45 protein-coding genes (1 of these 45 cut by a window edge) are annotated in these 45,187 nt (G+C 60.1%); 19 read left to right on the forward strand and 26 right to left on the reverse strand.

What is annotated here, in order from left to right:
- Both EOW68_RS00540 and EOW68_RS00545 read right to left on the reverse strand, forming a co-directional pair.
- Positions 1 to 1,027, reverse strand: the 5' portion of a protein-coding gene (locus EOW68_RS00540; RefSeq protein ID WP_431358673.1) for a 4Fe-4S dicluster domain-containing protein. The gene continues 62 nt to the left of window position 1, outside the view; only the first 1,027 of its 1,089 coding nucleotides appear in the window; the start codon lies at positions 1,025 to 1,027; its stop codon lies beyond the left edge, outside the window.
- Positions 1,028 to 1,809: 782 nt separating this feature from the next.
- Positions 1,810 to 2,406, reverse strand: coding sequence for a hypothetical protein (locus EOW68_RS00545; protein ID WP_128223225.1), 597 nt, complete (start codon positions 2,404 to 2,406; stop codon positions 1,810 to 1,812).
- Between the two features lie 177 nt (positions 2,407 to 2,583).
- Between EOW68_RS00545 and EOW68_RS00550 the strand changes: the two genes are divergently transcribed.
- Positions 2,584 to 3,552, forward strand: a complete 969-nt coding sequence (locus EOW68_RS00550; protein ID WP_431358674.1) for a hypothetical protein — start codon at positions 2,584 to 2,586, stop codon at positions 3,550 to 3,552.
- Between the two features lie 13 nt (positions 3,553 to 3,565).
- Here EOW68_RS00550 and EOW68_RS00555 read toward each other — a convergent pair whose 3' ends face one another.
- From EOW68_RS00555 to EOW68_RS00570, 4 genes are all read right to left on the reverse strand, one after another.
- The gene (locus EOW68_RS00555) at positions 3,566 to 4,345 is read right to left on the reverse strand and encodes an ABC transporter ATP-binding protein (RefSeq protein ID WP_128223226.1); all 780 of its coding nucleotides are present in this window, start codon (positions 4,343 to 4,345) and stop codon (positions 3,566 to 3,568) included.
- Positions 4,346 to 4,426: 81 nt separating this feature from the next.
- Positions 4,427 to 5,245: an ABC transporter permease gene (locus tag EOW68_RS00560; protein ID WP_128223227.1), complete on the reverse strand. Its 819-nt coding sequence runs from the start codon at positions 5,243 to 5,245 to the stop codon at positions 4,427 to 4,429.
- Positions 5,246 to 5,277: 32 nt separating this feature from the next.
- On the reverse strand, positions 5,278 to 6,432 hold the full coding sequence (locus EOW68_RS00565; protein ID WP_128223228.1) for an ABC transporter substrate-binding protein: 1,155 nt from the start codon (positions 6,430 to 6,432) through the stop codon (positions 5,278 to 5,280).
- Positions 6,433 to 6,631: 199 nt separating this feature from the next.
- Positions 6,632 to 8,095 (reverse strand): hypothetical protein, encoded by a 1,464-nt coding sequence (locus EOW68_RS00570; protein ID WP_431358675.1) that lies wholly within the window; start codon positions 8,093 to 8,095, stop codon positions 6,632 to 6,634.
- A gap of 130 nt (positions 8,096 to 8,225) precedes the next feature.
- Between EOW68_RS00570 and EOW68_RS00575 the strand changes: the two genes are divergently transcribed.
- The gene (locus EOW68_RS00575) at positions 8,226 to 8,885 is read left to right on the forward strand and encodes a flavin reductase family protein (RefSeq protein WP_128223229.1); all 660 of its coding nucleotides are present in this window, start codon (positions 8,226 to 8,228) and stop codon (positions 8,883 to 8,885) included.
- A 3-nt stretch (positions 8,886 to 8,888) separates the two neighbouring features.
- On the opposite strand, the gene EOW68_RS00580 is transcribed toward EOW68_RS00575, so the two are convergent.
- The 3 genes from EOW68_RS00580 to EOW68_RS00590 form a co-directional block, all read right to left on the reverse strand.
- Positions 8,889 to 9,461, reverse strand: a complete 573-nt coding sequence (locus EOW68_RS00580; protein ID WP_128223230.1) for a hypothetical protein — start codon at positions 9,459 to 9,461, stop codon at positions 8,889 to 8,891.
- Between the two features lie 53 nt (positions 9,462 to 9,514).
- A complete protein-coding gene (locus EOW68_RS00585) occupies positions 9,515 to 10,948 on the reverse strand; it encodes a hypothetical protein (RefSeq protein ID WP_128223231.1) in 1,434 nt (477 codons plus the stop codon).
- A 201-nt stretch (positions 10,949 to 11,149) separates the two neighbouring features.
- Positions 11,150 to 11,680 carry a DoxX family membrane protein gene (locus tag EOW68_RS00590; RefSeq protein WP_128223232.1) on the reverse strand — a complete coding sequence of 177 codons (531 nt, stop codon included), beginning with the start codon at positions 11,678 to 11,680 and terminating at the stop codon, positions 11,150 to 11,152.
- 177 nt (positions 11,681 to 11,857) lie between these two features.
- Here EOW68_RS00590 and EOW68_RS00595 point away from each other — a divergent pair, with 177 nt between their 5' ends.
- Positions 11,858 to 12,583, forward strand: a complete 726-nt coding sequence (locus tag EOW68_RS00595; protein WP_128223233.1) for a ribosome assembly factor SBDS — start codon at positions 11,858 to 11,860, stop codon at positions 12,581 to 12,583.
- Positions 12,584 to 12,643: 60 nt separating this feature from the next.
- Positions 12,644 to 13,954 (forward strand): GTPase HflX, encoded by a 1,311-nt coding sequence (gene hflX / locus EOW68_RS00600; protein ID WP_128223234.1) that lies wholly within the window; start codon positions 12,644 to 12,646, stop codon positions 13,952 to 13,954.
- Positions 13,955 to 13,971: 17 nt separating this feature from the next.
- On the opposite strand, the gene EOW68_RS00605 is transcribed toward hflX, so the two are convergent.
- Entirely contained in the window at positions 13,972 to 14,490 is a 519-nt protein-coding gene (locus EOW68_RS00605; RefSeq protein WP_128223235.1) for a hypothetical protein, read from the reverse strand.
- An 83-nt stretch (positions 14,491 to 14,573) separates the two neighbouring features.
- Between EOW68_RS00605 and EOW68_RS00610 the strand changes: the two genes are divergently transcribed.
- Positions 14,574 to 14,819, forward strand: coding sequence for a DUF8593 domain-containing protein (locus EOW68_RS00610; RefSeq protein ID WP_128223236.1), 246 nt, complete (start codon positions 14,574 to 14,576; stop codon positions 14,817 to 14,819).
- 67 nt (positions 14,820 to 14,886) lie between these two features.
- Here EOW68_RS00610 and EOW68_RS00615 read toward each other — a convergent pair whose 3' ends face one another.
- Positions 14,887 to 15,876 (reverse strand): MBL fold metallo-hydrolase, encoded by a 990-nt coding sequence (locus tag EOW68_RS00615; protein ID WP_128223237.1) that lies wholly within the window; start codon positions 15,874 to 15,876, stop codon positions 14,887 to 14,889.
- 296 nt (positions 15,877 to 16,172) lie between these two features.
- On the opposite strand from EOW68_RS00615, the gene EOW68_RS00620 reads away from it, so the two are divergent.
- Both EOW68_RS00620 and EOW68_RS00625 read left to right on the forward strand, forming a co-directional pair.
- Complete coding sequence (locus EOW68_RS00620; RefSeq protein ID WP_128223238.1) at positions 16,173 to 16,694, forward strand: Lrp/AsnC family transcriptional regulator; 522 nt, start codon at positions 16,173 to 16,175, stop codon at positions 16,692 to 16,694.
- 52 nt (positions 16,695 to 16,746) lie between these two features.
- Positions 16,747 to 17,649, forward strand: coding sequence for a phosphoribosyltransferase HisG-related protein (locus tag EOW68_RS00625; RefSeq protein ID WP_128223239.1), 903 nt, complete (start codon positions 16,747 to 16,749; stop codon positions 17,647 to 17,649).
- Here EOW68_RS00625 and sucD read toward each other — a convergent pair whose 3' ends face one another.
- From sucD to EOW68_RS00640, 3 genes are all read right to left on the reverse strand, one after another.
- Entirely contained in the window at positions 17,650 to 18,519 is an 870-nt protein-coding gene (gene sucD / locus EOW68_RS00630; protein WP_128223240.1) for a succinate--CoA ligase subunit alpha, read from the reverse strand. It abuts the gene before it with no gap.
- Positions 18,516 to 19,661 (reverse strand): ADP-forming succinate--CoA ligase subunit beta, encoded by a 1,146-nt coding sequence (gene sucC, locus EOW68_RS00635; RefSeq protein ID WP_128223241.1) that lies wholly within the window; start codon positions 19,659 to 19,661, stop codon positions 18,516 to 18,518. Before sucC ends, sucD begins: the two co-directional genes overlap by 4 nt.
- Before the next feature lie 102 nt (positions 19,662 to 19,763).
- Complete coding sequence (locus EOW68_RS00640; RefSeq protein WP_128223242.1) at positions 19,764 to 20,516, reverse strand: MBL fold metallo-hydrolase; 753 nt, start codon at positions 20,514 to 20,516, stop codon at positions 19,764 to 19,766.
- A gap of 77 nt (positions 20,517 to 20,593) precedes the next feature.
- Here EOW68_RS00640 and EOW68_RS00645 point away from each other — a divergent pair, with 77 nt between their 5' ends.
- A complete protein-coding gene (locus tag EOW68_RS00645) occupies positions 20,594 to 20,923 on the forward strand; it encodes a ribbon-helix-helix protein (RefSeq protein WP_128223243.1) in 330 nt (109 codons plus the stop codon).
- 42 nt (positions 20,924 to 20,965) lie between these two features.
- On the opposite strand, the gene EOW68_RS00650 is transcribed toward EOW68_RS00645, so the two are convergent.
- From EOW68_RS00650 to EOW68_RS00660, 3 genes are all read right to left on the reverse strand, one after another.
- Entirely contained in the window at positions 20,966 to 21,826 is an 861-nt protein-coding gene (locus EOW68_RS00650; RefSeq protein ID WP_128223244.1) for a carotenoid biosynthesis protein, read from the reverse strand.
- Between the two features lie 95 nt (positions 21,827 to 21,921).
- A complete protein-coding gene (locus EOW68_RS00655; RefSeq protein WP_128223245.1) occupies positions 21,922 to 23,262 on the reverse strand; it encodes an aminotransferase class III-fold pyridoxal phosphate-dependent enzyme in 1,341 nt (446 codons plus the stop codon).
- Between the two features lie 80 nt (positions 23,263 to 23,342).
- Complete coding sequence (locus EOW68_RS00660; protein ID WP_431358676.1) at positions 23,343 to 24,023, reverse strand: hypothetical protein; 681 nt, start codon at positions 24,021 to 24,023, stop codon at positions 23,343 to 23,345.
- Positions 24,024 to 24,126: 103 nt separating this feature from the next.
- Here EOW68_RS00660 and EOW68_RS00665 point away from each other — a divergent pair, with 103 nt between their 5' ends.
- Positions 24,127 to 24,378: a hypothetical protein gene (locus EOW68_RS00665; protein ID WP_128223247.1), complete on the forward strand. Its 252-nt coding sequence runs from the start codon at positions 24,127 to 24,129 to the stop codon at positions 24,376 to 24,378.
- A gap of 22 nt (positions 24,379 to 24,400) precedes the next feature.
- On the opposite strand, the gene EOW68_RS18350 is transcribed toward EOW68_RS00665, so the two are convergent.
- Genes EOW68_RS18350 through EOW68_RS00680 form a run of 4 tightly spaced genes read right to left on the reverse strand, consistent with a single transcriptional unit; the run spans position 24,401 to position 27,048 of the window.
- Complete coding sequence (locus EOW68_RS18350; protein ID WP_431358677.1) at positions 24,401 to 24,559, reverse strand: hypothetical protein; 159 nt, start codon at positions 24,557 to 24,559, stop codon at positions 24,401 to 24,403.
- 47 nt (positions 24,560 to 24,606) lie between these two features.
- Entirely contained in the window at positions 24,607 to 25,527 is a 921-nt protein-coding gene (locus EOW68_RS00670; protein ID WP_128223248.1) for an HhH-GPD family protein, read from the reverse strand.
- A gap of 49 nt (positions 25,528 to 25,576) precedes the next feature.
- Positions 25,577 to 26,203, reverse strand: a complete 627-nt coding sequence (locus tag EOW68_RS00675; protein ID WP_128223249.1) for a fibrillarin-like rRNA/tRNA 2'-O-methyltransferase — start codon at positions 26,201 to 26,203, stop codon at positions 25,577 to 25,579.
- Positions 26,200 to 27,048 carry an NOP5/NOP56 family protein gene (locus EOW68_RS00680; RefSeq protein ID WP_128223250.1) on the reverse strand — a complete coding sequence of 283 codons (849 nt, stop codon included), beginning with the start codon at positions 27,046 to 27,048 and terminating at the stop codon, positions 26,200 to 26,202. Before EOW68_RS00680 ends, EOW68_RS00675 begins: the two co-directional genes overlap by 4 nt.
- Positions 27,049 to 27,236: 188 nt before the next feature.
- On the opposite strand from EOW68_RS00680, the gene EOW68_RS00685 reads away from it, so the two are divergent.
- From EOW68_RS00685 to EOW68_RS00720, 8 genes are all read left to right on the forward strand, one after another.
- Complete coding sequence (locus tag EOW68_RS00685) at positions 27,237 to 29,276, forward strand: AMP-dependent synthetase/ligase (RefSeq protein ID WP_128223251.1); 2,040 nt, start codon at positions 27,237 to 27,239, stop codon at positions 29,274 to 29,276.
- 65 nt (positions 29,277 to 29,341) lie between these two features.
- Positions 29,342 to 29,896, forward strand: coding sequence for a hypothetical protein (locus EOW68_RS00690; RefSeq protein WP_128223252.1), 555 nt, complete (start codon positions 29,342 to 29,344; stop codon positions 29,894 to 29,896).
- Positions 29,897 to 29,958: 62 nt separating this feature from the next.
- The gene (gene moaC, locus EOW68_RS00695) at positions 29,959 to 30,453 is read left to right on the forward strand and encodes a cyclic pyranopterin monophosphate synthase MoaC (protein ID WP_128223253.1); all 495 of its coding nucleotides are present in this window, start codon (positions 29,959 to 29,961) and stop codon (positions 30,451 to 30,453) included.
- A gap of 80 nt (positions 30,454 to 30,533) precedes the next feature.
- Positions 30,534 to 31,361, forward strand: coding sequence for a molybdopterin synthase (locus EOW68_RS00700; RefSeq protein ID WP_128223254.1), 828 nt, complete (start codon positions 30,534 to 30,536; stop codon positions 31,359 to 31,361).
- A gap of 111 nt (positions 31,362 to 31,472) precedes the next feature.
- The gene (locus EOW68_RS00705) at positions 31,473 to 32,561 is read left to right on the forward strand and encodes a lysylphosphatidylglycerol synthase transmembrane domain-containing protein (RefSeq protein ID WP_128223255.1); all 1,089 of its coding nucleotides are present in this window, start codon (positions 31,473 to 31,475) and stop codon (positions 32,559 to 32,561) included.
- A gap of 23 nt (positions 32,562 to 32,584) precedes the next feature.
- A complete protein-coding gene (locus EOW68_RS00710; RefSeq protein ID WP_128223256.1) occupies positions 32,585 to 33,763 on the forward strand; it encodes an alpha-1 4-glucan-protein synthase in 1,179 nt (392 codons plus the stop codon).
- Between the two features lie 38 nt (positions 33,764 to 33,801).
- Positions 33,802 to 34,953 carry an extracellular solute-binding protein gene (locus EOW68_RS00715; protein WP_128223257.1) on the forward strand — a complete coding sequence of 384 codons (1,152 nt, stop codon included), beginning with the start codon at positions 33,802 to 33,804 and terminating at the stop codon, positions 34,951 to 34,953.
- Between the two features lie 36 nt (positions 34,954 to 34,989).
- A complete protein-coding gene (locus EOW68_RS00720; RefSeq protein ID WP_431358678.1) occupies positions 34,990 to 37,140 on the forward strand; it encodes a DUF7846 domain-containing protein in 2,151 nt (716 codons plus the stop codon).
- Here EOW68_RS00720 and EOW68_RS00725 read toward each other — a convergent pair.
- The 3 genes from EOW68_RS00725 to EOW68_RS00735 are packed head-to-tail and all read right to left on the reverse strand — an operon-like array spanning position 37,133 to position 40,113.
- The gene (locus EOW68_RS00725) at positions 37,133 to 37,903 is read right to left on the reverse strand and encodes a dolichyl-phosphate hexose transferase (protein ID WP_128223258.1); all 771 of its coding nucleotides are present in this window, start codon (positions 37,901 to 37,903) and stop codon (positions 37,133 to 37,135) included. The genes EOW68_RS00720 and EOW68_RS00725 overlap by 8 nt on opposite strands.
- 51 nt (positions 37,904 to 37,954) lie before the next feature.
- Positions 37,955 to 39,574, reverse strand: a complete 1,620-nt coding sequence (locus tag EOW68_RS00730) for a GMC family oxidoreductase (RefSeq protein WP_128223259.1) — start codon at positions 39,572 to 39,574, stop codon at positions 37,955 to 37,957.
- Positions 39,571 to 40,113, reverse strand: a complete 543-nt coding sequence (locus EOW68_RS00735; protein WP_128223260.1) for a gluconate 2-dehydrogenase subunit 3 family protein — start codon at positions 40,111 to 40,113, stop codon at positions 39,571 to 39,573. The genes EOW68_RS00730 and EOW68_RS00735 overlap by 4 nt, the downstream gene beginning before the upstream one ends.
- 75 nt (positions 40,114 to 40,188) lie before the next feature.
- Between EOW68_RS00735 and EOW68_RS00740 the strand changes: the two genes are divergently transcribed.
- Positions 40,189 to 41,805, forward strand: a complete 1,617-nt coding sequence (locus EOW68_RS00740) for an ABC transporter permease (protein WP_128223261.1) — start codon at positions 40,189 to 40,191, stop codon at positions 41,803 to 41,805.
- Between the two features lie 9 nt (positions 41,806 to 41,814).
- Here the strand turns inward: EOW68_RS00740 and EOW68_RS00745 are convergent, their stop codons facing one another.
- Positions 41,815 to 42,741, reverse strand: coding sequence for an NAD-dependent epimerase/dehydratase family protein (locus EOW68_RS00745; RefSeq protein ID WP_128223262.1), 927 nt, complete (start codon positions 42,739 to 42,741; stop codon positions 41,815 to 41,817).
- Positions 42,742 to 42,844: 103 nt separating this feature from the next.
- Here EOW68_RS00745 and EOW68_RS00750 point away from each other — a divergent pair, with 103 nt between their 5' ends.
- A complete protein-coding gene (locus tag EOW68_RS00750) occupies positions 42,845 to 43,891 on the forward strand; it encodes a thiamine pyrophosphate-dependent enzyme (protein ID WP_128223263.1) in 1,047 nt (348 codons plus the stop codon).
- Between the two features lie 24 nt (positions 43,892 to 43,915).
- On the opposite strand, the gene thrC is transcribed toward EOW68_RS00750, so the two are convergent.
- A complete protein-coding gene (gene thrC / locus EOW68_RS00755) occupies positions 43,916 to 45,055 on the reverse strand; it encodes a threonine synthase (protein WP_431358679.1) in 1,140 nt (379 codons plus the stop codon).
- Positions 45,056 to 45,187 lie beyond the last annotated feature (132 nt).

Below are 45,187 nucleotides of genomic sequence, written 5' to 3' on the forward strand. Positions count from 1 at the left end.
CACCCTGGTCGTCGCTCCCGTCGAAATCTCTGATGTAGTGCACTTTCGGCTCTGTTCCGAGTTCTTCTTTCCACCGCCAGGAGCCGTACTCGTCGACCAGCTGGCTGACCGTGCTGTCCGGGTCGTCGAGGTCGCCGAAGATCCGGGCGTCGGTCGGACACTCCTCGACACAGGCGGGGAGCTCCTGCTCTCTCACCCGGTGGTAACACATGGTGCATTTCTCTGCGATGCCCGGCCTGCGCAGGGCTGACTCGTGGTCGTCGCGTTCTCTGTTCGGATTCGAGTACGGGAGGACGTTGCCGCCGGCGGCTTCGGTGACCTCTGCGGGTGAGGCCATCCCCTCCATCGTCGCCTCGTCGCTCCGCCAGCGCTCGTGGGTCTCCTCGCCGCGCTCGTTTTTGAAGCTCTTGTCGTAGGGACAGGCGTCGACACACTGCCAGCAGCCGATACAGGCGTCCGGGTTCTGCATCGTGATCCCGCCGGGTCCCTTGTTGAGCGACGGTGTCGGACAGGCGTCCATACACGGGGCCTCCCGACACTGGTTACAGAGGTTCGGTTTGTACTCGTAGGCAACGTCGGGGAAGGTTCCGGAGGTTTCCTGGATCCGGTGGGCCCAGGCTTTGCCCTCCTCGACGTTGTTCTCCTGTTTACACGCGATGTTACAGGAGTCACAGCCAACACACCGCTGGAGGTCGATGACCATCCCAACCTGGGTATCGGGCTCGTAGTCGGGCGGTTGCATCTGGGTCAACTCTCCGGTTGACAGCTCACTCAAGTCCGGGAGTTCCTCGTCGTCTCCACCGTCGGTGTCACCACCATCTGTCTCGCTATCATCCGGGTCACTATCATCAGTCCCGTTGTCGTCTTCTGAGGCGTCGTCAGTCGGCGATTCGTCGTCGTCCCCGGAACAGCCAGCCAGGGAGATGCCAGCGGCGGCAGTACCCAGCGCAGCAAGTCGCCGTAACCTGCTCTCTGGCTCCTCCATCTCGGGTTCTGTTTCTTCCGTTGAATCTGTGGATTGACTCATATTCGCTCACATCTCCACATGCACAGGTTTCCACAATCGTGATTCTCCCACGGTATACAGGGGGGTATTTATATCAATTAATTATACATATATAATACCCCATATATACAGTTAGAAAAAAACTCGAATCAACATAGCACCTTATACATACACCACATGCGGTCTCTATCCGGCATTTTGCGGGTTGTCCCGGAAAAACTCGCCGCAGAGTTTGCGATCCACGAACAGATTGGATACCGAGTGGCCGGGCCACTGGAAACGTGTGCTGAGAACGAAACGCCAGCGAGACGCTCCAGAATAGATCAGGTAAGAAGGCCCCACGATTGCGGGTTCGTCCGGTCGCCGACCCACATTTAGCTGATTGCAGGCGCGAAGCCCCCTTCCTCGACGAGCAGCGCAGTCCGCGCAGGCGGGCAAGCAGCGCAGTCGGGAGAGGATGCAGCGCCGTCTTTGGAGTCCGTTCACGCTGTGCCGTGGATCGACAACAGTCCCAGTCGAAGAGGGGAACTGTAATCGCAGACACTCATCGTCTCGGCGTATACTGGTGGCTATGCATTCGTCAAGATAGTCGACCACCGTGAGAACGAGTACTCACGGGGATCGCCGCACGTTGTTCGGCTCACCCCACGGAGGTCGAAATCTGTCAGTTTCGTACAGCCGGCAGTATGACAAACTACCGTCTCGGGAACCGGTTGCAGTTCTTTCCCTACTCCCTCTCTTAATTATGCCACATAGCACGTGCGATCTTTTAACTGGATGTTTGTTCGGCGTTGATACCACTCTCAGCGGATGGAGAATCGGTCGGCAATCGTTTCTTTCCCGTCGAATACATCGGCCCCCTCGATATGTATCTCGTACTGGTACGTTCCCGGTTCCATATCGGGGTCTGTCTGTATTTTTCCACCCCAGCCGTCGGGGATATACTGCTCGTGTGGCCCCGACCAGGAGAGTTCAAGTGGGTCGAAGTCGGCATTTGGAAACTCGACAGTGACCTGATCGATCGCATCACCGCCGAGATACTCCCCGGTTTTGCTGTTGTAGACACCGACATTAAGTCCGACTTCCCGTCCTGCTGGGAACTCCCGACTGTTCGCACAGTCGTCCCCGCCATCTGTGTCGTTGGTCGTCGTCGTCTCGTTGGTAACTGTCGCGTTTTCGCCCGTTCCATCGGTCGTAGTATTACCCCCGGTGTCGGTGCCGTCCTGATCTCCTGTGTCTGATTCATCCTGATCCGGTGCTCCAGGATCTGTGATGTAGCTACAGCCTGCGAGACTCACAGTCGTCCAGACCGTTGCCCCCGACGCGAGGAGACGACGCCGTGTGGTTTTCGCGTTATCGGCACTGTCACCTGCATTTTCTTGACGATTCTTTCGTGGCATTATTACAACGATAGAATCTCGGAGGCCAATATACTTAAAAATGGCTGTCCTCAACGTTATAGTTTTTAAGTTTTATAAACGTATGTATAATTTAGGGGGTACCTTTATTAGCCAGTAATTTCAATGTTGTTAGACATGAGTCAGCCAAAAGACCAGACGAGTTCCAGCGGTGGGTCTGTGAGCTCAGACGAACTGTCGACCGAGTCGCCAACACGCGGTTCAACAACACGCCGACGCCTGCTCGCTGCGGGAGCAGCGACATGGGCAACAGTGTTAGCCGGCTGTTCCGGCAACGGCGATGATGGCGATGATAACAACACCGGGGACTCCGATGGATCGTCAGCCCAGCCAGAAAATTTCGTCGTGACAGCAGAGACGGGTACCGGGAGCGAAGGGGTCCCCGAAAGTGCCCAGTTCGCCTCCTCGTGTTCTGCGACGCGACGGTTCGTTCCGGGGATGCAGGTCATCTTCTACGTGGGTATTTACGACCCAGATACGGGTGACCAGTTGACCGACGAAGACCTCAGTTCGGTGAACGTCAACGTCGACGGAGGCGAAACCGTCGAACTTGGCTGGGCGGGTGACGACGAAGAGGATCCCGCAGACGAGTGGGCCGGAGCCTGGACGGTTCCGGAAGACACCGAACCAGGGAGTATCAGCTACACGGTCGAAGTCTCCAACGGTGATGCCAACTATCGGAGCGTCGGCATTCTAGAGAATTCGATCGAGATTATCGAGTATGCCGACCCGACGAACTACGTGGTCACGACCAACACGTACTGGGACGGTTCAGCACCAGAGGACTACGGTGATGGTTTCATCGGCAGCTGTTCACCCGAACGGCAGTTCAGCCAGGAGATGGATGTAACGTTCGTCATTGGCGTCTGGGACAGTGCAACAGGTGAACAGGTCGGGAGTGACGGCCTCGATTCTGTCACGATTTCGTCGACAGACGATGCGTTCAGCGACGTAGAGCTATCGTGGCAGGCTGATACCGAAGAGGAGGATCCTCAATGGTACGGGGCTCTGGAAACGGAAGATCTCGAACCGGGCACCTACGGCTACGAAGTGACGGTCACCGACTCGGGTGCCGAGTTCTATAACGTTGGCATCGCGACGAATCAGTTCAGCATCGTCGAGGTGTAGTCGGTTCCAGCAATTACCGCTCGACAGTTAGACCGAGTTTTTTTCTGAGCCGGTTCCTCAGTCGTTCGAACTCGTTACTGCCTTCGATTTCGACCCGTCGGCCCCACCGTGGTCGCTGCAGGTTCACCTCGAATTCAGCCGTAATCGTCGCCGGCTTCGACGAGATCACCAGGATTCGGTCGGCCAGATAGATCGCCTCGCTGATATCGTGTGTGACGAACAGGATGGTCGTCTGCTCCGAGTTCCACAGCTGGAGGAGTTCGGTCTGGAGCCTGTCTCTGGTCTGGGCATCCAGTGACCCGAACGGCTCGTCCATCAACAGGATGTCCGGGTCGACTGCCAGCGCACGAGCCAGACCGACACGCTGTTTCATTCCACCAGATAGCTCCGAGGGGTAGCTCTGTTCGGATCCAGCCAGCCCGACAGTTTCTATCCACTCTCTGGCGACTCCTTCAGCCTCGCGGTCGCTCCGATCAGGTTGTATATCGAGCCCCATCACGACGTTTTCGAGCACGGTCTTCCAGGGGAGCAACCGGAAGTCCTGAAACACCATCGCGATCTCGTCTGACGGGCCGGTTACCGGCCCCTGACCGGTGACGATTTCACCGCTGTCGGTATCGACGATACCAGCTATACTTTTCAGCAGGGTCGTCTTTCCACAGCCCGATGGCCCCACGATGGCGACGAACTCACCGGCCGTCACGTCGAAAGAAACATCCTCGAGGACAGCGAGGGGGTCCGCATCCGATCCGTACGATTTCCGCAACCCGACGACAGAGACCGATTGAGACATACGACTCCATTGCAGCGTGACGTATTTAAAAGTCGTCTCGTAACCGGCTGCGGTCCTTTTTTTCGAACATACTAGCCACTCTCAAACACTCTGGGCGACGCCGTCACCCCAGGAGACCACTTTTCGCTCGATCGCGACGACAAGTCCGAACAGGAGCAGTTGCGTCACCGAGATAGCCAGGATGGTGGCGAACATCGCGTCCGTCGCGAACGAGTTGTTGTACTGGAGGATGAGATGGCCGATCCCCTCGGTCCCGACGAGATACTCACCGGCGATAACGCCGGTGAACGCGAGAATGACACAGATCTTGATACCAGCGAACACGTACGGCAGCGAGGAGTAGAGGTAGACGTTCCAGAATACATCCCGTCGGTTGCCGGAGAAACTCTGGACCATCTCGACGAGCTCCTCGTCGGTCGATTTGAATCCAGAGAGGGAGTTTACGACCATCGCGAAGAAGCTGATGAGATGGCTAATCGCGACGATCGAGGAGAAGCCGAAACCGAGCCACACGATAAAGATCGGCAACAGCGTGATAATCGGTATCGAACGGGCCGCGATCACGTAGGGGTACAGAACCGTCTCCAGTATCGACCACTCCGCCATCGCCAGCGCCAGCAGGTAGCCACCGACGACAGTCATAACAAAGCCCACGGCAAAGGCTTTGAGCGTGTACTGCAGGTGTTCGATAATCGTCGGATACTCTTCGACGAAACTAGCCAGTATCTCCGACGGTGTTGGCAGTATGTAGGATTCGACGCCGAGAGCAGGGATCCCGAACTCCCACCCGATTACGACGACGACGAACATCACGCCCGGCAAGGCGACAGTTCGACGGCTCAGTGCCGTGTAGATGTTCGAGAGACGTACCTGTACAGCCTGCTGTTTACTCTCTTCCATAGCACATCGGGAACTGGTGTCGCTGGCGACAGTTACACATAGTCCGGGCCAACGTCGTAGTCCGCATCGAGTGCCTCGTAGAAGGCCTCGGCCGTTTCGATTGCCAGTTCCTGATTGTCCTCGATGTACTCGTTCGTGTAGTACTCCTCGACATCACGGCTTTCTTCGAGGAGGCCAGCGTCACGTAACACTGACTGGGTGGTCTCCAGCTGGTCTGCTGGTGTCCATCCTTTTCCTCTCGAAGTCCCGAGTTCTCTGGTGGGCACTCGTGAGGCGTAGATTGGTCCGACCGTCGTCATTACGAGCTCTTCGTCGAAGTTTGGTACCTTGTCCCTGTAGGCCTCTATAACGGCGTCGAGATCAGTTGCGAACATCTTGTGGGCACGGAGCCATCCCCGGACGAAGCTGTTTACCAGCTCTGTCTCGTCGTCGATGACTTCCTGTCGGGTAAACAGAGAGACGCCCAGATTTTCCAGAACGTTGGTGATGATGAGGACGTTCGTCTCGTATCCGTTCTGCTCTAGCCGGGCAACAGCCTGTGGGAAGTACGTGACCGCCGCATCGATCTCTCCCTCCATCATGAGTGCCTCCTCTGATCCAGGTTGCATATTTCGCGTCTCGACGTTCGACGGATCGCCACCACGTTTTTCGAGAGCCGCCATCGCCAGTGGACCAGTCGCGCCGAAAGGATACTGCCCGATAACTTTGCCCTCCATATCGGTCCAGGATTCGATGCCTGCCTCCGCCGTCGAGACAACACCAGCCATCGGGTCGATGACCTGCCCGATGATCCGCAACGACGACCCTTCCTGAATCTGTCGCAACACCGCAGATATCTCGGCATTGCCGAACTTGTCTTGCCCCTGTGCGATCGATTGGGCTGCTGCCTGTGATCCATTGGACGTGGTGAACTCGACATCGATCCCTTCCTCCTCCCAGAGTCCGAGTTCGACACCCGCATCGTTCGGTGCGGCGTCGAGCCCGGAGCGCTGGTACCGGTGGCGGTACGTCGCCGACGGCAACGACGAAGACGACCCTGAACTACCGAGACAACCGACTAGAGACGCCACTACCCCCGTTGCACCCGTCGCCAGGAACGTCCGCCGTGAAACCCCCGAGACACCGGGCCGTTTCTGTCGGCCCTGTATAACAGACTCTCCCCGTTGTGTATCTTCTTTCGAACTCATGGAAGACACCACGATTTCCAGATAATTAAATTATGGCATCGATTTCGCGAAGATGTGGGCGCATTTTAGTATGGTAACGTGATATACTCCGAACTTCGTCTGATACTAACGTGATTAACGTGACCGGACAAACATACGTCCACTATCGGTGATGAAGACAACTGTGTCCGTACGGGCGAAAGGAGAAGAGTCGTAGGGGCTACTCTGTGACTTCGAACGTGAAGTGACAGGCAGGGAGCGGGCGGACCGGATGGTTGTCCAGATAGGAGAGGTGGGGCTTGAGCTGATAGTCGGGATCGTCCTCCTCGGCGGTAAAGATCGCTGGATAGACGTCGATGAAGTGGTGGCCTGGCTGTCCAGACGCCCGAAGGACCGTCCGTAGTTTGTTCCGCTGTGGCCCACTGAGTGCACAGGAGTAGCCCAACATGTCGTTGTCGTAGACGAACATCGGGGTGGTTTCGTACATCGTCCAGCCGATACCGGTCAGTTCGATTTCAATCTCGGTTCCGACTGGGCCACTCGTCGGTTCGAACGTCTCGATCGACGGTTGCATCATAAAGCCAGTGACGGCTATCTCTCGACCGTGGACCTCGGCGGTGATCGGCCGTGTGGAACCGACGTCGACTGGAATCTCTATCTCGACCTGGAAGGAGCCATCACTGTCGGTACTGACAGTTGGAAGGACGTCCGGAAACGGATCCGCCCAGATAGTGTGGTCTGGGGGCTGGTTCTTGCCCTGTGGCTCGTGACCATCGTGGCGATACCAGATGAGATTTACCTCGGTATTGGACGGGAACCCCGACCCGGAGATGATCGCGGTCGTTCCTGCCTGCCCGCACTCGGGAGTGATATCGAGGCTGGCCTCGGTATCTTCGTCGATCTCGGGGTAGTGCAGTTCGATCGGACTCTCGTCCAGCAGCGGGTCGACCCACGATGTTGGTAATTCGCTTTCGGGCTCGGTCACTTCGACGGTCCAGGTCCGCTTGCGCCCGTCAGAGACTTTCCCGTACGGGGACTGTGTGTTGTTCTGGAGGAAGGGGATACCGAGATGGCTCCGCCAGACCTGCAGGACGTGTTTGCCCGGTGGCCCGGCCGCACGGATCTCTGCAGTCGCCGTCCCCCGGTTTTGCACACCGGTCATGAAGCCCACGTAGCCGTTGTCCCAGACGACTGGATAGTTGTTCACCATGATGTCCGGCCCGATCCCGTAACCTCTGATGGTAAATGTATCCCCGAGTTCCGCCGTGTCGTTGAGCAGTTCGAAATGTGGGATAACCTCTATTTCCGCGTCGTCGATTTGGTCACCATTACTGTCTACGAGTTTGATAATATGGTCGCCTCCGTAGTCTTCGGGGATGGCAAACTCCATGTCGAAGGCACCCGAGCCGTCGGTCTGGACACTGGCGAGAGTGTCGACCCGGGGCCGGTACTGTGGCCCAACTATCTCGTGGGCTCTGAGCACGCCCCACTCGCCCTGGACAGATTTCCAGTGCAACTCGAACTCTTCATCTTCGGGCAGGTTTCGGCCCTGGATGAGGATAGTTTCGCCGACGTAAGCGTCGTCGTCACTGAGTACGAGTGTCCCGCGCTGGCTCTGTTGGTCGCCACGCTGACTCCGCAAGCCGTAGCTCTCCTCGCGAGAATTGTCTTGCATCTCGTCCATGCCGATGATTACTCTGACCGTCCATATATATTTGCTGTCGATTCCTACGGTTCAGGAAGGAGAACCGTTGGTGTTCGGTCACCTCGGCTGGAGGGATACAGTTTTAATTGTCGACTTGGAAGGCAGTAGCATGGTACCGTCAGACGCCTCCGAAGTCTTCGACGAGATCACGGAGATGGATTCGACAGCGCTGTTCAAACCGAAGGTCGTCTCACTCGTTGTGACCAACAGCGAGTCGGGCGGCCCGAACATTATGACTGCGTCGTGGTTCATGCTGGCAGGCTACGACCCGTTTCGATATCTTCTCTCTGTCAGCCAGCGAACCTACACGTACGAACTCATCGAGGAAAACCCCGAGTTCGTTCTGGCCGCCCCGTCGGGAGAGATGATAGATGCACTCTCACTGGCTGGGACGGTCAGCGGGCGTGACGTTGACAAAATCGACCACCTGGGGCTGGAGACGGTTCCAGGAAAGGACGTCGACGTACCGCTTCTGGCAAACGCGATCGGCAATGTCGAGTGTTCAGTGATGGACTCGTTCGAGTTCGAGAACTGCACGTACTACTTCGGTTCTGTCGAGAACGCTTACGTCACGTCGGGTGGTCTCGATGGCCGGATTCTCTCGCTAGAGGAAGATATCCTCGCGTACATGGGGAGCAACTGGGGCGACGCAGACGCAGACGAAAAGTACCGCTACCACGCCGACCTCGAGCCCGATGATCTCCGGCGGTTTCCAGACAGCAAGGTCCACGAGACGCTCCCCGAGGAGGTCCGCGAGACCGACGAGTGACGATCACCACAGGGCAGTGTGCCTGCTGACGGCGAACTGGTGACTCTCCGCTCCGCTCTCACCGAAGAGGAAGGCCAGAAAGGGAACCGACAGTTCTGACCCATCCACCGAAACGTGTTCTCTCGGTGTCGACAGTGGGCCGTGTCGCTGGTCGTAGCGCTCGATAGTGTCTCTATCTACCTGCAGCCCGTACCACTGCCCGAGAATTCGCTCGACGGATTGGCAGGAGTGGTCTACAACGTGAAACAGACAGAGGTCGACGATCGGTCGTGCGTACGCACAGTCCGCGTAGAAAAACTCCGAGAGGTCACCCTGGAACGACCGTCCACACTGCTTGCACTCGTACAACTGGACTTCGAGTGTGACTGTCTCGAAACCATCGTCGGTGACTAGTCGGGCAAACGTTTTTCCCGCCGCCTGGTAGCCGTTCTTCCGCAGGGTGGTCGCTGCACACCCCGGGCACGGACGCTCCGAGCCAGCCCGCATCCCGTCGTAGCGTAGCAACTGGTCGTGCACCGCATGGACGAATCCTGGAGACAGTGTCGGGTCTGCGTGTTTCTCCGAAGGATGTTGCATCACTCTATAGCACAGCGCGCAGGGTAAAGTAGTTCACGCCACGAGCAGTGCCTTTATTCGGTGACTTCGAACGCGAAGTGCATCCCAGGCAGTGGTCGCACCGGGTGATTGTGCAAGTACGAGAGGTGCGGCCACCGTTCGAAGTCGGGTTCGTCCGCCTCGACTGTCGCGAGAGTCGGATAGACGTCGATGAAGTGCCATCCCGGATCACCGGTAGCGGGAAACTCCACCCGGACGATGCCGTTCCTGCTGTCTTCGGTGGTGCTAGAGACGACACCCAGTGGCTTGTTATCGTAGAGGAAAAACGGCTGGTTCTCGTAGCTCGTCCACCCGATACCCGACAGTTCGATCGTTATCGTCGTCCCGACGGGACCGCTCGTCGGTTCGAACTGCTCGATCGCTGGCTGGACGACGACTCCCGACAGTGCGAGTGGTTTCCCGTCGGCGACGGCAGCGATCGGGCGCGTTCCGCCCTGGCCGGACGGAATCTCTATTTCGACCTGGAAGCGGCCATCTTCGTCGCTCGTCACGCTGGGGAGGACATCCAGGGCTGGTTCCGGTGTGATATTCCCCTGCCTGTGGTGACCTTCGTGACGGAACCAGACGAGATCGATGGTCTCTTCCGGCGGAAACTGTCGCCCGTCGATGAACACACTCGTTCCGGCCTGGCCTGACTGTGGGGTCAGTTCGAGCGTCGCCTCCCCATCGACATCTATCTCGGGGTAGTGAGCGCTGATCGGACTCTCGTCGAGTTGTGAGTCTACCCATGCCGTCGCTGGTGGGTCGTCGGGTTCGGTAACTTCGATGGTAAAACGATGCGGTCTCCCCTGTCCGACCGGTCCGTATGGCGACTGGGTGTTATTCTGGAGGTAGGGGATCCCACTGAAGTTTCGCCATACCTGGAGTACATGTGTACCCAGCGGGCCGACAGCTCTAACTTTGGCTTTAGCTGTCCCGCGGTTCTGTACGCCGGTGACAAAGCCGACATACCCGTTGTCCCAGGTGACCTGATAGTTGCTGTAGGCCACGTCTGGTCCGATCCCGTAGCCGCTAAGCGTGACTGTGTCTCCCAGTTGGACTGTCGTCTGGTCGAGTTCGAACCACGGTAGAATCTCCAGTTCAGTCTGGTCGACGACCGAGTCGTCCTGGCGGAGTTCGACAGTGTGTGTTCCACCGAAGTCTTCGAAGACGCGCCACTGCTCTTCGAACTGACCCGAGTCGTCGGTGGTCACGGTGGCGATCAGTTCGGTTCGGTGCTGGTACTGTGGCCCAAGAATCTCGTTAGCTTCGAGGACGCCCCACCGACCACTGTATGTGTGCCAATGGAGTTCGTAGCTCTGATTTGCTGCGAGCGAGCGGCCCTGGAAAGTGACCGTATCTGCAACGTATGCTTCGTCTGTACTCGCTGTCAGAGTCTCTGCCGCTCCGGAGTGGTGCTGTCCGGACTCGTCTGTTCTCTGTTGAGATGTGTCTTTTTTCTCGCCCATAGCGATGGTATCGAGACGACGACCATTATATTTTCCCGACGGATCGTGGTTGTTGCGAGGTACTACCGCCGGGCTACGTAGGCACTAGTATTCGTGATGTGACCAGACTCCGTTCGGTCCCAACAGGTAAAAAGAACCGCGACGGTAGCATGACTCTCCTGACAGGGTAACGTCGACCCCTCGGCACAAAACCGGCCGCTCTTACCCCATCAGGATTTTCAATCTGGGATGGTTTTCAACGAACTCGAGCTGTTCGAGTTTGGCGTCGATACCGAAGATGCGGCCTGCTCCGAACGCACCGAGCCCGAAGAGCAGGAATACATAGATCATGTGCTCACTGAATATGAGACTGTTTTCGAACGGGAAGTGCGCGGACCAGTAAAAGAGCATCATGACAGCCCCCCAGAACGCGCTCAGACGCAGGAGTGTCCCGGTCAGAAGACCCAGACCGATGAGGGTCAGACCGACCTGGTTTAGCGGTGTCAACAACCAAGCCCAGTCGTTTGCCATCGTCACCCAGATACTCCCGAACGGATTGCCTTCTGGGACGGCGAACAGCAGAAACTCTCTGACGCTCCACTCGGGGTCTACCACCTTGATTATCCCCGCGTAGAAGAACGTCCAGCCCATGATGAGCCGTAACGAGAGGAGTGAGTATCCGACCCAGTTCTCTGAGTATTCGAACGAGATGCTCCGCCCGAACAGTTCAGACTCTAATTGTCTAGTGGCCATTGTTACGTTCGTATGATATTGGTTAGTAGCAAGTCATATAACTTCTGGCTCTTCCCAGTTCGTGTGAAACAACCCAAGGCTGCAGTACTTCCTCGGGTAGCAGGGAGTATCTCGCGGCCGCGGAACTTCTTCGCCACAGAGCGAACAAATTTAACTGATCCGCAAATAGACCACGGTATGATATCACTTGAAGAGGCCGTAACCGCACGGCTCGAATCACACGGGGAGCGATTCGAAGTGCTGGTCGATCCCGATGCAGCGCTGGAGATCAAACGTGGCGAGTTCGACGGGGAACTCGAAGACGTCATCGCAGCCGAAGACGTCTTCGAGGATGCCTCGCGCGGGGACAGGCCACCCGAGAACGCTCTCGAAGAGGTGTTCGGTACCACAGATCCCCTCGAAATCATTCCGGAGGTGATCAAAGAGGGAGAGATCCAGATCACCGCGGAGCAGCGCCAAGAGATGCAGGAAAAAAAGCGGAAAAATCTCATCAACCGCATCGCGCGCAACGCGGTCAATCCACAGATGGACGACGCGCCACACCCACCGGAACGGATCGAGTCCGCCCTCGAAGAGACCGATTTCCGGATCGACCCGATGGAACCGGTCGAACCCCAGGTCGACGAGGCACTCGATGCCCTGCGCCCGGTGATTCCGATCCGGTTCGACACCGTCACCGTCGCGACACAGCTGCCAGCCGACTACGCGGGCAGTGGGCAAGCGAAGATCCGGCAGTTCGGCGATCTCGAACGCGAGGAGTGGCAGCCCGACGGCTCCTGGATCGGCGTCGTCGAGTTTCCAGCCGGGATGCAAAACGAGTTCTACGATCTGGTCAACGAGGTTTCCAGCGGCGAGGCCGAAACCCGGATCGTCAAGGACGAAGACGATCTGGATACCCGGTAGCTACCAGTTGTTTCACCGGCGACTGGGATTTATATAATACCGTCACCTAGCACTACCCAAGTGACAGGAGAACGTGAACGGATCGTCGTCGCAAAGCGCGTCGATTCGGGTGCGGCCGAGACCGACGAGATCGTCGAACTGGCTCGGGCCGCCGGCTACGAAGTCGTGGATATCGTCACACAGACACGCAAAGAGGACCCTGCCTACCATTTCGGGGAAGGGAAAGTCGAAACAATCGCGAGACGCATCGCCGCCGAAGATGCGACTGCGCTGATCCTCGACAACGAACTCGGGCCCTACCAGACGTTCAACATCGGTAACAAACTCCCAGAGGGGGTCCGGATCGTCGACCGGTTCCGGCTCATCCTGGAGATTTTCGGCCAGCGCGCACAGACACGCAAGGCACAGCTCCAGGTCGAACTCGCGGAGTTGCGCTACGAACTGCCACGCGCCGAGGCGAAAGCCAGCCTCGCGAAACGGGACGAGCGCCCCGGGTTCATGGGGCTCGGGGAGTACGATGAAAGCCGTGAACGGGATATCAAATCCCAGATCTCCCGGATCCGGGACGAACTCGAACAGATCGAACAGACCGACCAGCACCGGCGCGAACAGCGCCGCGAGTCCGGCTTCGATCTGGTCGCGCTGGCCGGCTACACGAACGCCGGCAAGTCGACGTTGCTTCGGCAACTGGCAGCGGATCTCTCCGTCGACGAAAACGAGGATATCCATCCGGATCTGGATACGACTGCAGAGTCCGAAGACCGCCTGTTTACCACCCTCGGAACGACGACACGCCAGGCTGATTTCGACCGCCGCGACGTACTCGTTACAGATACTGTGGGATTCATCTCGGATCTCCCACACTGGCTGGTCGAGTCGTTCAAATCCACGCTGGATGCCGTCTACCGGGCGGATCTGGTCTTGCTCGTCGTCGACGTGACCGAATCTGTCGAGGAGATCCGGGAGAAACTGGTGACGAGCCACGATACGCTCTACGAGCGCAACGAGGCTCCGATCGTCACGGTGTTGAACAAGTGCGATCAGGTCGACGACGAGGAGATCGACCGCAAACGCGAGGCACTGTCGGCGCTGGCCCCGAACCCGATCGTCGTCAGTGCTCGCACCGCGGAGAACATTCCGGCGCTGAAAGACCGGATTCACCAGGAGCTACCGGATTTCGAACGCGAACGCCTCGTCTTGCCGATGACAGAGGATACGATGAGTATCGTCTCCTGGATCCACGACAACGCTCACGTCGAAACCGTGGAGTACGGTGACGAGGTCGTCATCGAGTTCGAGGCCAGACCAGCCGTCGTCGAACAGTCGCGGTCGAAAGCGACGACGCTGGTCGAATCGAGCGCCTCTGCGTAGCCATCGGCGAATTTCTTTCAGTGGGACTGATCCCGGAGCGATGCTTCGGCGATCCCGACAGTGTGTCCGATACCCACGAGTGCGATTCCGACTACGGCGAACAGTTCGTCCATGCCGGCGATGAACGCGAGCATGCCGACGGCACCGAGCACCGAAATCAGGGCTGCCCCGGCGTACATCACTCTGGCGTCTGGAATCTCGCCTGCCGTGTAGGCCAGCCCAGCAGCCGGGAGGAGCATCCAGCCGACGAGACTGATCGAAAACAGCGCGGTCGCTCCCGAGGAGACGAAAAATCCCACCAAGCCCGCCGCCGTAATCGGGAGCCCGACGATCATCACGCCACGCCAGGCTCGCAGGGCACCGTCGGACATGGACTGGTATCCGGTCAGGAGGAAAAACGAGATGAACGCAACCATTACAGCGTGTGCAATCGCCATGCCGTCACTGCCAAGAAAGTCGAGTATAGTGGCCAGCGTTGCGATCCAGGCGGCTGGAACGAGGACGACAGGTCCGAGATCACGGATACGGTCGAGCATACCAGCACGTTCAGGGAGCGGGGCCAAAAGTGGCGCGAGAGAGATGCAGAGTTTTTTATATACTCCCGTGTCAAGAGATGGGTATGACCGTCCTCTCCACGGAAGACGAAGGAAAGTTTCTGATGGACATCGAAGGCGAACAGATCGGGATCGTCACCGAAGTCGATACCGACGCACAGATCGCGTACGTCGAACCGGATCCCGACCTCGGCGAATCGATCGTCCAGGGACTCGGCTTCGGCGATGCAGACGAAGACGATATCGAGGTCCCCGCAGACACTGTCGAGACGGTGACCGACAGTGAACTGCGTGTCCAGAGAGACCTGTAACGCTCACACCAGCAGGTTTTTACCAGAATCAGTCGACCGATAGCCGTCCACCTTCTCGCAGGCCGGTTCACTCGGCGGCGACGTGATACTGATTGACGCCGTCTTCGACACTCCGTTCGAGGCGCCCTTCAGCTTCGAGGAAGGCGAGCGCCCCGACGACTTCACAGAGCACGTACTGGATTTCACGGTCGCCGGAGCGTTCGGCTGCAATGTCGAGTGCAGTCGTCGCTCCGTCCTCGATCAGTCCGTAGGTGTGATCGAGCATCCGGTCGAGGCTTCCACGGGAGCGTTCGATCATCGCCTCGGACTGCTGGTGCGCGGGCCCGTGTCCAGGGAACACTCGGTCCACGTCCAGCCCGTCGAGTCTCTCTAGTGAGGTATAGAAGGCCTTGACACCATCTTCGACACCGTCGTCGAGTCCGGTGTGGATGATCACCGATCGGAACGGCTCCAGCAGGAGATCGCCGGAAAAAAGGACTGCTTCGCCGTCGAGATCGCCGTAGTAACAGAGATGATCTGCCTGGTGGCCCGGCGTGTGGATCGCCCGCAGCTCCAGCCCGCCGACAGTGAACAGCTGGTCGTGTTCGATCCAGTGGTCGACCGTCTCGGGGTCGAGAAGTGCCTGATTGCGCTCCAGCGATTCGGTCGATTTTTCGATCGCCATCTCCAGTGTCGATCCAACCAGCCCGGCTGCTTTCCCGTTGACTCGGACCGTCTCTTCGAGGTCGGCGCGGTCACGGTCGAGTCGTTTTCGGACGCCTGCAGGGGCGTACACGGTCGGGTCGGCTGCCTCCTGAATCGCCGGGATCTGTCCGAGATGATCGACGTGTGGATGTGTGACGACGAGGTGTTCGATTTCCGAAAGCGACCGTCCGGCGTTCGCGAGGCCGGCCTGTAGCTGTTCCAGGGACTCTTCGCCGACCATTCCTGCATCGACGAGAATCGGCTCCGACCCATCGATCAGTGTGACAACCACGTGCCCGGGTGGCCAGTCGACACTGATCTCGATACGGTGAACAGTTGACGTCTCTCGCTGTGACCTGCCAGGTGACTCCATTCTTCATCCGTTAATTCCAGGATGAATATAAGCCTTGAGGATCACTCCGGTTGCCGAGCATCTCTCTCTGGGCCGATAACTGGATAATTGCCCCTCTCGGGAACAGAACAGGGTACAAGTCACTGACTGCGTCTGATTTCTGGTTGTTTCATCGAATCCATCTGTCTCGCCAGGGCCTGTGCTGGATTAACGCAAAACGGGAGGTCGTTAACTATATTTAACATTGGAATTTAAATAGTCGCATATGAATCTGGACGAACCGCCTATTCGAGTGACTTGCAGGGGATCGAGCAAGCATGACTGAGCACGACGCACCGGACTGGGATTTCAAGGAGCGGGATATCCTCATTCTGCAGGAACTATCGAGGGATCCACAGCTCTCCTCGCGAGACCTCGCCCGAATTCTCGAAGAGGACCACGGCATCGACGTCTCTCACGTCACAGTCAGCGAATCGATCCGCGGGATGCGCGAGGAGGGCGTGTTCCGGGAAGCGATCATCCCCAACGAGGAGTACTTTATTTTCGCCCTGTTCGAGTTCAAACTTAACCCGGCGAATTTCGAGGAGGGCTGGCGCGGGGCGATGGAGGAGATCCGCAACGACGAGCACACAATCTTCTATTTCCTCTCGGACGGGGAGTACCAGTGGAAATCCGTGATGATGTTCTCCGGTCGGCGGGCCGAATCGAAGTGGATCCACGAATTTTACAAGAAACACGGCGAGGTCGTCGAAAACATCCGGAACTCCGTCGTCCACAACGTCCTCAAGTTCCGGACCGATCCGGAGATTCTGGCGGGGCTGTCCGAACAGCGAAAGTAACGTCGGACGGAAACCGGTCGCGTTTTCATGCTGGCCGCGTTTTGTGCCGGTAATGGAGCCGATACGCGTCGCAGTTCCCCGGAAAGGCCGCCCGCTCGAGGCGGTACTCGAACGTGTCGCACGAAGCGGCTGGGAGGAGCAGGCCGACGAGATCATCTCGACACTTCGCTACGAGAAGGCCATCACGAAGGACAAAAAAGCGGCCGAGTCGGACGTCTACAGCCGGCTCGAACGCTACAGTGATCTCGCCAAACCGACCGCACCGGAGTATACGCTGATGCGCGACGACCGGGCAGGGATGCCGAGACGGGTCGTTTTCGACAGCGTTACTGTCCCACTCGGGGACCGGCGGGTCCAGCTTGTCGGGCGCGAGGAACCGCTCCGCTCGCTCCGGAAACACGAGTTCGCGCTGGGATTCGACAGCGCCGACCTCGTCCTCGAAGAGATCGTCTCGCTGGGCGAGGAACCCCTGACGGGGCTCGACGCGGTCAACGAACGGATCAGTCCGACAGACACGGACGTCCGGGTGGTCACTGGACTGGGCGATACTGTCTATCACACGCTGATGGCACGCCCGGAGGTACTGGCGTCAGACCAGTCACTCGACCGGACGTTCGTCGGCGGATACTCCGGCGAGCTGTGCATCTCGCCACGGTACGAGCGGCTGGTCGAGGCGGTTCTGGGTACCAGGAACACCGGATCGGTCGAGTTCACGTATCCGGAAAACGGACAGGAGGAAGAAGAAGCGATCGCGGAGACCGGGCTCGGCGTCTATATCACTGTGACGGGCTCGACAGCCCGTGAGTACGGCCTCGTCGTCGGCGAGAAACTGTTCCCCAGCGAGACGGTCCTCCTCTCGAACGTCTCGGAGACGGACGAACGAAGCGAGAAAGTGGTCGACGAACTGCTCGCAGAGACGCGGGGCGAAACCGAAATTCCGACGCCGAACTCCTGATCAGAGGAACTGTTCGATGTAATCGGCGACTTCGTTCGGCGTATCTCCGACTCTGACGCCCGCATCTTCGAGCGCGTTTATCTTGCTCTCTGCTGTCCCGGTTCCGGAGCCGGAGACAATCGCGCCGGCGTGACCCATCCGTTTGCCCGGCGGTGCGGTCCGACCGGCGATGAAGCCGGCGACCGGCGTGTCCATGTTTTGTCTGATGTATTTGGCCGCGTTCTCTTCGTCTTCTCCGCCGATCTCACCACACATCACGACGGCGTGGGTGTCCGGATCGGCTTCGAACAGCTTCAGCGTGTCGATGAAGTCCGTCCCGATGATCGGGTCGCCACCGATCCCGATCGCCGTCGACTGCCCGAGGCCGCGCTCGGTGAGATTGTCGACGACCTGGTACGTGAGTGTCCCGGAGCGGGAGACTAGCCCGACGTTGCCCGATTCGAAGATGTTGCCCGGCAGGATGCCGAGTTTCGCCTCGCCGGGTGTGATCAGCCCTGGACAGTTCGGACCGACCAGATATGTATCCGTCTCTTTGAGCTTGCGGTAGACTCGGCTCATGTCCTGGGTCGGGATTCCCTCCGTGATCGCAACGACCAGATCAACTGGTGCGTCCAGTGCCTCGAACAGCGCGTCACCGGCGAAGGCCGGCGGCACGAAGACGACTGCTGCGTTGGCGTCTTCCTGCCGGGCAGCGCCCGAGACGGTATCGTAGACGGGGACATCGTAGACTTCCTGCCCACCTTTGCCAGGCACAGCGCCGGCGACGACGTTCGTGCCGTACTCGATCATCTGACCGGCGTGGAACTTGCCTTCGCCGCCGGTGATCCCTTGCACGACGACTCGGGTGTCGTCGTCGACAAGAACGCTCATTGGGTCACCTCCTCGGCTGCCTCGACGGCACCCTGGACGGCGTCTTCGAGTGTCGCTTCTACCTGTACGAGGTCTGTGTTGAGAATCTCCATCCCTTCTTTTGCGTTTGTGCCGGCCAGCCGAACGATGACCGGTTTCGGAATTTCGTCGAACTGTTCCAGTGCATTGTTTATCCCGTTCGCCACCTCGTCACCACGGGTGATGCCGCCGAAGATGTTGAAGACGACGGCGTCGACGTTCTCGTCGGAGAACACCATATCGAGCGCGTTTGCCACTCGCTGGGCTTTCGCGCCACCGCCGATATCGAGGAAGTTCGCGGGTTCCCCGCCGTAGTAATCGACCAGATCGAGTGTGGTCATCACCAGTCCCGCACCGTTGCCGATGATGCCGACGTTGCCCGAGAGGCGGACGTAATCGAAGCCGTACTCGTTGGCCTTGGCTTCCAGCTCGTCGCCGGCAGCATCTTCTTCCATCTCTGCCAGATCGGGCTGGCGGAACAGTGCGTCTTCGTCGACGTTGAACACCGCATCGGCCGCGATGACCTCGCCGTCGCTGGTGACCATCAGCGGGTTGATCTCGGCGTCGCTGCCGTCCCGTTCCTCCCAGAGGTCGTACAGCGTCGAGAGAATCGAGGAGACATCGCGTGCGATGTCGCCGTCGACACCGGCCTCGTAGACGACTTTCCGGGCCTGGAAGTCGTGCATCCCGAAGGCTGGGTCGATGTGTTCGCGGGCGATCGCGTCGGGATCCTCCTCGGCGACCTCCTCGATGTTGACACCGCCACGCGTCGAGACCATGGCGACGGGTTTGCCCTCGCCGCGGTCCATCGTCACGCCGACGTACAGTTCGTTGACGAAATCGACGGCTTCTTCGACGAGGACGCGGTCGACCTCGAACCCCTTGAGATCCATCCCCAGAATCTCGTCGGCGGCCTCGCGGGCCTCCTCGCCGTCGTCGACGAGTTTGATCCCGCCGGCTTTCCCGCGGCCCCCGACGTGGACCTGCGCCTTGATCGCGACCGGGTAGCCGATCTCTGCTGCGGCGTCGACGGCCTCGTCTACTGTCCTCGCGAGTGTCGAATCGGGCGTCGGAATCCCCGCGTCTGCGAAGAGATCCTTCGCCTGGTATTCGTGTAATCGCATGCTACTCTCAGCTTTCTTCCTTGCCGTGTTAGTTGTACCGAAACAGGTCAGACGAAAGCGAACAGATGCCTAATTCGTTGGTCTGTGATCCGAAGCGATAGCTCAGGATTCGTCGAGTGCGACAGCCACGCTGCGGGATTCGACGTCCTCGACGAAGGCTTGCGAGTCTGTTTCCAGCGCTGTGAACGTGTTGTAGTGGATCGGGAGGACGAGTTCGGGATCCATCGCTTCGGCGAGTTCGGCAGCCTCCTGTCTGTCCATCGTGAAACTGCCACCGATCGGCGGGAGGAAGACGTCGACATCGAGCGCTTCGTGGCCATCGAGGACGTCGGTGTCGCCTGGCCAGAAGATGCGGGTTCCATCTACAGAGAGGAGAAAGCCACAGCCCCGACCCTGGGGGTGATACGGCGTCCCATCTGCTCGCGTATGCGGTCCGTTGGGTTCGTTGTAGGCCGGCACCGTCCAGAGTGGGACCTCCTCGACGATCCGGTCTGCTTCAGTCCCAACCTCCAGTACATCGAAGGGGAGATTGACAAATCGGGGCAGATCCCGACCGCTGGTGCGCGGATTGATCCCGTCGCAGACGACGACTGTGGCGTCCTCACTGGCGACCCGCTCGATCCCGTCAGGATCGTAGTGGTGGACGTGCGAGATACAGACGAGATCACCGTCTTCCGGACGGATATCTGCTCCTGGTGGGTGAGCAGACTGCGCTTCCGGGCTATCGGCTTCCCACTCACCAGTCAGCACGCCGTACCGGCCGGGATCGAGATAGATCGTCGACTCCGCGCTGTCGATCCGAACCGTCGCGTACCCCAGCCACTCGATCTCCAGATCCTCGTATGTAACCGTCATACTCGGAATTCGGACTGCGAGGGACAAAACAGCAGCGTTGCGGAAAGCCTTTGGACAGAACCATCGTAGGCTGTGCTATGAGTCTCGACGAGCTTACAGAGGATATCGAAAGTCGCTACGCAGATCTCGGTGACGAACTCGACGTCGAACTGGACCGGGAGACACGAAACGAACTCGCGATGTTGACCGTCGCCTTCGAGCCAGACGACCCCGACGAACTGGTCCGGCGCGCGATCCACATGCTGTTCCAGACGAGTGTCGAAACGGGGAAACTCGACTTCCACCTCCGCAGTAGCCACGGCGTCAACTACGACGAGTATCTCTCGGGGATGACCTTCGAGGAGATGACCGGCGGCAACCAGTTCCCACAGCCACAGCAAAACGACGACCGGCGATACCAGTTCTAAGACGGTCGCACTGTTTTCGACTGCCAGAGCGGTCCCTGCCGGCTATCGACCCACGCTTTCACCACGCCGACGCAGCCACGGTACCGATCCGGCGTGGACGAAGACAGTGACTGCGATCATCGCGACACTGATCCCCAGCAGCGCCGGTGTCGTCCGGTACATCCCCAGTGCCAGATAGTACCCAAGGTAGAAGCCGTGATACAGCACCGGTACAGCAGCGATTCGAAGATCGACGTGGTCGATCTCGATGCCGTCGCGAATGACGGCGAGTAAGGATAGCACCAGCACGCTCCCGAGAGTCAGGATTTCTAGTACCAGGGTTCGCGCCACGACCTCCCACGCTTCGAGACCGACGATCAGGCCGACCAACGCGACGAGCAAGCTTCCCCCGCCGAGGGCAGCGACCGAAATGCTCCCGGACGGGAGTCGCCGTTCGAGCACGAGCCACCCGGCGGGAAAGAGTGTCGCGACGAGGAACCACCCTGTGAAGTTGCCGAGCGGCACTCCGAACCACTCGCCGGGGGGTAGCCACTGCCAGAACGGAATGCGGATCGCGATCGCGTCGATAGCCAGGTCGATGTGGAGGGCATAGAGTCCGACGAAGAGCGGACGGACGCGGCGGGAGAGGCCGAGCATTTCTCCGGCTGCCATACCACTGTAGATAATCGCGCCCCACCCGAACCCGATGACGACCGGGACGTCTCCCAGCGTCAGAACGAAATCCGAGAGCGTGTAGACGTACCGCTCGAAGCGCAGGATCACCAGTTGTTCCAGTATAATCCCGTACACAGTGACCGTCACGAGCAATGCGACCTGCTTTCTGGTTCCCCAGGCATGCCACAGACAGAGGGCAAGCCCGAGCAGTCCCAGAAACAGATTAGCAACGAATACAGGCTCCGTCATCCTTCGAGTTACCGGATGTCTCTGTTACACCTACTACTATGTTCCGTATTACTTACTCACCAGTTGTATTATACCGATGCGTCCCACTCCAGCAGCTACTGTACTGCGTCGACGCTTTCTGCGAACAACTCCGCACCGAGCGTGATCTCTCGTTCGGTCACGTCGAGTGGCGGGAGAATTCGAATCGTTTTGGTCCCACAGCCCATGATCAGGTAGCCCCGCGAGAACGCCTCCTTCTGGACCCCGTCGCGCAGTTTCTTGCTTTCGAGTTCGACGGCGAGCATGAGTCCCTTTCCGCGGATATCAGTAACTCCATCGAGGTCGTAATCCGAAAGTTCTTCTTGCATCTGACGCCCGCGAACCGTCGCGTGATCGAGCAGATCGTGGTCCTCGATCGCATCGATCGTGAACACACCCTGCGCCGAGGCGAGAATATCGCCCGCGCCCCACGTCGAGGAGAGACGACTCGACTCGCTGGGGAAAATCTCCTCTCGCGAGATCGTCGCGCCGATCCGTGCCGACTTCGCGCTGGCGATCACGTCCGGTTCGATCGGGTAGTGATCCGACGCCCACCACTCGCCCGTCCGCCCCATCCCCGACTGCACTTCGTCGACGATCAGGGGGATCTCGTGTGTCGAACAGAGATCCGCAATCTCCTGGACGAACGCATCGCTCGGAAACCGGTAGCCGCCCTCGCCCTGGACCGGTTCCATCACAAGCGCGGCGACTTCGTCGCTGTTGACGTACCCCGTCTTCTCGGCGAGCATCTTCCCGAGTGAGGAGGTATCGTCGAAGAAAAATCCACAGTCACAGGTCTCCGGGGAGCAGGACCGATCGGTACAGAATGGAATATCGTGAACACTCGGAATTTCCGGGAACTGGCGTCTGTAGACCTCTTTCGAGCGATTCAGTGAGAGCGTGCCGAGCGTTCGACCGTGGAACGCCCCCTCGCAGGTGATCGTGTACTTCCCGTGGGTGTGATCGAAACTGATCTTCAGCGCGTTTTCGACAGCCTCCGCGCCGCTGTTCGAGAGAAAGACGGTGTCCATCCCGTACTGGCTGGAGATATCGGTCAGCCGATCCATCAGATCGGCGGGACCTGGAACGGACATATCTTCGAGCACTGTTGTCGCTGGGAGATAGAAATCCTGTCCGGCAATTTTCGTCGGATCGACGAGATCGAACTCCGAGAGTGGCTCCACGATCTTGGGGTTGTTGTAGCCCAGCGGCATCGAGCCCACGTGTGCGGTAAAGTCCATCAAGACGTTGCCATCGACGTCGGTACAGAACGGTCCGACTGCCGGAGCGGTGTGGTCCCAGACGAACTCGTAGACATAGGTACTGGGCGCTGCCGTCTCGTGATGGTACTCGACAACTCGTTTGCCCCGATCACCCGGAAGCTCCCCAACCTCGGGCACCGCACTCTCTCGCTCCATGGCCTACACTCGGGTGTGGACGACGAAGTAAGTTGCCGTCAGTCTGCTGTACCCGGCTACCGTCTGGGAGTAACAAACGATTAATCGAATATCATATCCCTTGCTGTTTTGAGATACAACCGGGGCGTCCGGGCTCTCGATCCGGAGAGTGCGTCGCGGAGTTTTGCTGTGGCACGGTCGTCGACACCCGGCCCGTGACCGACGTGAATCCGTGTCGGTTCGAACACTTCCAGGGCGTCCGGCGGGAACAGCCGGAGCATCGGGTGGACACCGAGTTCGCGGTCCTCTGTATGGAAGTAGTCAGTCGTTCCAACAGCCTCGGGAACGAACAGATCCCCAGTCTCCTGGTTGTAGAGCGCTCCTTCCTTCCAGAACGTATTGTCGACAACTGTGTGTAGTCGGTAGCCCGAATCACCCAGGGCGTTGCTGAATCGCTTGACCGATGCGTCCAGTTCCTCGGCGACCCCATCGAAAAAGCTGGGGATGTAGACAGAGACGTCGTGGCGGTTTGCGACTTTGGCGGCGTCCCGTTTGTGGCGGTCGAGCAAGATGACGACGCCTGCGACCTCACCGAACTCCGCGAGCAGGTCGTCGAGTCCCTCGACGTCGACTGGATCGATGACCCAGACGTCGCCGTCGGACTCGATCGCGTGACTCGCCCGCTGCATCGTCTCGTCCGGATAGGCGATCCAGCCGACGCCGTGTTCGTGTCTGTCGATTTCCTGCCACTCCGTCGCCAGGCCGGAGGCTTTCATTGGCATATGTCCATCTCTTGGGCTGCTCGCTACAAAAGAAACACCCATCGAGGCCGGGAAACAGGGTTTCGAACCCTACTTTTTCGACGAGTTCGTACGCTCCAGCACGATGGTTGGCTCCCGAACGGTGACTGCTGTCGTCGGAATCGTCGGCAGTTTGCTTCTCAGCGCTGTTCTCTGGTGGTATTTCGATACACTTTTCTTTTTCCTCTTTATTCCATTTATTCCGTTTCTGCTCCGTGGCTCCGATCGAGAGACGAGACAGATCAGAGAGTGTCCGCAGTGCGGGTTCAGGACAGTCGAAGACCAGTACGAGTACTGTCCCAAAGATGGTCGGAGACTGGAGCAGCAGAGACGCTGATCGTCAGTGATCGAACCGACGGTCAGAGTACGAAGAGGAACACGATACCGCCGAGCAACAGCAGTATGAGGCTGTATATCACGATGCTGACCAGCAACGAAAGCAGCTTGAACGGCAGCAGTATCAACTTGATCGGCAACATGAGCAGGGACCAGAGGAAGCCGAGCAGGTTCCGAATCATAGCTGTATTTTTGTCACCAGGTAATATCAACGTGCCGGCCGGTCGAATCAGCGACGGAGGGTTACAGTGAGGCTGTCGCCGTCGCCGGCCAGTTCCACGAGTCCGTCCTCAGCCAGATCCGAGAGTAGTCCACGGAGCCACTCCCGGCCGTAGGTGCCCTCTGGCGCGTAATCGACCCTGATTCGCGGTCCCAGCTCGTCGAGTTCCAGCGATCCGTGTTCGCTCAACGTGTTGATCACCCGGCCCCGAAACTGCCGACGGCTCCCCTCGAAATCCGGCTGTTCTGGAACGTCCGGTGCGGTAAAATCCCCAGTCTGGTAGGCCTGACACCACTCGCGCCACGGGCAGCTAGCCTCGTCACACGAGGGGGTCTTCTCGCAGGCCACCCCACCCAGCTCCATGATCGCGTTGTTCCAGATTCGTGACTTTCCCTCCGGCATGAGCGCGCTGGCAGCGCGTTCGAACACACGGTCGTCGTCCGGGATGCCGAACGCGCGGTAGAGAACGCGTTTGACGTTGGTATCCACGACAGCATCGCCGTTGTTGAACGCGAAGCTCGCGACTGCGTTTGCGGTGTAGGGGCCGACACCCATCAGTTCGGACAGTTCGTCCGGTTCTTCGGGAAACTCACCGCCGTACTCCGCCTGGACCTGCTGGGCAGCCTCGTGGAGGTACTTCGCCCGGTTGTTGTAGCCCAGACTGTGATCCGACCAGAAGGCCACGACCTCCCCGCGTTCAGCAGCGGCGAGCGTCGCTACCGTCGGCCATCGATCCAGAAAATCCTCCCAGGCCGCGACGACGCGGCCGAGCTGTGTCTGCTGGCTCATCACCTCCGAGACGAGAATCTCGTATGGATCTGTCATCTGTCGCCAGGGGTACTCGCGGTGGTCAGACTCGTACCAGGAGACGAGCGCGTTCTGCACAGTCACGGTGTCGACATCTTCGAACGGATCGGCCGCCTCTGTCATCGAACACCGCTTCGGGCTACTGGAATTTGGGTGTGGCGGAGTCGCACGCCTACTTTGGCTCCGCGACGACACCGAGATGATCCTCGTGGAACGGTTCGAGTCCATCAGTGTAGCGAATCTCGTACTCCGCTTCGACCGTATCGAGAACGTCGTCGAAGACCTCGTCGGGATCGCGGGTCACGTCCTCACTTCTGGCCTTGATCGCGAGGACGAGTCGACCGCCGTCCCGGAGAAACTGTTTGTTTGCGACAGCGACCTCGCCCTGCCCGCGGATCGCCACATCCTGCACGATCAGATCGACCGGTTCGACGACGTGGGCGTAGTGCTCGGGCTTTCGCGCATCCTTGAGCAGTGGGAACAGGTTCGGCCGGGCTTCGGCGACCCCGACGAGATCTCGCATCGGTCGCGGTGCGAACTCGACAGCGTAGGTCGGTCCGGCGACGTCGGCGACGTGACTGACCGTCGTGCCACTCGCTGCGCCGAGATAGAGCACTGTACTGTCGGCTGTCAGGCCAGTCTCGACCTCACGGCCGAGCAACACTGCGAGTTTCGACCGTGATCGGTCCCAGCGTCGCCAGCCGTCTTCGGTCGGTTCGCCGTAGACTGGCTCGCCCCGTGTCGCGAGTCCTTCGTCGCCGTCGACCTCGCGGCGCTCGACACCCTCGGGAAGAGTCACGACGCATCACGAGCGCGGATGCGCTCGATCCGTTCGTCGAGTTCGGCCTCGATTTCGGGCCGGTACTCCCCGCTGTAGTAATCGATCCGGGCCGCGATCGCCAGTTTGCCAGAGAGGGCGCGTGCTGCGGAGCCACGATCTACTGGCGCTGTCCCACGAACGTACTCGTGGGTGAAGATAACACCGTGTTTCGGGGACGGCGCACCCCCGCGGAGGTGGGCGAAAAGGGCGTCTTCCGCGCCGAGTACCTGTATCGTCCCGGCGGGTTTTTTCGCGAGTTCCTCAAGCCCGCCCGCGAGTGCGATCAGGCGCGCTGTGAGCTCCGGTCCCGCCATCGCAGTGAGGTTCGGTGCGACCGACTCTGCTGTCTGCTCGACGAGGGTCCGGATCTCCTGGACCTCTGTCTGGAGTCCGACGATCCGGCCCGCAAGCGAGACGAGTCGCTCGTCGATCGGATCTGTCGACTCCCTGTCGGCCAGTTCCTCGATATACTCGCTGTCGACTGTCGCCTCGGGGTCCCGGCTGCCGGCCCACTCAGCGACCCGCTCGGTGAGTTCGTTTGCGAGTCGCTGGCAGTCGTCCAGCGTCCGGATACTGTGGATCAGTTGCTGGTCGTCAGCCCCCTCCCGCTGGCTCACAGCCTGCCGCGATGCCGCGACTGTTGTCTCGTGAAGCCGCTCGTAGTACTCCGATTCGTCGGCGGCGAACCCGGACTCGACCGCGCGGGCTGGCCAGTCCTCGACTGTGCTGGCACTCCCCTCCTGAATCGCGGTGACGCCGGCTTCGATATCTCCCGGCTCGACCCCAGAAAACCACCCCGCTTCGGTGGGGTTATCTTCGCTCATGACCGCCTCTAGTCGCGGCCATCGTTTATGTGTTCTCGATGTGTGCCGTTACCATTCGCTATCCTACAAAGGAATTAACAGATGACAATTCAATAGCCTAAATCCATGACTACTGTAAATAAACTCTTCTAAATTTGTAACCAGAGGAAGGGTATTTTTATATCCTGTCTGTGTACTGACCAGGTAGGATGGTCAACGAGTCACAGGAGCCGGCGTGGCTGCAGGCCGAACGCGACTACGAGGATCCGTTACGAGAGCGGGGAACGATCTCGGAGCTGTTCGAGGCGAGTGCCCAGCGGCATCTCGATAGCGAGGCCCAGCTGTTCAAAGGCGGCGTCTACGATCGCTCGATTGGGCACCTGTTACCCGATCCAGCGCCTGGGGAGTACGGATCGATAACGTACAGATTGTTGCGCCGGATCGTCCGGAACCTGGCGACAGGTTTTCGAGAGATCGGCTTCGAACCCGACGATCGGATCGGACTGTACGCGAATACCCGGATGGAGTGGGCCCAGGCGGATTTCGGATTGCTGGCTGCTGGCTGTGTCGTCACGACCATCTACACTGACTCCTCGGTCGGCCAGGTCGAATATCTCCTCTCTGATCCCGACGCGTCCGGGGTTGTCGTCGAAAACGAACAGCTCCTGGAGAAGGTCCTGACAGTCGAAGACGAACTTGATCTCGAGGGGATCGTCCTCGTCGACGAACCCGAACAGGAGTACAGCCGGGACGATCTCTATACCCTGGCAGATATCTACGAGATCGGTGAGGACGCATTCGACGAGGATCGCTACAGAGAGTGGCTAGCCGACCGGGAGCCCGAGGATCTGGCCAGTCTCGTCTACACCTCCGGAACCACTGGCCAGCCGAAAGGCGTCAGGCTCACCCACTGGAACTTCCGGTCGAACGTCCACCAGATCCGCCGCCGGGCCGGACCACGAGACGATCCGGACCGGCCCGCGATCGACAGTGATGCAACCTCGATCTCTTTTTTGCCACTCGCACACGTCCTCGAACGAACTGTCGGGAGCTTCAACGCCTACGCGGCCGGTGTGACCGTCGGCTACGTCGAGAGTACCGACACGATTGCCGAGGACTTCCAGAAGATCCAGCCGACGACGGCGGCGAGTGTCCCCCGTGTCTACGAACGGATCTTCGATCAGATGCGCGAGCAGGCCTCGGAGAGTGGCCTCAAACAGCGGATTTTCGACTGGGCACTCGATGTCGCAACGGAGTTCCAGCAGGCAGAGGAGCCGAGTTCGACACTCCGGGTGAAACACTCGATCGCCGACCGGCTGGTGTACTCGTCTGTCAAGGAGCAACTCGGTGGCAACGTCGAGATCTTGATCTCCGGGGGCGGGAGTTTGAGTGAGGATCTCTGTCGGCTGTTCAACGGGATGGGAGTCACCGTCATCGAAGGCTACGGGCTCACCGAAACCTCGCCCGTCGTCTCGGCGAATACACCGGAGGATATCAGGCCCGGCACACTCGGAGTTCCCGTCGTCGGTGTCGAGGTTGCGGTCGACAGTACGGTCGTCAACACCGACGAGATCGATCTCCGAAACCCCAGAAGCGATGTCGGCGAGCTGCTCGTCCGGGGAGGCAACGTCACAGATGGCTACTGGAACCGCCCCGGCGCGACGGATCGGGCGTTTACCACCGAGCATCCGGGCGAGAATCGTGGATCGGCCACGACAGCGGGTGTCGCCACAGACGGTCGCGGGAAGTGGTTCAGGACGGGAGATCTGATCGAACAGACACCGGAGGGATTTCTGGTCTTCCACGAGCGTCTCAAACAGATCCTCGTGCCGGATACGGGCAAAAACGTCGCGCCACAGCCTATCGAAGACCACTTTTCGACGAACGACCGCGTCGAACAGGTCGTAATTGTCGGCGATCGCCAGAAATACATCGGCGCATTGATCGTTCCGAACTTCGAGTCGATGCGTGCCTGGGCCGAAACGGAGGGGATCGATCTCCCCGACGATACCCGCGAAGCAGTCGAGGACGACCGGGTCGAAGAGTGGGTCGGCGAGGCGGTCGCAGAGGTAAACGATCACCTCGAAAAACACGAGAAGATCCGCGGTTTCGCGCTGGTCGGCGAGGAGTGGACGCCCGAGAACAAGATGCTCACGCCATCGATGAAGAAAGTCCGGAAGACGATCCTCGACGCTCACCAGCAGGAACTCAGGGAGATCTACGGCGAGGATTACCGACCCAGGGACTAGGTCGTGACAGCTCGCGAATGTGATCTACCGTCACTCGTTTTATACAGCGGCTATATAGCTCTGGCATGAGCGACGAGGGGAGTCCACACGAACGGATGCAGCGCTACGAGGAACTCGAAGCGAAAGAACGGGAGTACCGTGGACAGAAGCGCGCTGTCCTGGAGGATGTGAAAACTGAGCTGGCGTCGACGGTCGAGCGAGCAGTCGATCAGGAAGGTGCAAACGTGACTGTAGATTCGACGAGCAGAGACGGGACTGTTCAGACACTCACTGCACGCCTGGATCGGGCCGCTCTCGTGGCCGAGGTGACGGACGAACTCCCCGAGGGATTCACCGTCAAACGGGTCAAGGACGATGGAACGCTGGCGATCGAGTGGTCCCGTCGGAAGACCTCGCCCGAACAACGTGCGAGTGCGATCCTGCAGGCAATTGTCAACGAGGAACTGGAAACCGACGCTGACGAACTGATCGTCTCCGCCCCGACACGGTCGGACGTGATCGAGCGTGCGGTCGAACTCGGCGTCGCCCGCGATCTGGCCGGCGAGCGCCTCCAGCGACTCGACGACATCGGTCTCGTCGATATCGAGGATGGACAGGTGTTTCCGGACAGCGACGGCTGACTGTCCGTTCTCTTTTTGCCACAGTCCGTGTCCCTTAGGGGCTGGATTGCGTACGTGGGTGTATGACAGACGACGCCTCCAGTGATACAGAGAATCTCACACACGTCGACGACGGCGGCAACGCACAGATGGTCGACGTCGGCGAAAAGGCCGACTCGAAGCGGCGGGCCGTCGCCAGCGGGACGATTCACCTCCAGCCCTCGACGATCGATGCGATCCGGGCAGACAGTATCGGCAAGGGTGACGTGCTCGCGACGGCGCGGATCGGCGCGATCCAGGCTGTGAAACACACCTGGGAGACGATTCCGATGTGTCACCAGATCCCGATCACGAACGTCGACACCGAGTTCGAGATCACCGACCAGTCGGTCGATCTCCGGGTGGCTGTCGAGACAGTCGGCAAGACAGGCTGTGAGATGGAAGCGCTGGAAGGGGTCACGACGGGACTGAACGTCGTCTGGGATATGGTGAAAGCTGCCGAGAAGGACGACGACGGAGAGTATCCCGAAACCAGAATCGGGGATATCGAGGTCGTCGAGAAAACAGTGCGGCGCTGAGCGAACAGTTCACCGCTGCATTGTTGTGAGACAGTCCCTCAAGGCGAACATAAAAGCACCGAGAGCGCCAACAGGGCTGTATGCAAGTCCTCTCCGTCATCGGCCCGTCGGAATGTGGGAAGACGACCCTGATCGAACAGCTTACCGAGCGCCTCTCGGAGCGAGGAGAAGTCGGGACAGTCAAACACATCGACTGTGCGCCGGATATCGACACAGATGGGAAAGATACGGACCGACACCGGGAGGCTGGCGCTGTCCAGACCTACGGGCTCGGTGACGGGGAGTGGTTCGCGCGCGGAGATTCCCTCACACTCGACGACGCGCTGGAGCGACTCGGACAGTCCTGCGACTATGCGCTCATCGAAGGCTATTCCGACGCAGCACTGCCGACGGTCGCACTCGGCGGGAGAGTGTCCGAACGGGGCGAACTGCTCGCCAGCGGTGAGACTGCCGCTGACGTCGATCCGGAACAGGTTATCGACGAGCTCGACGCGACAGACCCCTACGAGACGCTCTCCTCACTGGTCGCCCGCGCGAAGCAGTCCCCAGAACAGGACAAATCGGGCGCAATCGCGACCTTCACTGGTAGAGTTCGGGAGAAAGAACACGACGACGACGAGCCGACGGAACTGCTCGAATTCGAGAAGTACGACGGCGTCGCAGAGGAGAAGATGGCGACGATCCGCGAGGAACTCGAAGCCCGCGACGGCGTCTTCGAGGTGCTCCTGCATCACAAGACCGGCGTTGTCGAGGCTGGCGAAGATATCGTCTTCGTGGTCGTTCTCGCCGGCCACCGCCAGGAGGCCTTCCGGACTGTCGAGGACGGAATCAACCGACTCAAGGAGGAAGTGCCACTGTTCAAAAAAGAGGTTACCGTCGGCGAGGAGTACTGGGCGCACGAGGCGTAAGTCGACCAATCCCACCCGACATATCTTTGGTTCTTCTATTCTGGCAGCAATTGAGTAGAATATCCGGGAGTTTTAGGTGGGCTTAAATATTTGCGGCAGCCAGCGGATTGTATGGGACGAGTCGGTATCACACGCCTCCGAACCATGCTCGGTCAGCGGTGGGTGGGTGTCGTGGGTACCGCGTTCGTCATCGTTGTGGGTATTTTCATCGTGGTTAGAACGGTCGACACCGACCGTGTGGTCGAGGCGATCAGACTGGCTGATCTCGGGCTTCTGGCCGCGGCGACCGGGATTTACACACTCTCGTGGCCGCTCCGTGGACGTCGATACGACGAGATTCTCGGGGAGATGGATCAACGCTGTGGGTTCGGTTTTCTCACTGCGGCTGTCTTTGTGAGCCAGATGGTGAATCTCGTCGTTCCGGCCCGGGCTGGCGACGGGTTCCGTGCGTATCTGCTCAAGAGCCGACGGTCGGTGCCGTATACGACCGGAGCAGCCTCACTGACCGTCGAACGACTGTTCGATCTGCTGGCGCTCGTCCTTCTGGGAACGGTTTCGGGCATGTGGCTGCTCGCAACCGGCAGGACGTTCGCACCGGACCAGACCGGGCAGTTCCTCGTAGGTGCCGGTGGGGTCGGGTCCGTCGCGGTGGTGCTGGCTATCGTGATGCTGTTGGGCGCTCGGGGGCAGTGGCAACTCACCAGTCGAATCCGAGTGCGGGTCGAACGCACCAGGCTCTCGTGGCTCGTCGAGTCACTCGTCCAGTTCGGTGGCGATCTGCGGGTCGTCGTACGGACCCCGAACGCGCTGGCGAGCGTCGGCGTTCAGACGCTTGCCATCTGGGTCCTCGACGTCCTGACCGCCGTGCTCGTTCTGTGGGCCGTCGCGGGCACAGGTGGCGAGTCGGTACTCGGACTCCTGATGGGTGGAACCCTTGCGGTCACTGTCGGCAACCTGGCGAAGGTACTCCCGCTCTCACAGGGTGGAATCGGGCTGTACGAGGCAGCGTTTACTGCAATAGTGGTTGCCGTCTCACCGATCACTGCGGCGACAGCACTCGCGGCTGCTATCCTCGATCACGCGCTCAAAAACGGCGTCACGGTTGCCGGGGGCGTCGGTGCAGCCGTACTGCTGAACGTCTCTCCCGATGCCGTCGATCAGGAACGCGATCGCCCGGACGCAGAATCGTCAGATTTTTAGGCCGGCCTAAAAAACTGGTTCCTATGACATCGCCTACAGCAGATGTCGAGCAGGACATCTGTGTCATCGTTCCGACGATCAGGGAGTACGAATGCATCCGCAGCTACGTCGAGAACGCAGACGAGCACGGGTTCGACACTGACCGACTGTTCTTTCTCCTCGTGACCGAGGATTTCTGCGAGACAGCGGCCATGACGGAGATGTTGTCGGATCTCGGAGTATCCGGTGCCGTCTTCGACGGGAGCCGCCGGGAGGAGTGGTACGACGCGCAGGGAGTCGAATCCTACGGTCACGTCGTCCCGGCCGCCAGCCACGCCGAGACCAGCTTCGGACTGCTCTACATGTGGAACAATCCACAGTTCGAGTACGGCATCTTCATCGACGACGACACCTTGCCACACGACGATTCGGATTTCTTCGGCCAGCACATGGAGAATCTGGCCTACGAGGGCGAGATCGAGTCGGTCACCTCGGACGAGCAGTGGGTGAACGTTCTCTACCAGAACGCCGAGGAACACGGCCTCTACCCGCGCGGCTACCCCTACTCGGCGATGGACGAAACTGTCGAGCGATCGACGACGACGATCGAGCGCGGCGAGATCGTCGCCTCGCAGGGGCTGTGGACCAACGTTCCCGACCTCGATGCGGTCCGGATTCTCATGGACGGCGATCTGGAGGGACAGGCACAGACCCGGACGGTAACGACAGATTTCACCGACGACTTCGTCGCCGAGGCGGGCAACTACCTCACTGTCTGTTCGATGAATCTCGCCTTCCGGCGGGAGGTCATCCCGGCTTTCTACCAGATGCCGATGGACGACAACGAGTGGTCGGTCGGCCGCTTCGACGACATCTGGAGCGGCGTGTTCCTGAAACGGGCCTGTGACCTGCTCGGCAAGCAGATTTACAACGGCCAGCCGCTGTGTGAACACAACAAGGCACCACGTTCGACGTTCGACGATCTGCACAACGAGGTCGCCGGGCTGGAACTCAACGAACACGTCTGGGAGTTGATCGACGACGCCGGAACAGACGCGGAGACGTACGTCGAGGCCTACCGGGCGATGGCCGATGCGCTTCTCGATGCAGACGCGGATGCCTACCGGAACGGGGAGTTCCTGCCGTACTGTGGTGAACACATGCACGACTGGCTCGACGCACTCGACGAACTCCAGCGGGTACCCGCGCCAGCTGACGACTGAATCGACAGCTATAAACATACTTTAGGCAAGCCTAAAACATGACTGATACCAACGATATCGACCGAGATGACGGGGGAGAGGATCGAACGATTGCACGAGGGCGACGCCGGTTTCTGGCGGCGTCGGCGGCGGTCGGGACCGTATCGCTCGCGGGCTGTAGCGGACTGCTCGGCGACGGTGACGATGACGAACCGGAAGCGGGACTGATCGGCTCAGGCCGTGCTGGCCGCCCTGCTCCGGGTGGGACACCGATTGCGGAGCTACCGGATCTGGAGGGCGAACTGGAGGTTTACTCCGGTCGAAACGAGTTCCTCGTCGGAACGATGATGGATTTCTTCGACTCGAACTACCCCGATTTCGACCCGAACGTCCGATACGGTGGCTCGACGGATCTCGTCAACACGATACTCAACGAGGGATCGGGGACACCAGCCGACGTATTCTTCTCGGTGAACGCTGGCTCGCTCGGGGCGCTGGCTGCCGAAGACCGGACCCGAACGCTCTCGGACGACGTGCTCGAGACGGTCCGCGAGGAGTTCCGAACCGACCAGTGGATCGGTACCTCGGGCCGTGCGCGATCTGTCCCGTACAACACCGAGGAATACAGTGAAGACGAGATCCCGTCGGATATCATGGCCTTCGAAGAGTTCGAGGGCAATCTCGGCTGGGCACCATCCTACGGCTCCTGCCAGGCGTTCGTGACGGCCATGCGTCTGATCGAGGGAGAGGATCGAACCCGGGAGTGGGTCGAGACAGTCGTCGACAACGGGATCAGCGCCTACCCCGACGAGTTCGCAACCAGTCAGGCAGTCGCCGACGGTGAGATCGACGCCGGCTTCACCAACCACTACTACATCCAGCGTGTGCTCGACGGGAGTCCCGACGCCCCGATCGCGACTACGTTCACCGAAGGTGACGCAGGATCGATATTCAACGTCGCAGGTGCGGCCGTCATCGACGAAACCGACAGGCCCGAGATGGCAGAGAACTTCATCCGCCATCTCCTCTCTGCCGAGGCCCAGGAGTTCTTCGCAGTCGAGCGGTTCGAGTACCCGCTGATTCCGGGTGTCGAACCCGTGGGGGATCTGCCGACCATCGACGAACTGGACGTCCCGGATATCGATCTCACGGAACTGTCCGATCTCCAGCCGACGATCGATCTGATGCGCGATGCGGGCGCACAGCTGTAAGACGAACTGTCAACCGATAGTTAGCTCATTCGAATCGTGAACGTACCGTCACAACTGCGCGTTGCGAGTCAGCCACGCGAGCGCCTGCTCGCCGGAGCGATCGCAGTGGTTGCGGGGCTCGTCGTCTTTTTCATCGCTACGGAGCTATTTCCGTATCATTCGAGCAACCACGACGAGGGTGTCTACCTCCAGCAGGCATCGATGCTGCTGGACGGTCAGCTCCAAATGCGACCCGGCGTGTTCGGTGATGCTGTCAGACCGTGGTTTTTCGTCGACAACGGGGAGACGATGTATCCGAAATACCAGCCACTCCCGGCCGGGCTGTACGCGATTGCGATGGCGCTGTTCGGTGAGCCGCGGGTCACGCTCGCGCTGGTCGCGGCGGGAAACACGGTCCTGGTCTACGTCCTCGGCGCGATGGCGTTCGACCGCAAAGTGGGAGTCGTCGGGGCGGGGGCGTTCGCGTTCGCACCGATGACGCTGATGACCTCCTCGGTGTTTCTCCCCTACGCTCCGACGACGGTCTTCAATCTCGCCTTCGCCGTTGCCTATCTCCGGAGTTATCGTACCGGAAGCATCCCGGCTGCCATCGCTGCCGGACTGCTGATCGGGACTGCCTTCTTCATGCGGCCGTTTACCGCCGTTCTGTTTGCTGCACCGTTCATACTCCACGCACTCTGGGAGCTTTTCACGGCGATCCGTGACAGGTCGACCGACCTCGCCTCGCTCGCAGTGCCGGATGCGATCACTCGCCAGGCTGCAACAGCGACGGTGGGTCTCGCGTTCGTCGTCCTCGCCCTCGCCTACAACACGTATCTGACCGGCTCACCACTCCTGTTCCCGTTCCAGGCCTTCGCGCCGATGGATGGACCTGGCTTCGGAATCCGACGGATTCTCGGCCACGGAATCGAATACACGCCGGCCGTCGCCTTCGAATCGAACACGGCAGTGCTGTACTACCTGCTGACACGCTGGGCGCCAGCGGGGATCGTCGGCTCCCTGCTTGCAGTCGTCGGGCTGGTGTTCAGTAGTCGTTTCCGTGGACTGATTCCGGGTCTGCGTGGTGTCTCAATTCCCGGTGATGCGATTCCTCGCCGACTGATCGCGGGTCTGTTCGTGACCGTACCGGGTGGTAACTTCTTCTTCTGGGGGAACCACAACGTCCTCGCGAACCCGGCCGATCCGACGGATGGCTTTCTCGGCCAGTTCGGCCCGTTCTATCACTTCGACGTGCTCGTCCCCGTCGCGATTTTCGCCGCCGCCGGGGCGGTCGGACTCTGGCGAGGACGCAGCGCAGTGGCTTCACGGTTCGACGACGTCATTCCATCCACGGGACGGCGCGCGGTCGCAGTCTCGGTTCTCGTTGCATTTCTCCTCCTCAGCGGCGGTGTCAACGCAGCGCTTCTCGACGGGCCTGTGGAGCGAAACGCCGCACAGACGGCTACCTACGAGGATGCATACGCGCCCTTCGAGGAGGCCGAGTTCGACAACGCGATGGTCTTCGTGCCGACGCCGTACGGACCGTGGCTGAACCATCCATTCCAGTATCTCCGAAACGATGGTGGACTCGATGGCGACGCTGTCTACGTTCTCCAGCAGGACCCCCAGCGGAAGTTCGAACTCGTCGATGCCGCTGGTGATCGGAGTCTCTACCGCTACACCTACAGAGGCCAGTGGACGGTCGACCCCGACGAACGTGAGATCAATCCGGCACTCCAGGAACTCACTGTCCGGGAGGGCGAGACTCTCGATGGAACCACGACTGTTGGCATCCCGGAACAGGTGAGTCACGCCGTCGTCCGGCTCGAAACGGATGCTGGGTTCTCGTCGGCCACCGTTACAGATCCTGCGGACAGCACAACTGTGGGGTGGTCGCTTTCGAACTCCTCGGCATCACTCGACCGCGTCGGTGGGGAGTCGCTCGGAAACGCGACAGTCGCGGTCGAATCAGTCGATCAGGTCGTGCTAACAGTTCGACTCGTCCAGCAGGGTGCCGGCACACTGACATACAGACAGGAGGCTGCAGTCAGAACGACGGACGAAGGTATGTCAGCGGTCTGGCCACCCGAGCGCACCGTCTGCTCGTTCGTCGATGACTGTGGGCGTGAGGGGACGTATCTGCCGGAGAAGCCCGAACAACACCGTGACGGCGTGTTCTTCGAAACAGAACTGGAAGACGCTACCTGAGCTGTTCTTCGAGACAGACCGTGACGATCGATTTCCCGATGGCGAGACCACCCTCGATCGGGTCGAGTTTGGACTGGCCTGCTCGCTCGCGGTACTCGATCGGATGCTCCCTGATCTCGTAGCCACGCATCTTCGGACGAATGAGCAGTTCGGCCGACAGTCCGGTGTTTTCGGTCCACTCGATCTCCTCGACGACCTCACGACGGTAGGCGCGCATCCCCGTCGTCGTATCGTGAACGCGGGTACCCATCAGCACACTCGCGGTGGCCGCGAAAAGGTGGTTGCCCAGCCGATTGAACGCCGGCATCGCATCCGCACCGTGGTAGAGCCGGTCACCGCTGACGACGTCGTACCCCTCGTTGATGAACGCCAGAAACTCCGGCAGCTGTTCCATCGGGTAGGTGTCGTCGCAGTCAGTCGTGACGACGATCGGTCGGTCCGGTGCGAGCACTGCAGCTTTCACTGCGACTCCGTACCCCTGTGGCTCCTGTTCGATGACGCGTGCGCCGTGTTCGCGCGCAATCTCGGGCGTGCGATCCGAGGAGCCGTCGACACAGACGACCTCGGCCTTGCCGTCTGTGACCTCCTCGATATCGGAGAGGACTGTCCCAATCGCTTCCGCCTCGTTGTACGTCCCCATCACGACGCTCACGTCTTCGAAGGTGAACTTCTCGTCTCCACCAGCTGTCCCTGACTGGTCGTCCGTCTCACTGTGTCCATCGATGCTCGGTTCCGGAGTCGTCTCGTCTTCGACGTGGCTCATTGCTCACCCCTTTCTGTTGCCGACGGTTAAGTTTTTAGGTCTGCCTAAAATCTAGTCAGCGAGTTTACTCGAAGGCTGTTTTGCGAGAAAGCCTTCGACGGTGTCGGCGGCACGCAGCGAGAGCGCCGCGATCGTCAGAGTGGGGTTGAATGCACCGCCAGTCGGGAAGACGCTGCTGGATGCGATCCAGCAGTTGTCGAGGTCGTGTGTCTGCAGCGCTGGATCGACGACGCTTTCGGCCGGATCCGTCCCCATCCGCGTCGTTCCCATGTGGTGGTAGGTCGGGCCGGTGTTTTCCGGACCTGCGGTCCAGGTGATCTCCGCGCCGAGTTCTTCCAGAATATCGTGCTGGATCTCGTTGGCACGCTCGATGGTGCGCAGGGCCCGATCCCCGACGTTCCAGTGGACGTCCGGGACTGGGTTGCCGTGGTTGTCAGTCCGGTCAGGATCGAGTCCGACGTAGCTGTCCTCGCGGGGCAGTTGTTCGACCAGTCCGCGGACAGCGATGTGGTTGCCGTAATCAGCGCGCAGTCGTTCGAGCAGGTCGTCACCCCAGTCGTCGCCCGTAAGTGCCAGTTCGACCGGTGACGGGCCAGCGTAGTTGGAGAATTCGAGTTTGAACGGTCCGATTTCCTCGTCGGCCTCGTCGTAGAACTGGTGGGATTCGCTCGTGAAAAAGCCGACGTGGTTCTGGCGGGTCCGCTCGTCGAGAACCCCACCAGCGCCAGCGAACAGGTGATCCATGAAGTACTGACCCACGAGGCCGCTGGAATTTGCGAGCCCGTCCGGGTACTCCGGGGACTCCGAGAGCAACAGGAGCCGCGGCGTCTCGACCCCGCCACAGGCCAGTACGAAGGCGTCGGCAGTCTGGCGGTGTTCTATCCCATCGGGTGTCGCATAGACTGCGGCTCGAATCTCGTCGGCCGTATGTTCGAGACGCTGAACCTGGGCGCGGTCGATGATCGTTGCACCCTTCGACTCTGCACGGTCGATGTGCACCGTCGCATCGTATTTCGCGCCCGTTGGACAGACCGGCTGACAGGTGCCGTAGCCCACACACTCGCTACGGTCGTCGTAGGATTCGGAGTTCCGGGCGTTCGGCACCGAGTGCATCGTTATTTCGAGTTCCTCACAGGCCTCGGCGAACAGGGAATCGCTGTAGGAGGGGCGAAAGGCGGGCATCGGAAACCGGTTTTCTCGGGGCGGTGCGAACGGGTTGTCTTCGGCCCCAGAGACACCGATCTCCCGCTCCGCATCCGCGTAGTAGGGCCTCAGATCCTCGTACTCTATCGGCCAGTCTGGCCCGACACCGCGTTCGGATCCCGAATTAAAATCGTCTTCGTGTAACCGCATCACCATCCCCTGCCAGTGCAGGGTCGATCCGCCGATCCCTTTGACACGGGTGTGGTTGAGCGGGTAGAACCACTCCCCGCTCGCGGAATGTGCGTCGCGCTCGGGATCGCTATCCCAGACGGCTGGTCTGTCGAAAAACGGTCGGATCGCTCGCTTCTGGCGCTGGAGACGGCTCTCGTCTTCGAACCGTGGGCCAGCATCCAGCACGACGACTTCGAACTCGCTCGCGAGTCTGTCGGCGATCAACGCACCGGCAGGGCCGGCACCGACGATACAGAGATCCGCGGTCTCGACCGGTGTTCGGTCCGTCGAACTCATGGTGGCCCCTGCTGGTAGCTTTCGGTGCCGCCAGGGTGGCCCTGGGGATTTTCCAGCCCGACGAGTTTCCCGCCTTTCGTCGACGCGTACAGCGCGAGTAACAGTTCGTTGACCACGTAGTACCGCATCCGCTCGGCGGTCGTCCCAGTGGGATGCTCGTCGACGGTGTGTGCACTGACCTCCCGAAGAAGCTGTTCCCGCGTCTCCCGTGATAGCTCCGTGACTGGGCCGCCGTGCCAGGATTCGGCCCGGTCTTCGAGCTCTGCCACCGACGCTCTGACTCCTCGTGCGTGGTCTTCCCGCTCCAGCCGGGAGTCGAGAAACTCCTCGACGAACGGTTCGATCCCGGAAACCTCTGTCGGATAGACGACCTCCGCGATCGCGACCATCGACTCTTTGACGTGCTGATCAGGGGGAAGACTCTCTTCGGGATCACCGGACGGCCCCTCGGACTGCAACCGGGAGAGTCCGACGCCCGCTGTGGCCACACCGCCGACAGCGGTGAGGGCGGCGACTGCATCCCGCCGCGTCAGTTCCATACCTGATTTAGGGAAACCTAAATCCTTATATTCGTCGGAACGCCACCCTACGCTACGGAGTCGATTCCAGGGAAGATGAGATCACCACGTGAGACAGTTCGGCGGATCGCCAGGGGGACAGAGGACGAACAGCTACCGGTCGGACTGACGCTTCTGGCCGGTGCGGTCGCCGCTGCGATGGTCTTTCCCCTGACGTGGCTGTTCGTCAAGGCCTGGACCGTCGATCTCGGGCGGGCTCGCGAGCTAATGTTTAGCGCGGAGACACTCGATATCCTCGTGAACAGTCTTCTGTTGATGAGCCTCGTCACGGTCTTTTCGATCCTGATCGGCGTCCCGCTGGCGTATCTCACGGTTCGAACGAATCTACCCTTCAGACGGTTCTGGACGATCGTCGTTGCACTCCCGCTGGTGGTTCCGAGCTACATCGGTGCCTTCGCCTTCGTCTCGGCATTCGGCCCGAGCGGTGAGTTCCAGTCGCTGCTGGCTGGCTTCGGGATCGAGCGGCTTCCGGAGATTTACGGGCTCGAAGGCGCAGTCTTCGTCGTCACGCTGTACACCTATCCGTACGTCTACCTGACGACGCGGGCGGCTCTGATCTCCTTCGACGAGGGACTGATCGACGCCGCACGGACACTCAACCACGGCCGCTGGGAGGCGTTCCGCCGGGTAACGCTCCCGCAGGTCCGGCCAGCGATCGCAGCAGGTGGACTCCTGGCTGCACTGTATGCGCTCTCCGATTTCGGAACGCCTGCAATCATGCGGTTTCCGGTGTTCACACGGCAGATATACGTCGAAAACAGGAGCTTTGGGCAGGATTATGCAGCGCTTCTGTCTCTCCAGTTACTGGCGGTCGTCCTGGTTGTCCTCGCGCTGGAATGGCGGATCCGCTCGAACCAGACGGTCAGCGGCGACGGCTCGGAGGGAACCGAGAACCGGATCGATCTCGGCTGGCTTCGCTGGCCGGCAACAGTGGTTCCGGCGGCCGTCGCGACTGTTGCGCTGGTCGTTCCAGTCTGGATTCTGACACTCTGGACCCAGCGTGCGGGAGACACCTACAGATCGGATCTCACCTTCGAGTGGATCCAGGCCGTCAACTCTGTCAGCGTTTCGGCGGCAGCGGCACTCGTTGCCGGTCTCTGTGCGCTTCCAGTCGCGTATCTGGCGGCGAACCACGATAGCCCATTGGCCGTTGTTTTCGAACGACTCACCTACGTCGGGTTTGCGGTTCCGGGTGTGGTGCTCGGTCTCGCACTCGTTTTCTTCGGCGCTAACTACGCACCGTGGATCTACCAGACGACCCCCTTGCTCGTCTTTGCCTACGTCGTCCGGTTTCTGCCCCAGGCTGTCGGCTCGACGCGAACGTCGATTCTCCAGATCGATCCCGAACTGGTCGAGGCGAGCCGCGTTCTCGGGGAATCCTCACTGGGGTCGTTCAGACGGGTGACGCTCCCGCTGGTGCGCTCCGGAATCGTCGCCGGCGCTGCACTGGTCTTCCTGACGACGATGAAAGAACTGCCAGTAACGCTGTTTCTCCGCCCATCCGGATTCGAATCGATTGTCACCCAGATCTGGGCGGCACAGGCGAACGCACTCTACCAGTACGCTGCAGTCCCGGCACTCCTCCTGATGTTCATCTCGGCACTGTCGATGGTCGTACTGCTCGCCCAGGAGAACAACGACAAGGGGCTCTGAACGGGGATCTTACAGCTCGTCGAGCAACGTCCGGGTCGTCCGACGGATCGCCTCGTCACTGGATACGGTTGGCTCCCAGCCCAGCGCTGATAGTTTCTCGATAGAGAGGCGCATCTTCGGGACGTCGCCCGTCCAGCCGCGCTTGCCGCCGGTGTACTCACGGCTCGGATCGACGCCCATCTCGTCGGCGACGATCGTCGCGATCCGATCGACCGACGTCGTCGTTCGCGTCCCGAGATTGAACGTGTTCACAGGTCTCTCTGTCTGTTCGACGATCGTGAGCATGGCGTCGATGCAGTCGTCGATGTAGAGATAGGATTTCTCCTGTCGACCGTCGCCGAGGATTTCGAGCGTCGTCGGGTCGTCGCGGAGTTTCTCGATAAAGTCGGGGACGACCGCACCGCGCAGTCGGGAGCCGACGACGTTCGCGAAGCGGAAGTTCCAGACGGTGAAATCGTGGCTGTGTCCGAACACGGAGAGCAGTGCTTCCTCGGCGAGTTTCCCCGCGCCGTAGATGCTGATCGGCTCCAGCGGGGCGTAATCTTCCGGTGTCGGCCGCGGTGCCTCGCCGTATACAGTCGAAGAGGATGTAAACGCAATCCTGTCGACGCCGACCGACTCCATCTGTTCGAGGAGTACCTCGGTCAGCCGGTTGTTCGAGCGAAACTGTGCGATATCGTCGCGGGACGCGTCCTTGTCCGCTGCGAGATGGAAGACCAGATCGATATCGGGGGTAACTGCCTCGTCGAGGACAGCCTGATCGGTGAGGTCACCGACGACGAGCTCTGCGTCCCCGGGAATCCAGGATTCGGTGCCGTTCGAGAGATTATCGACGACTCTGACGTCGTTGCCGTCGGCCAGTAGCCGTTCGACGAGATGTGAGCCGACAAATCCACCGCCACCAGTAACGAGAATGTGGCTATCTGTAATCGACATACTCCTTCGACGAGCGAGGGGAAATTAATTATTCTGTTCCTGATTCTGTCCCACGGGGTCGTACGTGGCGAACAATCTTGTCGAAGCGCTGCGTGGGTCTCGTATGCGCCAGGTCATCGAGACACATGGATTCGACGAGATCCGAACGACTGAATCCGAGGCGATTTCGCTGTACCGTGACCTGGTCAGGGCGCGCCGGTTCGACGAGCGGGCACTCGCACTCCAGCGACAGGGCTGGATGAGCAGCTACCCGCAGTTCCGGGGACAGGAAGCGTCACAGGTTGGTGCTGCACACGCACTCCGGGAGAAAGACTGGTTCGTGCCGACCTACCGCTCGAATGCATTCCAGATCGCCCGTGGCGTTCCGATGAGTGATATTCTACTCTTTCGGCGGGGCCATTCGGAGTTTCAGTCCGACCACGACCGGCCGATCTTCCCGCAGGCAGTCCCCATCGCGACACAGATACCCCACGCCGTCGGTCTCGGAATGGCTGCGGATCTCAGCGACGACGACCGGGTTATCTGCTCGTATTTCGGCGACGGCGCTACGTCGGAGGGTGACTTCCACGAGGGGTGTAACTTCGCGGGTGTGTTCGACGCACCTGTGATCTTCTTCTGTGAGAACAACGGCTGGGCCATCTCCCGCCCGGCACGCCAGCAGACAGCCTCTGCGACGATCGCCCAGAAAGCAACTGCCTACGGCTTCGAGGGTGAACGTGTCGACGGCAACGACCCGATCGCTGTGAAACAGACCGTCGAAGCGGCAATCGAGCGAGCAAGAGAGGGAGTGCCGACGCTCGTCGAGAGTCTGACGTACAGGCAGGGTGCTCACTCGACGAGCGATGATCCATCGCGGTACGAACACACCCAGGAGTCCCTACCGGCGTGGCGGACCGCCGATCCGGTCGATCGGTTCGAAACGTATCTAAGGGATGATGGAGTTCTGGACGACGATCGCATCGAGACGATCCACGAGGAAGCCGAGGAGGAACTCCGCCGGGCTATCGAACGAGCCGAAACGACGGAGCGGCCCGACCCGGACGAACTCTTCGAGTCGGTGTACGAACAGCTGCCTGATCGGCTGGCCGAACAGCGAGCGTGGCTTCACTCCCACATCGAGGATCACGGAACACCGGAGTTCGATTACTGACTCGGGACGATTACACTGACCGCATCAGTCGAGCGTTCTCGCTGCTGTGGCAGTATCTTTGAGCCCATCACCGGTGATGACTGCGACTACACCCTCGCCTGGGTCGATCGTTCCCTGCTGGCGGGCTCGCTCGATCCCGGCAACTGCGGCAGCGCTGGCCGGCTCCGCGAACACGCCCTCGTTACTGCCCAGCATCCGCAAACTTTTGTGGATCATCTCGTCGCTGACGGTCACTGCTGTGCCACCACTGTCCGCGATTGCCTCGCGTGCATCGAGCTTCCGGTGTGGCTCGTCCACGTCGATGCTGTCGGCACAGGTGCCAGCACTGTCAGCGACTCTGTCGCCGTCCCGCTGGATCGCGGCCGCGCTCTCGGCTTGCACCCCGAGCAGTCGCGGGCTCCCGTCGACGGAGCCCAGCCGCTCGAACAGCCGCCAGCCGCGCCAGAGATCGGCGATCGTCCCGCCGTTACCCATCGAAATCGCGATCCAGTCCGGTGACTCGGTCTGTTCGGCGAGTTCGAACCCGAGCGTCTGCGATCCGGCCGGCACGTACGGGTTGGTTCCTGCACTCCGGTCGATCCGTTCGGAGTCGAGTCCCTGCGTCCGACACGCCTCGTAGGCGTCGCCGTAGCTGCCTTCGACTGTGATCAGATCCGCACCGTAGACTCGCGGCTGGATCGCTTTCGCTTCGGGGAGTCGTTCCGGGACGAACAACGAACACTCCAGATTCCCGCGCGCAGCGTAGGCGGCGATCGAGGCCGCCGCGTTCCCCGTCGAGGCACAGATCACACCGGTACAACCCCGACTTTTCGCCCGGGTCGCGACGACAGTGCTGCCGCGATCTTTCGCCGACCCCGTGGGGTTGTTTCCTTCCAGTTTCAGCGAGAGCTCGACACCGAGCTCCGCTCCTGTCGTCGGTGCCGTGACGAGATCTGTCCACCCCTCGCCGAGTGTGACCGGATCGACTCTGTCGACTGGCAGCAGCTCCCGGTACCGCCAGAGACTGCTGCCGGAGAAATCGGGATCGAATCGCTCACGGACAGTCTCGATCTCGTAGGACAGTTCGAGCACTGTCGGGTCGTCGTGTTCGAGACACCGGGTCTGTCCGCCCGGCGCGAACTCGCGTTCGCAACGCGGACAGCGGAGGGTGATCCCGGCAGTCATTAGCTGGTCACCGAAAGTCATCGGTGGGACGGTTATATAGCTTTCCACCCACCTTTTTTAGCGTCGGGGTGGCGCGGAGCGCGAACCCCACCGCGAGAAAACGGGGCGAAAAATGCTGGGGCGCCGCTTTTG

Origin of the sequence: Halovenus amylolytica, assembly GCA_004015825.1 — an archaeon.
GTDB classification, from domain to species: Archaea; Halobacteriota; Halobacteria; order Halobacteriales; family Haloarculaceae; genus Halovenus; species Halovenus amylolytica.

Coding starts and splice junctions, on each gene's coding strand:
- EOW68_RS00725 (WP_128223258.1), bottom strand. CDS start 37,903: ATGAGCCACGTCGAAGACGAGACGACTCCGGAACCGAGCATCGATGGA.
- EOW68_RS00570 (WP_431358675.1), bottom strand. CDS start 8,095: ATGGACGAGATGCAAGACAATTCTCGCGAGGAGAGCTACGGCTTGCGG.
- EOW68_RS00645 (WP_128223243.1), top strand. CDS start 20,594: ATGAGTCTCGACGAGCTTACAGAGGATATCGAAAGTCGCTACGCAGAT.
- EOW68_RS00565 (WP_128223228.1), bottom strand. CDS start 6,432: ATGAGTTCGAAAGAAGATACACAACGGGGAGAGTCTGTTATACAGGGC.
- EOW68_RS00575 (WP_128223229.1), top strand. CDS start 8,226: ATGGTACCGTCAGACGCCTCCGAAGTCTTCGACGAGATCACGGAGATG.
- EOW68_RS00655 (WP_128223245.1), bottom strand. CDS start 23,262: ATGGAGCGAGAGAGTGCGGTGCCCGAGGTTGGGGAGCTTCCGGGTGAT.
- EOW68_RS00740 (WP_128223261.1), top strand. CDS start 40,189: ATGAGATCACCACGTGAGACAGTTCGGCGGATCGCCAGGGGGACAGAG.
- EOW68_RS00690 (WP_128223252.1), top strand. CDS start 29,342: ATGAGCGACGAGGGGAGTCCACACGAACGGATGCAGCGCTACGAGGAA.
- EOW68_RS00590 (WP_128223232.1), bottom strand. CDS start 11,680: ATGGCCACTAGACAATTAGAGTCTGAACTGTTCGGGCGGAGCATCTCG.
- EOW68_RS00670 (WP_128223248.1), bottom strand. CDS start 25,527: ATGACAGAGGCGGCCGATCCGTTCGAAGATGTCGACACCGTGACTGTG.
- EOW68_RS00560 (WP_128223227.1), bottom strand. CDS start 5,245: ATGGAAGAGAGTAAACAGCAGGCTGTACAGGTACGTCTCTCGAACATC.
- EOW68_RS00745 (WP_128223262.1), bottom strand. CDS start 42,741: ATGTCGATTACAGATAGCCACATTCTCGTTACTGGTGGCGGTGGATTT.
- EOW68_RS00620 (WP_128223238.1), top strand. CDS start 16,173: ATGACTGAGCACGACGCACCGGACTGGGATTTCAAGGAGCGGGATATC.
- sucC (WP_128223241.1), bottom strand. CDS start 19,661: ATGCGATTACACGAATACCAGGCGAAGGATCTCTTCGCAGACGCGGGG.
- EOW68_RS00595 (WP_128223233.1), top strand. CDS start 11,858: ATGATATCACTTGAAGAGGCCGTAACCGCACGGCTCGAATCACACGGG.
- EOW68_RS00735 (WP_128223260.1), bottom strand. CDS start 40,113: ATGGAACTGACGCGGCGGGATGCAGTCGCCGCCCTCACCGCTGTCGGC.
- EOW68_RS00585 (WP_128223231.1), bottom strand. CDS start 10,948: ATGGGCGAGAAAAAAGACACATCTCAACAGAGAACAGACGAGTCCGGA.
- EOW68_RS00700 (WP_128223254.1), top strand. CDS start 30,534: ATGCAAGTCCTCTCCGTCATCGGCCCGTCGGAATGTGGGAAGACGACC.
- EOW68_RS18350 (WP_431358677.1), bottom strand. CDS start 24,559: ATGATTCGGAACCTGCTCGGCTTCCTCTGGTCCCTGCTCATGTTGCCG.
- EOW68_RS00715 (WP_128223257.1), top strand. CDS start 33,802: ATGACTGATACCAACGATATCGACCGAGATGACGGGGGAGAGGATCGA.
- EOW68_RS00750 (WP_128223263.1), top strand. CDS start 42,845: ATGCGCCAGGTCATCGAGACACATGGATTCGACGAGATCCGAACGACT.
- moaC (WP_128223253.1), top strand. CDS start 29,959: ATGACAGACGACGCCTCCAGTGATACAGAGAATCTCACACACGTCGAC.
- EOW68_RS00730 (WP_128223259.1), bottom strand. CDS start 39,574: ATGAGTTCGACGGACCGAACACCGGTCGAGACCGCGGATCTCTGTATC.
- EOW68_RS00710 (WP_128223256.1), top strand. CDS start 32,585: ATGACATCGCCTACAGCAGATGTCGAGCAGGACATCTGTGTCATCGTT.
- EOW68_RS00610 (WP_128223236.1), top strand. CDS start 14,574: ATGACCGTCCTCTCCACGGAAGACGAAGGAAAGTTTCTGATGGACATC.
- EOW68_RS00555 (WP_128223226.1), bottom strand. CDS start 4,345: ATGTCTCAATCGGTCTCTGTCGTCGGGTTGCGGAAATCGTACGGATCG.
- EOW68_RS00650 (WP_128223244.1), bottom strand. CDS start 21,826: ATGACGGAGCCTGTATTCGTTGCTAATCTGTTTCTGGGACTGCTCGGG.
- EOW68_RS00680 (WP_128223250.1), bottom strand. CDS start 27,048: ATGAGCGAAGATAACCCCACCGAAGCGGGGTGGTTTTCTGGGGTCGAG.
- EOW68_RS00660 (WP_431358676.1), bottom strand. CDS start 24,023: ATGCCAATGAAAGCCTCCGGCCTGGCGACGGAGTGGCAGGAAATCGAC.
- EOW68_RS00580 (WP_128223230.1), bottom strand. CDS start 9,461: ATGCAACATCCTTCGGAGAAACACGCAGACCCGACACTGTCTCCAGGA.
- EOW68_RS00685 (WP_128223251.1), top strand. CDS start 27,237: ATGGTCAACGAGTCACAGGAGCCGGCGTGGCTGCAGGCCGAACGCGAC.
- thrC (WP_431358679.1), bottom strand. CDS start 45,055: ATGACTGCCGGGATCACCCTCCGCTGTCCGCGTTGCGAACGCGAGTTC.
- EOW68_RS00625 (WP_128223239.1), top strand. CDS start 16,747: ATGGAGCCGATACGCGTCGCAGTTCCCCGGAAAGGCCGCCCGCTCGAG.
- sucD (WP_128223240.1), bottom strand. CDS start 18,519: ATGAGCGTTCTTGTCGACGACGACACCCGAGTCGTCGTGCAAGGGATC.
- EOW68_RS00615 (WP_128223237.1), bottom strand. CDS start 15,876: ATGGAGTCACCTGGCAGGTCACAGCGAGAGACGTCAACTGTTCACCGT.
- EOW68_RS00640 (WP_128223242.1), bottom strand. CDS start 20,516: ATGACGGTTACATACGAGGATCTGGAGATCGAGTGGCTGGGGTACGCG.
- EOW68_RS00705 (WP_128223255.1), top strand. CDS start 31,473: ATGGGACGAGTCGGTATCACACGCCTCCGAACCATGCTCGGTCAGCGG.
- EOW68_RS00665 (WP_128223247.1), top strand. CDS start 24,127: ATGGTTGGCTCCCGAACGGTGACTGCTGTCGTCGGAATCGTCGGCAGT.
- EOW68_RS00605 (WP_128223235.1), bottom strand. CDS start 14,490: ATGCTCGACCGTATCCGTGATCTCGGACCTGTCGTCCTCGTTCCAGCC.
- EOW68_RS00545 (WP_128223225.1), bottom strand. CDS start 2,406: ATGCCACGAAAGAATCGTCAAGAAAATGCAGGTGACAGTGCCGATAAC.